Origin of the sequence: Paenibacillus sp. FSL M7-0656, assembly GCF_038003225.1 — a bacterium.
Lineage (GTDB): Bacteria > Bacillota > Bacilli > Paenibacillales > Paenibacillaceae > Paenibacillus > Paenibacillus amylolyticus.
Window position 1 is genome coordinate 5,017,412 of sequence record NZ_JBBOOT010000001.1, and the last position, 57,671, is coordinate 5,075,082.

The 57,671-nt window shown below is 47.5% G+C and carries 43 protein-coding genes, 1 tRNA gene, 3 rRNA genes and 1 other annotated feature (2 of these 48 running past the window's edge); of the genes, 45 read left to right on the forward strand and 2 right to left on the reverse strand.

Annotated features, from left to right (window positions below):
* The 14 genes from uvrA to ligA form a co-directional block, all read left to right on the forward strand.
* On the forward strand, nucleotides 1-1,669 hold the 3' portion of the coding sequence (gene uvrA / locus MHI01_RS22070; RefSeq protein ID WP_091013108.1) for an excinuclease ABC subunit UvrA. The gene continues 1,190 nt to the left of window position 1, outside the view; 1,669 of the gene's 2,859 nt are visible here — the last part of the coding sequence; the start codon falls outside the window, past its left edge; it ends in the stop codon at nucleotides 1,667-1,669.
* Between the two features lie 337 nt (nucleotides 1,670-2,006).
* Nucleotides 2,007-2,219: a hypothetical protein gene (locus MHI01_RS22075; protein WP_017692026.1), complete on the forward strand. Its 213-nt coding sequence runs from the start codon at nucleotides 2,007-2,009 to the stop codon at nucleotides 2,217-2,219.
* A 278-nt stretch (nucleotides 2,220-2,497) separates the two neighbouring features.
* Nucleotides 2,498-3,667 (forward strand): S1C family serine protease, encoded by a 1,170-nt coding sequence (locus MHI01_RS22080; protein WP_036612382.1) that lies wholly within the window; start codon nucleotides 2,498-2,500, stop codon nucleotides 3,665-3,667.
* Nucleotides 3,668-3,710: 43 nt separating this feature from the next.
* Nucleotides 3,711-5,606 (forward strand): stalk domain-containing protein, encoded by a 1,896-nt coding sequence (locus MHI01_RS22085; protein WP_340984158.1) that lies wholly within the window; start codon nucleotides 3,711-3,713, stop codon nucleotides 5,604-5,606.
* A 505-nt stretch (nucleotides 5,607-6,111) separates the two neighbouring features.
* Complete coding sequence (locus MHI01_RS22090) at nucleotides 6,112-8,625, forward strand: U32 family peptidase (protein WP_047840632.1); 2,514 nt, start codon at nucleotides 6,112-6,114, stop codon at nucleotides 8,623-8,625.
* Nucleotides 8,626-8,730: 105 nt separating this feature from the next.
* Nucleotides 8,731-12,381 (forward strand): DEAD/DEAH box helicase, encoded by a 3,651-nt coding sequence (locus MHI01_RS22095; RefSeq protein WP_340984159.1) that lies wholly within the window; start codon nucleotides 8,731-8,733, stop codon nucleotides 12,379-12,381.
* Nucleotides 12,382-12,456: 75 nt separating this feature from the next.
* Complete coding sequence (galU, locus tag MHI01_RS22100; protein ID WP_036667709.1) at nucleotides 12,457-13,335, forward strand: UTP--glucose-1-phosphate uridylyltransferase GalU; 879 nt, start codon at nucleotides 12,457-12,459, stop codon at nucleotides 13,333-13,335.
* Between the two features lie 181 nt (nucleotides 13,336-13,516).
* Nucleotides 13,517-14,065 carry a dTDP-4-dehydrorhamnose 3,5-epimerase gene (gene rfbC, locus MHI01_RS22105; RefSeq protein WP_036667708.1) on the forward strand — a complete coding sequence of 183 codons (549 nt, stop codon included), beginning with the start codon at nucleotides 13,517-13,519 and terminating at the stop codon, nucleotides 14,063-14,065.
* A 54-nt stretch (nucleotides 14,066-14,119) separates the two neighbouring features.
* The gene (rfbB, locus tag MHI01_RS22110) at nucleotides 14,120-15,145 is read left to right on the forward strand and encodes a dTDP-glucose 4,6-dehydratase (protein WP_340984160.1); all 1,026 of its coding nucleotides are present in this window, start codon (nucleotides 14,120-14,122) and stop codon (nucleotides 15,143-15,145) included.
* Nucleotides 15,142-16,023, forward strand: coding sequence for a dTDP-4-dehydrorhamnose reductase (gene rfbD, locus MHI01_RS22115; protein ID WP_340984162.1), 882 nt, complete (start codon nucleotides 15,142-15,144; stop codon nucleotides 16,021-16,023). The genes rfbB and rfbD overlap by 4 nt, the downstream gene beginning before the upstream one ends.
* Before the next feature lie 134 nt (nucleotides 16,024-16,157).
* Nucleotides 16,158-17,033, forward strand: a complete 876-nt coding sequence (locus tag MHI01_RS22120) for a phosphatidylinositol-specific phospholipase C/glycerophosphodiester phosphodiesterase family protein (RefSeq protein WP_339195764.1) — start codon at nucleotides 16,158-16,160, stop codon at nucleotides 17,031-17,033.
* A 115-nt stretch (nucleotides 17,034-17,148) separates the two neighbouring features.
* Nucleotides 17,149-17,844, forward strand: a complete 696-nt coding sequence (locus MHI01_RS22125; RefSeq protein WP_036612366.1) for a heptaprenylglyceryl phosphate synthase — start codon at nucleotides 17,149-17,151, stop codon at nucleotides 17,842-17,844.
* A 356-nt stretch (nucleotides 17,845-18,200) separates the two neighbouring features.
* A complete protein-coding gene (pcrA, locus tag MHI01_RS22130) occupies nucleotides 18,201-20,555 on the forward strand; it encodes a DNA helicase PcrA (protein ID WP_036612363.1) in 2,355 nt (784 codons plus the stop codon).
* Nucleotides 20,556-20,765: 210 nt separating this feature from the next.
* Nucleotides 20,766-22,787 (forward strand): NAD-dependent DNA ligase LigA, encoded by a 2,022-nt coding sequence (ligA, locus tag MHI01_RS22135; protein WP_047840609.1) that lies wholly within the window; start codon nucleotides 20,766-20,768, stop codon nucleotides 22,785-22,787.
* Nucleotides 22,788-22,920: 133 nt separating this feature from the next.
* On the opposite strand, the gene MHI01_RS22140 is transcribed toward ligA, so the two are convergent.
* Entirely contained in the window at nucleotides 22,921-24,294 is a 1,374-nt protein-coding gene (locus tag MHI01_RS22140) for a molybdopterin-dependent oxidoreductase (RefSeq protein ID WP_340984163.1), read from the reverse strand.
* 718 nt (nucleotides 24,295-25,012) lie between these two features.
* Here MHI01_RS22140 and MHI01_RS22145 point away from each other — a divergent pair.
* From MHI01_RS22145 to pssA, 12 genes are all read left to right on the forward strand, one after another.
* Nucleotides 25,013-26,565 (forward strand): 16S ribosomal RNA (locus tag MHI01_RS22145).
* 108 nt (nucleotides 26,566-26,673) lie between these two features.
* Nucleotides 26,674-26,749, forward strand: a tRNA-Ala gene (locus tag MHI01_RS22150).
* Nucleotides 26,750-26,959: 210 nt separating this feature from the next.
* A 23S ribosomal RNA gene (locus tag MHI01_RS22155) occupies nucleotides 26,960-29,885 on the forward strand.
* Between the two features lie 143 nt (nucleotides 29,886-30,028).
* Nucleotides 30,029-30,145 (forward strand): 5S ribosomal RNA (gene rrf / locus MHI01_RS22160).
* Together the 16S, 23S and 5S rRNA genes with 1 tRNA gene alongside form the textbook arrangement of a ribosomal RNA operon.
* A gap of 178 nt (nucleotides 30,146-30,323) precedes the next feature.
* Nucleotides 30,324-31,499 carry a GNAT family N-acetyltransferase gene (locus MHI01_RS22165; protein WP_340984165.1) on the forward strand — a complete coding sequence of 392 codons (1,176 nt, stop codon included), beginning with the start codon at nucleotides 30,324-30,326 and terminating at the stop codon, nucleotides 31,497-31,499.
* Between the two features lie 461 nt (nucleotides 31,500-31,960).
* Nucleotides 31,961-32,422, forward strand: a complete 462-nt coding sequence (locus MHI01_RS22170) for a CtsR family transcriptional regulator (RefSeq protein WP_036671579.1) — start codon at nucleotides 31,961-31,963, stop codon at nucleotides 32,420-32,422.
* A 31-nt stretch (nucleotides 32,423-32,453) separates the two neighbouring features.
* Nucleotides 32,454-32,978: a UvrB/UvrC motif-containing protein gene (locus tag MHI01_RS22175; protein WP_036607138.1), complete on the forward strand. Its 525-nt coding sequence runs from the start codon at nucleotides 32,454-32,456 to the stop codon at nucleotides 32,976-32,978.
* Between the two features lie 28 nt (nucleotides 32,979-33,006).
* Entirely contained in the window at nucleotides 33,007-34,077 is a 1,071-nt protein-coding gene (locus MHI01_RS22180; RefSeq protein WP_036607140.1) for a protein arginine kinase, read from the forward strand.
* A gap of 185 nt (nucleotides 34,078-34,262) precedes the next feature.
* Nucleotides 34,263-36,725, forward strand: coding sequence for an ATP-dependent Clp protease ATP-binding subunit (locus tag MHI01_RS22185; protein ID WP_036607223.1), 2,463 nt, complete (start codon nucleotides 34,263-34,265; stop codon nucleotides 36,723-36,725).
* 272 nt (nucleotides 36,726-36,997) lie between these two features.
* Complete coding sequence (gene radA, locus MHI01_RS22190) at nucleotides 36,998-38,365, forward strand: DNA repair protein RadA (RefSeq protein WP_036671578.1); 1,368 nt, start codon at nucleotides 36,998-37,000, stop codon at nucleotides 38,363-38,365.
* A 13-nt stretch (nucleotides 38,366-38,378) separates the two neighbouring features.
* Nucleotides 38,379-39,455: a DNA integrity scanning diadenylate cyclase DisA gene (disA, locus tag MHI01_RS22195; RefSeq protein ID WP_036607144.1), complete on the forward strand. Its 1,077-nt coding sequence runs from the start codon at nucleotides 38,379-38,381 to the stop codon at nucleotides 39,453-39,455.
* Between the two features lie 45 nt (nucleotides 39,456-39,500).
* Entirely contained in the window at nucleotides 39,501-40,232 is a 732-nt protein-coding gene (gene pssA / locus MHI01_RS22200) for a CDP-diacylglycerol--serine O-phosphatidyltransferase (RefSeq protein WP_017692048.1), read from the forward strand.
* A 126-nt stretch (nucleotides 40,233-40,358) separates the two neighbouring features.
* Here pssA and MHI01_RS22205 read toward each other — a convergent pair whose 3' ends face one another.
* Nucleotides 40,359-40,754 (reverse strand): hypothetical protein, encoded by a 396-nt coding sequence (locus MHI01_RS22205; protein ID WP_017692049.1) that lies wholly within the window; start codon nucleotides 40,752-40,754, stop codon nucleotides 40,359-40,361.
* A 173-nt stretch (nucleotides 40,755-40,927) separates the two neighbouring features.
* Between MHI01_RS22205 and MHI01_RS22210 the strand changes: the two genes are divergently transcribed.
* The 19 genes from MHI01_RS22210 to rpoB form a co-directional block, all read left to right on the forward strand.
* Nucleotides 40,928-42,013, forward strand: a complete 1,086-nt coding sequence (locus tag MHI01_RS22210) for a PIN/TRAM domain-containing protein (RefSeq protein ID WP_047841132.1) — start codon at nucleotides 40,928-40,930, stop codon at nucleotides 42,011-42,013.
* Between the two features lie 82 nt (nucleotides 42,014-42,095).
* The gene (ispD, locus tag MHI01_RS22215) at nucleotides 42,096-42,791 is read left to right on the forward strand and encodes a 2-C-methyl-D-erythritol 4-phosphate cytidylyltransferase (RefSeq protein WP_076320294.1); all 696 of its coding nucleotides are present in this window, start codon (nucleotides 42,096-42,098) and stop codon (nucleotides 42,789-42,791) included.
* Nucleotides 42,788-43,264 (forward strand): 2-C-methyl-D-erythritol 2,4-cyclodiphosphate synthase, encoded by a 477-nt coding sequence (ispF, locus tag MHI01_RS22220; protein ID WP_340031257.1) that lies wholly within the window; start codon nucleotides 42,788-42,790, stop codon nucleotides 43,262-43,264. The genes ispD and ispF overlap by 4 nt, the downstream gene beginning before the upstream one ends.
* Before the next feature lie 33 nt (nucleotides 43,265-43,297).
* Complete coding sequence (gene gltX, locus MHI01_RS22225; RefSeq protein ID WP_036607153.1) at nucleotides 43,298-44,755, forward strand: glutamate--tRNA ligase; 1,458 nt, start codon at nucleotides 43,298-43,300, stop codon at nucleotides 44,753-44,755.
* Between the two features lie 538 nt (nucleotides 44,756-45,293).
* Nucleotides 45,294-45,953 (forward strand): serine O-acetyltransferase, encoded by a 660-nt coding sequence (gene cysE, locus MHI01_RS22230; RefSeq protein WP_036607155.1) that lies wholly within the window; start codon nucleotides 45,294-45,296, stop codon nucleotides 45,951-45,953.
* Nucleotides 45,954-45,995: 42 nt separating this feature from the next.
* Nucleotides 45,996-47,396: a cysteine--tRNA ligase gene (gene cysS, locus MHI01_RS22235; RefSeq protein WP_017692055.1), complete on the forward strand. Its 1,401-nt coding sequence runs from the start codon at nucleotides 45,996-45,998 to the stop codon at nucleotides 47,394-47,396.
* The gene (locus MHI01_RS22240) at nucleotides 47,393-47,872 is read left to right on the forward strand and encodes a Mini-ribonuclease 3 (RefSeq protein WP_076254727.1); all 480 of its coding nucleotides are present in this window, start codon (nucleotides 47,393-47,395) and stop codon (nucleotides 47,870-47,872) included. The genes cysS and MHI01_RS22240 overlap by 4 nt, the downstream gene beginning before the upstream one ends.
* Nucleotides 47,873-47,915: 43 nt before the next feature.
* Nucleotides 47,916-48,662: a 23S rRNA (guanosine(2251)-2'-O)-methyltransferase RlmB gene (rlmB, locus tag MHI01_RS22245; RefSeq protein ID WP_340984166.1), complete on the forward strand. Its 747-nt coding sequence runs from the start codon at nucleotides 47,916-47,918 to the stop codon at nucleotides 48,660-48,662.
* 5 nt (nucleotides 48,663-48,667) lie between these two features.
* A complete protein-coding gene (locus tag MHI01_RS22250; RefSeq protein WP_036607162.1) occupies nucleotides 48,668-49,189 on the forward strand; it encodes an NYN domain-containing protein in 522 nt (173 codons plus the stop codon).
* Nucleotides 49,190-49,360: 171 nt separating this feature from the next.
* Nucleotides 49,361-50,005: an RNA polymerase sporulation sigma factor SigH gene (sigH, locus tag MHI01_RS22255; RefSeq protein WP_017692059.1), complete on the forward strand. Its 645-nt coding sequence runs from the start codon at nucleotides 49,361-49,363 to the stop codon at nucleotides 50,003-50,005.
* Between the two features lie 303 nt (nucleotides 50,006-50,308).
* The gene (rpmG, locus tag MHI01_RS22260) at nucleotides 50,309-50,458 is read left to right on the forward strand and encodes a 50S ribosomal protein L33 (protein ID WP_072735843.1); all 150 of its coding nucleotides are present in this window, start codon (nucleotides 50,309-50,311) and stop codon (nucleotides 50,456-50,458) included.
* 17 nt (nucleotides 50,459-50,475) lie between these two features.
* Nucleotides 50,476-50,667, forward strand: a complete 192-nt coding sequence (gene secE / locus MHI01_RS22265) for a preprotein translocase subunit SecE (RefSeq protein ID WP_017692060.1) — start codon at nucleotides 50,476-50,478, stop codon at nucleotides 50,665-50,667.
* 21 nt (nucleotides 50,668-50,688) lie between these two features.
* Nucleotides 50,689-51,222 carry a transcription termination/antitermination protein NusG gene (nusG, locus tag MHI01_RS22270; protein ID WP_036607165.1) on the forward strand — a complete coding sequence of 178 codons (534 nt, stop codon included), beginning with the start codon at nucleotides 50,689-50,691 and terminating at the stop codon, nucleotides 51,220-51,222.
* A 68-nt stretch (nucleotides 51,223-51,290) separates the two neighbouring features.
* Complete coding sequence (gene rplK / locus MHI01_RS22275; protein WP_017692062.1) at nucleotides 51,291-51,716, forward strand: 50S ribosomal protein L11; 426 nt, start codon at nucleotides 51,291-51,293, stop codon at nucleotides 51,714-51,716.
* A 94-nt stretch (nucleotides 51,717-51,810) separates the two neighbouring features.
* The gene (gene rplA, locus MHI01_RS22280) at nucleotides 51,811-52,503 is read left to right on the forward strand and encodes a 50S ribosomal protein L1 (RefSeq protein ID WP_017692063.1); all 693 of its coding nucleotides are present in this window, start codon (nucleotides 51,811-51,813) and stop codon (nucleotides 52,501-52,503) included.
* 68 nt (nucleotides 52,504-52,571) lie between these two features.
* Nucleotides 52,572-52,718, forward strand: a sequence feature (ribosomal protein L10 leader region).
* 24 nt (nucleotides 52,719-52,742) lie between these two features.
* On the forward strand, nucleotides 52,743-53,246 hold the full coding sequence (gene rplJ, locus MHI01_RS22285) for a 50S ribosomal protein L10 (protein ID WP_047841127.1): 504 nt from the start codon (nucleotides 52,743-52,745) through the stop codon (nucleotides 53,244-53,246).
* A gap of 72 nt (nucleotides 53,247-53,318) precedes the next feature.
* Nucleotides 53,319-53,678 (forward strand): 50S ribosomal protein L7/L12, encoded by a 360-nt coding sequence (gene rplL, locus MHI01_RS22290; RefSeq protein WP_339191212.1) that lies wholly within the window; start codon nucleotides 53,319-53,321, stop codon nucleotides 53,676-53,678.
* A 96-nt stretch (nucleotides 53,679-53,774) separates the two neighbouring features.
* On the forward strand, nucleotides 53,775-54,377 hold the full coding sequence (locus MHI01_RS22295; protein ID WP_076320292.1) for a class I SAM-dependent methyltransferase: 603 nt from the start codon (nucleotides 53,775-53,777) through the stop codon (nucleotides 54,375-54,377).
* Between the two features lie 412 nt (nucleotides 54,378-54,789).
* A protein-coding gene (gene rpoB, locus MHI01_RS22300; RefSeq protein ID WP_036671573.1) for a DNA-directed RNA polymerase subunit beta crosses the window boundary here: on the forward strand, nucleotides 54,790-57,671 show its 5' portion. The gene runs 664 nt beyond the window's last position; the window shows 2,882 of its 3,546 coding nt (coding positions 1-2,882); its start codon is at nucleotides 54,790-54,792; the stop codon falls past the right edge of the window.

The following is a 57,671-nucleotide window of genomic DNA, read 5'->3' on the forward strand; positions in this document are numbered from 1 at the left end:
TGAGGGTTACATGAGTGCGAAGCCTTGTGGTACATGTAAAGGTCAGCGTCTGAAACGGGAAAGTCTCGCAGTTACGATTAATGATCACAACATGGCGTATGTGACTAGTTTGTCCATTGGTGAAGCTGGCCGATTCTTTGATACATTGGAATTGAGTGAGAAAGAGCAGACGATTGCCAAGCTTATTCTGAAAGAAATCAACAGTCGTCTCGGCTTCCTGGTGAATGTTGGTCTGGATTATCTTACACTGAGTCGTGCTGCCGGAACATTGTCAGGTGGGGAAGCCCAGCGGATCAGACTGGCCACACAGATTGGTTCCAGCCTGATGGGTGTATTGTATATTCTCGATGAGCCAAGTATCGGTCTGCATCAACGGGATAATGATCGTCTGATCTCAACGCTTGCGCATATGCGCGACATTGGTAATACGTTGATCGTGGTTGAACATGATGAAGATACGATGATGGCTGCCGATTATATTATTGATATTGGCCCAGGTGCAGGTATCCACGGAGGTACCATCATGTCACAGGGTACACCGGAGGAGATCATGAACGATGAGAACTCCTTAACCGGTCAATATCTGAGTGGACGCAAATTCATTCCGATTCGTACTGAACGTAGAAGTGTAGGAGACCGTTGGTTGGAAGTACGTGGAGCTAAAGAAAATAACCTGAAGAATCTGAATGTGAAGATTCCTGTAGGTGTATTTACTGCGGTAACGGGTGTGTCTGGCTCAGGTAAATCCACATTGATCAATGAGATCCTCTACAAAACGCTGGCACGTGATCTGAACCGTGCTCGGGTACGTCCGGGTCAACATAAAGAGATTCGTGGTCTGGAGCATATCGATAAAGTTATCGATATTGACCAGTCGCCAATCGGGCGGACACCACGTTCCAACCCGGCTACGTATACCGGTGTCTTTGATGATATCCGGGATCTGTTTGCTCAGACGAACGAAGCCAAGGTACGTGGATACAAGAAAGGCCGGTTCAGTTTTAATATCAAAGGTGGACGTTGTGAAGCCTGCCGTGGAGACGGCATTATCAAAATCGAGATGCACTTCTTGCCGGATGTCTATGTTCCTTGTGAAGTCTGCAAAGGCAAACGATACAACCGGGAAACGCTTGAAGTGAAATATAAAAACAGAAATATTTCCGATGTGTTGGAAATGACGGTTGAAGATGCAACCCAATTCTTCGAGAACATTCCGAAGATCCATCGTAAAATGCAGACACTGATGGATGTGGGTCTGGGTTATATCAATCTGGGACAACCTGCAACCACATTGTCTGGTGGTGAAGCCCAGCGGGTGAAGCTCGCTTCCGAGCTGTATCGCCGCAGTACGGGGAAAACCATCTACATCCTCGATGAGCCGACTACCGGTTTGCATGTCGATGATATCGATCGTTTGCTGAACGTATTACACCGTCTGGTTGATTCTGGGGAATCGGTGCTAGTGATCGAGCATAACCTGGATGTGATCAAAACGGCAGACTATGTTGTTGATCTGGGTCCAGAAGGCGGTAGCGGTGGAGGTACCATTGTTGCAACCGGAACACCTGAGGATATCGTTAAAGTGGAAGCTTCTTATACCGGCAAGTACTTGAAGCCGGTTCTGGAGCGGGATACCGAGCGGAGCAAGGCACTGCAGTTGGTGGACTAAGGTCCTCTAACCAGTAGTTATACCAATATGAAGTGGCAGTATTGGCCCTTCTTCTCGAAAAGGTAAAGACGTTGGATTACGATCTAATGTGCTCTGCTTCTGAGAAGAAGGGCTTTCATTATGAATTATGCACGGTGTTTCCTTCGGACTAAGGTTATTCCGTGAAAGTGTTTACATATGCATTGCGACGAGCGTTACAGGAATATTCGGCCAAATTGTCTTTTTTTCATTTTTATGGATGATAGGGCTTGCATTACAAGCAGGGTACAGATAACATAGAGGAAGATATTAGGGTATGCGTTAGCTGTTCAACTATGGTAAGGAGGTCTGTCTATCCATGCTGTTTGCAGAAGCTGCCACGGCGAGTACATCGAATTTTAATGCATTTGATATTTTTGTCATCTTATTTACGATCCTGATTTTCATCGGAGTTGTTCGGCTTCTTCGGGCACCGAAGAAAAATCTGTTTGCGATCGGATTTGCAGTAGTCAGCCTACTGGTATTTCTGATGACAGACTATGCGATGATAACGGGTTGGTTTGCTCAGTAGGAATGCTGCTGAAGTGAATGGAATTTAAGCCAAAAGAGATATGGAGGAACACTTTCCATGGGAGACATGGAGGGTGTTTTTTTTCGTTTATATGGAGCGATTGAACAGGATTCTATCTTCTCTACTAAAATAGGACTTAAAACAATTGTATATCCAGATTCTGTATGATACATTGAGGGATACCGGAATTGCAGATGAGAGAAAAAGAGAATAGATTCAGCGATGAATCCGATGTCGAGTCGCGCAAGAAGGATGTATAGAGAGGGTCAGGTGAGAATATGAGCGTGTTGGGTAAAAAGGGGATAGCCATACTGATGGCTGCTGTACTCTCGATTAGTGTAGCGGCAACGGCCGGTGCAGCTGAATCCAAAGCGGCGATGCAAGCGAAAGTGGTAGACGGTCAAGTCTATGTGAACACCAAGGATCTGCTCAAGGCAGTTGGTGGAACTGGACAATATGATGCCAAATCAGGAACGTACACGTACAAGGGAAGTGAAGCCATTCCCAAAGTGATCGAAAAGGTATCTCCTTCCGTCGTAGGAATTATTGGGAAATCTACCGAAGCGCAGGACGGTGCAACATCAGACGACCGTTATAATCTTGCACATGGTACAGGTGTCATTATCCGGTCGAACGGATGGATTGTAACGAATGCTCACGTGGTCGACGGATTAACGAACCCCGTGGTCGTAACGACGGATGGCAATACATACAAAATTACGAAAACATACAGTGATGCACTAAGTGATCTGGCGCTAATCAAAATCAATGCCAAATCACTCAAACCGGCGAGCTTTGCCAAAGCTTCACAAACTACTGTTGGAGAAACGGTGATCGCCTTGGGTACGCCGATTTCCTTTTCTCTGCGCAACTCGGCAACGGTAGGGGTAATTAGCGGCTTGAATCGTGGTGTTGAGGCGACCTACCGGTTGATTCAGACCGACACGGCCATTAACCCAGGAAATAGCGGAGGACCGCTGGTCAACCTGAAGGGTGAAGTGGTTGGTATCAATTCCATGAAATTTTCTGCGGTCGGCGTAGAGAGTTTGGGGTTTTCGATTCCAGTGGATACCGTTCAATATATCATCGATCAGTTTTTTAAATATGGCAAAATAAAACGTGCAAGTCTGGGGCTACAGCTGGAGGAAAGTTGGTCTGCGATTGTGGGGCTGCCTACAGATGATCCCTTAACGATTACGGGCGTACTGTCTCCAGAAGCCAAGAAAGCCAAAATCAAAGAGGGCGATGTCCTATACAGTGTCGCGGGCACACGTGTCTCTTCAGTAGTGGATATCAATGAGTTGCTCAAAAAGTATCTGCCTGGGCAAAAGGTAAAGCTGTTGATGCAATCGGATGGCGATATCGTCACCCGCACGTTGGTGCTTGCTGATCGCGCAGACATCGTAGACGAGGAAGATGAAGCGTTCCTTGCAGATGAAGAACAATAAAGCCCGGCGATCAGCCCGGATGGAGAGAGGACGAAAGAACGGAATGAAAAAGTCATGGATACGTGTGCTAAGCACAGGTGTATTAACCGGGATGCTGACCATTGGCGCGGCATTGCCTGTATGGGCATCTGATCTGACGACAAGTGAACTACGTGTCAAAGCTGGGAGCACGAGCGCCTACATCAACGGCGATAAGCAGGCCATAGCCAAACCTTACAAGTTCAAGGGTGTTACGATGGTGCCTGTGGGAGTGTTCAAGAAAGCATTTGGCAGTGAAATCCGGCTGGAGAAAAATGATGTTGTCAAAATCAAGGAAGGTCCACACACGGTTACCCTAACGATTGGCAGTTCAATTGCCTGGGTGGATGGTGTTAAACATGAGATGGGTGCCGCTCCCAAGATGGTGAATGGTGTACTTATGGTTCCACTTCGTCCGGTTGCTGCCGGTATCGGGGCGACGCTAGCTCCAACTAGCTCCGGAGAAATGGTCATTCGTCTGTTGCAAACCGATGATTCGGTGGATGACGAGGATGGCATTCATCCGGATGAAGGCAAAACCAGAATTGGTAACAGTTTTTACGGTTGGTCCATTAACTACCCGGCAGACCTTATCGTTTTCCAGACCGGTGAGCAGGAGCGCATGATGACTTTTGGCACTGCGGACAACAGTTATTATCTTGAAGTGTATGTCAGCGATCAGGATGTGGCTCTGGATGCGGATGATTTGTTGCAGCAACTCGTCCAGGAGGCCAAACAATCGGGAGATACGGTGCTGGATCGTCAAGCGGTGTCGAAAGGCAAAACACCTTATGCACGGATTATCGTGAAGGATGTAGACGGCATGTTATGGGAGATGCGTCAGTATCTGAGCGAAGGTCGTCAATATGATGTGTACCTCGCGGATTACGAAGCCCTGAATTATAAAGATCTGGGCAAACGTGCAGCGCTACTCAATTCATTCCAGCCAACCTATGCAGAGTCGGATCGAACGATTAAGGATCTGTCCACCGTAGATAATGGCATGCGCTCCGCGTGGAACGATGACTATGGTATTGAATTGAAGATTCCAGCCGGCTGGTCGATGGATAACAATCAGATGATCTATGAAGCCAAGGATGGTGCGTATCTGCAATGGCGTGTCACTTCGGCGAAGGCAGGTACAACGGTAAAAGACTGGAGCGGCCAACTGGATAAGTGGATGCGCGAGACATTTACACCAGAGAGTTACGAGCCAATTGGTTCATATACGATGGATATCTCGGGAGAAACTGCCGAGGTGAATGAATTCCGTTATAACTTTGGCGGGGGCTGGCAGACCGAGTTCGATGTTCTTTTGCAGAAGAATGGGTATCGGTATTATGCAGAGTATACGTTCCCTGAGGAGCAAAGTGCAGATCGGGCATGGTTTGAACGGATTATGAAGAGTGTGGAGATTGATTTTGATACGGTTGCCGATAATTTCGGTCAGCTGGATGAAGATCCTTATTTGACAGACAAAACGAAGACACTTACACGTACGTCCAAACGTTATAAATACAGTGTAGATATTCCGCGTTACTGGACGCCGTATAGTGATCGATTCGAATATTCACCTGTGGTGTACACCTTTACTGGCGGAGAATTCTCCATTGCGGCGAGCGAAGACAAGTCTATCGAGATGACGGTCAGCCAATTGAGAGAAGCCTATGCCGAAGCCACCAAAACCCGTAAGAACTTCAAGTTGCTTGGCAGTGAAGAGCTGACGTTTGCGGGTGTGCCTGCATTTTCCTTTACGTATCATGAGCTGGACAAAGGCATGCCATATGCGGGTCGTCAGATCGTGTTTGAAAAGGACGGAACAACCTATACGATCACAAGTGGGCTGAATGATGCCAACAAGACAGAAGTTCAGGCAGCCGCCTTGGAAAAAGCAGTGAACTCATTTACTTTTATTAAATAAATGTAGTGGAGCCGGAGGGTCAAAAGACCTTTCGGCTTATTTGTTTTCTGTATAAGATAAATTAAATATTTACACTGGGACGAAGAGTGCAGAACCGATCTGAAGAAGCGAAGCGTGCGCGTTTATCACCAGATTTTTCCCCCGTTAGATAAGGAAATAAAAAAAAATCTGGGGGGAACAGCGATCGGAAGATGGTACTGCAATCGGAGTGTCTAGTGTAAATCTTAATGGAAATGAAAATGGTAAACGGTTTTTTCAGGAAAACGTAGAAGAGTCGGTGCAGAAGTGGTACACTATACTAGTTCAGGAGTTATGACTACTGATCTGATGAATAGGAATGACTGTAAGCTTGGAGTTCAGGCAATACAGACATAATAGATAGATATTGTAATACCGTGACAATGCAGGTGTACCCGATAAGGTGCAGTCTTAGGCTTAGTATGTTCAGGCGTTTAAGGATATAGGGATGAAATCCGGCGGATAGCCGGTTATGGGGAGGATCTACATGAAAACAGCAACAATACGAAGAGAAGACGTTGAACTTCTGGCACCGGCTGGTGACTGGGATTGTATGCGTTCGGCGGTAGCTAATGGCGCAGATGCAATTTTCTTCGGAGTCGAAAAGTTTAATGCACGGGCACGGGCGAACAATTTCCGTATGGACGAGCTGCCGGAGATAATGGCGTTTTTGCACAGTTATGGCGTAAAAGGTTTTTTGACCTTTAATATATTGATTTTTGAAAATGAATTGACGGATGCCAAAGAACTGATTGACGCTTGTGTCGATGCAGGTGTGGACGCTGTAATTGTTCAGGATTTGGGTTTGGTGAAGATGATCCGCGAGATCTCGCCGGATTTCCCGATTCACGGTTCAACACAGATGACAATTACGTCTCCGGAAGCGGTCGAGTTTACGAAGCCGTTTGATATGGAACGTGTCGTTCTGGGACGGGAGAACAACCTGAAGCAGATCCAGAAGATCGGTGAGCAGGCAAAACTTCCAATGGAAGTATTTGTTCATGGTGCGCTGTGTGTATCCTACTCGGGGCAGTGTCTTACTTCCGAAATGTGGGGAGGACGTTCGGCGAACCGTGGGGAGTGCGCACAAGCTTGTCGTCTTCCATATGACCTGATGGTGGATGGGGTACACAAACCGATGGGTGATGTAGCCTATCTGTTGTCTCCGAAAGATCTGGCAGCGATTGACCTGATGCCGGAACTGATCGAAGCAGGAGTAACTTCTTTCAAAATTGAAGGACGTCTCAAAACGCCGGAATACGTAGCAAACGTAGTAAGCAAATATCGTAAAGCGATTGACCGTTATTTTGATGGAGATAACACACCGCCAAGCAAGGAAGAAGTTCGCGAATTGCAGCAAAGCTTCTCCCGTGGATTCACACATGGTTTCCTGAGCGGTACAAACAACAAAGAACTGGTGGATGGAACGTTCCCGAAAAGCCGTGGTGTCTACCTCGGTCGTGTAGATCAAGTGTTGCGCGATGGTGTGGTCCTGAAGCTGGATGCACCTGTGAAACGTGGAGACGGAATTGTATTTGACGCCGGAGACCCGACTCAGAAGGAAGAAGGCGGACGGGTATACGATGTGCGTCGCAAAGGTGTAAAACTCGAAGGCGAAGCCGAAGAGGGCTGGATCGTTGACGTTGTGCCAGGCCGCAGTGACGTAGATCTGCGCCGCGTGAAAGTTGGCGACAAAGTGTGGAAAACGAATGACCCGGCGCTGGACAAACGTCTACGTCAAAGCTTCGAGACCGAGAAGCCGTACCGTGTATTCCCAGTGAAGGTGAAGGTCATCGGCAGCCCGGGGCAGCCGCTTAGCACATGGTGGACAGACGTGCAGAAAGGCACGACCGTCCGGATTGATTCCGAGATGGAACTGGATATCGCGCAGAAACGTCCAATGACACATGAATTGCTCGAAGAGCAGTTCGGACGTCTGGGAGGCACCGTGTTCCAGTTGGAAGGAATGGACGTCAACCTGCACGGTGACGTCATCATCCCAATGCGCGAGTTGAATAATATTCGCCGTCAGGCGGTAGAACAACTCGCGGGCGAACGTCCTAAACCGCCTGTCTACGTGAAACGGGCGGTAGATGTGTACGGCGATTCAGTTAAACCGGCATCGCCAGTCACTCGCGGTCAAGCAGAGCTGACCGCGCTCTGCCGCAGCCTGCCACAAGTGGAGGCAGCGATTGAAGCAGGAATCGGCATGATCTATGCTGACTTTGAATTTATCAAGCAGTTCCCGGCAGCCGTGGAAGCTGTGCATGCCGCTGGTCGCAAGATCGCGCTGGCAACACCGCGTATTCATATGCCTGGGGAGAACGGATATCACAACAACATCTTGCGTCTGAAGCCGGATGCGGTATTGGTACGTAATACAGGCGCACTGTACTTCTACCTGCGTCACCGGATGGAAAACCCGGATGCGAAGCACCCGGAATTGATCGGCGACTTCTCATTGAACATCGCCAATCACAAAGCAGTAGAATTGTTCCTGGAAGCCGGATGTGACTGGATTACGCCATCCTATGACCTGAACATTCAACAAATGGTTGATTTGCTGGGTCACTCCCGTACAAGTCAGACCGAAGTGGTTATCCATCAGCATCTGCCGATGTTCCATACCGAGCACTGTGTATATTGTACGTTCATGAGTGAAGGAACGGACTTCACGAACTGTGGCCGTCCTTGTGAGGAACAGCGTGCATCACTGCAAGACCGGATCGGCATGTCCCACCCGGTACGTGTGGATGAAGGTTGCCGTAATACGGTATACAATGCAGTGGAGCAGTCGGGTGCCGAGTATCTGACCAACTTTATGGATCTGGGTGTATCCCGTTACCGTGTGGAGTTCCTGGAAGAGACACCTGAGCAGGTACGTGAAGTAATTGATCTGTATAACCGTGCACTGCGCGGCGAGATCAGTGGTACACAAGTTTGGAAAACACTTAAAGCAACGAACCAACTGGGCGTTACACGTGGTCAATTGGTGAAATAAACAGTTTTATGGTACAACAACAGTTACAAGTATGAAGGAACCCCAAACTCTGCTTCAAGGAGCTCTTGGGGTTTTTTTACATCATGATACAGGAGGCGAAGAAGCGTGGCGCCATTCACAATTATGGATATCAAATTGCTGTGCGGGGTCACGGCATTCAAGCGCGGAGAAGATTATAACCAATCTGGCAGGGTGACCAATCTGGTGGTCGGTGAGGATCAGCTTCATTATGAAGCTCAGGTACGTGGATCGGAACGTTATCAGGTGACCGTGGATATAGATGGAACGGGTGAGGTTGTAGCAGGCTGCAGTTGTCCGGGTGATGGCAGGCATTATGACTATTGCAAACATGTCGCTGCTGTCCTGTTGGCTATTCACGAATGGGGTGAGCAGCAGGAGCGTAATGCCACGATTGCTTCGGGGAAGCCTCCTCAACCTGCTCCAGGCCAAGGAGCCAATACCAGTTCCAGTTCAGGTTCCAAGTCCAGGGTTGGGACGTTGGTCGAAGAGAGCATGTGGGAGCGACCGCAGTCCCCTTCACAACGAGAGCAACTGAATGATGCCCCAGAGCGTCCGCCCGTTCACTTTGCCCAAGCAGGTCGTCCAAGCTCAGCTTCGGGGTGGGGCCGCTCGGCAGATAAACCTTCATACCGTACGGCGGATCAGATTCTGTCCATGTTTGCCAAGGATCGGAGACCGCTGCATGGAAATGATCGTAAATACACTGCCCCTGTCAGCCGTTCCTCCCTGCGGGAAGAATTGCAGGTTCAGTTTATATGTAAGCTGACACAGGTTCACAAGGGTGGTGGGAAACTTGCTCTTGAATTGAAAGTGGGTAACAAACGTCTGTATGTGGTGCAGAAAGTGAAGCAATTCCTGAACTGTATCGAGAAGGGCGAGCCAATGTCATTTACCAAACTGTTCCACTATGATCCATTGATGCATGTTTTCACTCCGCAGGATCAGGCCATTCTCTCGATGCTTATTCGAATGAGACAGAGTGAGGAGGCCTATCGCCAATCCATCTCCGGTTATCTGGGAGCTTCGGACGGACGGGATATATTGATTGCTCCTCTCGTATGGAAGCCATTGCTGGAATTGTTGCTACAGGCTGACAGCCGGATGGAGGGCACGGGATTTGCCAATGGACCACTCACACTGGGTGAGGGGGTACTTCCTTTATTTTACCGGATCGCCCAGGGAGCGAATGAAGGATATCAGCTTGAAATTTCGGGACTGCGTGAGCTGATTCTTCTCCCTGCTTATGATGCCGCTGTGGTGGAAGGACAGTTGCATATGTTGGAGCCGATGCAGATGCGAAGTCTGGAGGACTTGAGTGGGGCGCTCACGTCGTATGGAATCAAGGAAAGCATCGATATTTCGACTCAGCAGGTGGATGAATTCGTACAGCATGTCGTGCCAGAACTGCGTACGCTTGGACATCTGTCCATTGATTCGCAGGTGCGTGAACAGATCGCGGAACCGGAACTTTCACCGAAGCTGTACATTGACTTCTATCGTGAACGTATTACAGCGCGTCTGGAATTCGACTATGAGGTCATGGTTATTAATCCGCTTGCCGAGTATTTAATAGATGAAGAAGAGAAAAAGGTTATTTTGGTGCGTGATCGATACAAAGAGCGGAATCTGATTGAACGGCTTGATCGATCCTTTCTCAAAAGGGATGGTAGTGTTTGGGCGAGCGAACGGGAAGATGCCATCTATGATGTCATGTATCATCTGTTGCCTGAGCTTGAGAAACAGGTAGATATCTATATGCCAAACGCCGTGAAGGCGATGGTGCAATCCTATCCAACACCGCCGAAAGTACGGGCAGATTTGGGAAGAGGATTGGACTGGCTGGAGATTTCATTTGAGATGGAAGGGGTGGACGAGCAGGAGCTTCAGGAACTCATGCGTCGTATTGTGGAAAAGAAACCGTATTTCCGTCTCAAGAGCGGTGTCTTTCTCTCGCTTGAAAATGAAGGTGCAAATAGCTTCGCTCACATGGCCGATTCACTTGGGCTGGGAGCAGGTGACATCAAGAGCAGCCATATCCGGCTGCCAGCTGTTCGGGCGTTACAATTGCCAGGCAGGGATGAAGTTTCCGGTCATGTGAAGTGGGGAGGCTCCCTGAAACGTTTCCTTGATGATCTGCGAGATCCCGAACGGATGGATTTTGCATTGCCAGAGACACTGACCCCCATCCTGCGGGATTATCAGAACAGCGGATACCAGTGGCTGCGTACCCTCGCTTATTATCGTTTTGGCGGCATTCTTGCGGATGATATGGGACTTGGCAAAACGTTGCAAAGCATCGCGTATATCACAGCGGTACTTCAGGAGAAGCCTGAGTACAACATTGAGCATACGAGCGGTGATAAATACCGGGAGAGCGGATCATTACGGGGTGGTGAAACGTTGGCGACTACCGACATCGATCCCGAAACTGGGCTCCCATTGGACAAGATGGCTTCAGTGAATACAGATGGCTTATGGTCTACGATGCAGCAGGATGGACTAACAATCCGAACGAGGGTCATTCATCCCCCGGTACTTGTCGTGGCGCCTGCCTCGCTAACCTACAACTGGGCTAATGAGTTTGCGCGGTTCGCCCCGCATCTGAAAGTTTTGATCGCAGCCGGTCAGAAAGAAGAACGAGCCAATATGCTTTCAGGCATGGATGAGGCAGATGTGATTGTGACGTCGTATCCTCTGTTGCGACGGGATTTGGACACCTATCTCGGCCGAACCTTCCATACGCTCATTTTGGATGAAGCTCAGGCAATCAAAAATGCTTCTTCCCAGACCGCGCAGGCAGTCAAACAAATTCAAGCTCCGCGCCGTTTTGCACTCACAGGTACACCTGTGGAGAACTCGCTGGATGAATTGTGGTCCATTTTTGAATCGGTATTCCCTGGGTTATTTCCAAGTTACAGAAGATTCCGCGACCTTCCTCCGGAACGGATCTCGCGGATGGTACGTCCGTTTATTCTGCGCCGTTTGAAGAAGGATGTGTTGGAAGAATTGCCTGATCGAATTGAAACGGTACAGCGGTCAGAGCTTACGGTTGAACAGAAGAAATTGTATGCCGCATACCTTTCCCAGCTTCAGGATGAAGCATCGAAGGACATGGAGGATAACGGATTCCAGAAGAATCGTATCAAAATTCTGGCTGGCATCACGCGCTTACGTCAGTTGTGTTGTCATCCGGCCCTCTTTGTTGAAGGATATCAAGGCGATTCCGGGAAAATGGAACAGTTGCTTGAAACGGTCGAGGATTGTTTGGCTGCAGGGAAACGAATTCTCATCTTCTCCCAATTTGCGAGCATGTTGAACCTGATTCGTCAGACCCTTGCGGCACAGGGAAGGAATCTGTTCTACCTCGATGGTCAGACCCCTGCACAGAGCCGCGTCGAGATGTGCCACAGATTTAATGAGGGCGAAGCTGAACTGTTCTTAATCTCCCTGAAAGCTGGCGGTACCGGACTAAATTTAACGGGGGCAGATACCGTTATATTATATGATCTATGGTGGAATCCCGCCGTGGAAGAACAGGCAATTGGCCGTGCCCATCGTATGGGACAGAAACAAGTGGTGCAAGTCATCCGCTTGGTTACCGAGGGTACGATCGAAGAGAAGATTTTGGAACTCCAGCAGCGCAAGAAGGACTTGATTGCCGAAGTGATCGAACCGGGAGACGGAGGATCGACGACCTTATCCGAACAGGATATCCGCGAATTGTTGATGGTATAATGGAGTCCAAGCATCGTAGCAATAGGAATCATTAATTATAATAAACTATGTATCTAGCAAAAGGAGTGGGTTCGTGTGCGTATTCGCAAAGCGATTATTCCAGCCGCAGGGCTGGGTACCCGGTTTCTGCCTGCCACCAAGGCGATGCCTAAGGAAATGCTGCCCATCGTGGACAAGCCAACGATTCAGTACATTATTGAAGAAGCCGTAGCTTCAGGCATTGAAGATATCATTATTGTGACAGGTAAAGGGAAACGGGCCATTGAAGATCACTTCGATTATTCTTTTGAGCTGGAGCAGAATCTGGCGGACAAACAGAAGTGGGACTTGCTTAACGAAGTACGCAAACCCTCCGAGATGGCAGATATTCATTATATCCGTCAAAAGGAACCGAAGGGACTTGGTCACGCCATTTGGTGTGCCCGCAAGTTTATCGGCAACGAGCCTTTTGCCGTCCTGTTAGGGGATGATATTGTGGAAGCGGAACATCCCTGCCTGAAGCAGATGATCGATGTCTACGATGAACTGCAATCTCCGATTGTAGGTGTACAACCTGTTGATTGGAGCGAGGTATCCCGCTATGGGATAGTGGACGGAGAGTTACTGACCCCTACCGATGATCGTGTCTTTCGGGCCCGCCGCTTAATTGAGAAACCAAAGACCGAAGATTCCCCTTCGAACCTTGCTATTATGGGACGTTATATTCTTACACCGGATATCTTTGAGATACTAGGTCAACAATCTGCTGGTGTAGGGGGAGAAATTCAGCTTACGGATGCCTTGTCCCGATTGAATGAACAGCGGCAGATTCTCGCATATCATTTTGATGGGTTACGTCATGATGTTGGTGAAAAGTTGGGCTTTATTGAGACATCGATTCACTACGCATTGCAACGCCCGGATCTACGGAAAGATCTCTTGAAGTATTTGGAACAGGTCGTAAAGAATCAATAAATGGTTTTCCGCATGCCCTTGAAGTCCAGCCGAAGAATGATATCGCGGCTGGGCTTTAATTTATTTTATGGAAGAGTAAATATGAGGGTTATACAGGCCAATGAACAAACACATACCCGACACTGTACATATACATAGTCAATATGAAGAAATGATGTCAACAGCAAAACGGAGGGATGTCATGAAGGTACTTCCGCTGTTTATGGATGGTGCTGCCATATTGGAACCCAAGGTTTATGGTGATCACCGTGGATATTTTATGGAGAGTTATAATGAGCAGGTTCTGCATGAACAGGGGATACAGCACGTCTTTATTCAGGACAATCAATCCTTGTCGGCTGAAGCAGGTGTTCTGCGTGGGCTTCATTATCAACTTCAGCCCAAAGCACAGACTAAATTGGTGAGGGTTATATCTGGGGCTATATATGATGTGATTGTGGATGTCCGCACCTCATCCCCTACTTTTGGCCGATGGAAAAGTGTCATTCTAAGTGAGTACAACCAGCGGCAACTGCTTGTTCCTCAAGGATTTGCTCATGGATTCTGTACCTTGGTGCCTAATTCCCGGGTAACTTATAAGGTAGATGCCTATTATTCACCTGAACATGATCGTGGAATTTTGTGGAACGATCCGGCGCTCGCCATTGATTGGCCTGTGACGAAACCTATATTATCGGAGAAGGATCAGAAGCATCCTTTACTGAAAGATGCTGAACTGAATTTCGACTAATTAATCAGACTTTTCAGATACTTCTTTATCTGGAGGCAGAGGGAGAGAGACAGCATGAAACTACTGGTTACGGGTGGGGCCGGATTTATCGGCAGCAACTTTGTGTTATATATGCTTCGTGAACATCCGAGTTATGAAATTATCAATGTGGATGCATTAACGTATGCAGGGAACTTGGAGAACTTGCATACGGTAGAGTCCAATCCCCGATATACCTTCATCAAGGCAGATATTGCAGATGTACAGCAGATGGAAGCTGTTTTTTCCCAAGGCATCGATGTGGTTGTGAATTTCGCTGCCGAGTCTCATGTGGATCGAAGTATTCTGTCCCCGGATATCTTTGTGCGTACCAATGTGATGGGGATTCAGGTTCTGCTGGATGCGGCAAAGAAGTATCAGGTCACCAAATTTGTTCAGGTATCGACGGATGAGGTATATGGATCATTGGGTGCAACAGGTTTATTTACTGAAGATACACCTCTGATGCCAAACAGTCCGTACTCTGCAAGTAAAGCTGGCGGGGATCTACTCGTAAGAGCTTATCACGAAACCTTTGGACTTCCTGTAAATATTACACGTTGCTCTAATAACTACGGGCCTTTTCAATTTCCAGAGAAACTGATTCCGCTGATTATATCCCGTGCATTAAATGATGAAGCCATTCCAGTATATGGTGACGGCCTCAATATTCGTGACTGGCTTTATGTCGAGGATCACTGTAGCGCGATTGATTTGGTGATTCATAATGGACAATCTGGAGAGGTATACAATATTGGTGGTAATAATGAACGTACTAATATTTACATTGTGGAGAGCGTATTGGAACAACTGGGTAAACCAGCGAGTTTGATTCAATATGTACAGGATCGATTGGGACATGACCGGCGTTATGGTATAGATCCTACCAAGATACGTACAGAGCTCGGATGGCAACCTGCACACAATTTTGAGACAGGGATCAAGGAGACGATCGAGTGGTATCTGAAACATCAAGATTGGTGGACGAGAATTCAATCAGGCACATATCAGGACTATGTTCAGCTTCAGTACGGTAAGCGGATGGGTGATTCGTCCAAATGAACTATAGAGTTATGGTGACTGGCGCGGCAGGACAGCTGGGTTATGATGTGGTGAAGACCTTTCAAGCAGAGGGTCATCAGGTATTGGCCTGTGACAAAAACCAGATGGATATTACCGATCAACAGCAGTGCACAGATATGATTACAACGTTCCGACCTCATATCATTATTCACTGCGCTGCTTATACGGCGGTCGATCAGGCCGAGGTAGATGAAGATACAGCATATGCAATCAATGCATCAGGTACTAGAAATATCGCGGTTGCCGCCGAGAAAATGAAAGCAAAACTGGTATATATCAGTACCGATTATGCATTTGATGGGAGCGGGAGTACACCTTACCGCGAGTACGATGTAACGAATCCGCAGAGTGTATACGGCAAGTCGAAGCTTGCCGGGGAACGGCTGGTTCAAAGTTTTTGTACGCAATGGTTTATCATTCGAACATCATGGGTGTATGGCGTGTATGGCAGTAATTTTGTCAAAACCATGCTGGAACTTATGGAAAAACGTCCACAACTGCAAGTTGTTCATGACCAACAAGGTTCGCCAACCTATACGGTCGATCTTGCCCGATTCATTCATATCCTTTCCATAAGTGAAAAATATGGTATCTATCATGCCTCCAATTCAGGAACTTGCACATGGTACGAGTTTGCAGAGGCAATAAAAGAAGAAGCCAATATGCAGAGTGGGTTCGAGCCGACAGCCGAACTTACGCCATGCACAACCGATCAGTTTCCGCGTCCAGCCCCCCGTCCTGCATACTCGGTCATGGATCATTTGGCAATTCGAACGAACGGTCTGGAACCTCTGAGACCTTGGCGTGAGGCGCTGATTGCGTTTTTGAAAGAGTTGAGTGTACAGCAAAAGGACTGAGCATGTGGAGGGTCCGTGCTTTATTCCCAAACTACACCCACCATTTAACAGCCGCCTCGGGCGGCTATTTTGTTTTACACCTCATCAATTCGGGTAGTTAGCTAACAAAAAGGTACTGAGGATGTGAATGTGATATGAAACGCATTGCCGCCGTGTTAATACTACTGATCGTTACCGTGGGCACACTCTTTTTCGCCTATGAAAGCGAGAGTGAGGAACAACGGGACGGATTTACCGCTTATAGATTAATCGCCCATGCGATGGGCAGCATTCGTGATCAACCATATACCAACGCCTATGAAGCGATGATTGCCAATTACGAGAAAGGCACACGTGTATTTGAGATCGACTTTATGTTGACATCGGATCGCAAAGCCGTAGCCAGACATGAATGGACCGCTAATATGAGCAAAATGCTAGGACAAGACGAAGAGCTTCCGGAGGATAAACAAGCCGGGGCACTGACACATGATGAATTTATGAATACGCCTATTTTAGGCATGTACCAACCCATGGATGCCGACGGCATTATAGATGTACTGGCCGAGTATCCGGATATGTATATCGTAACCGACACCAAGGAACAGAAGGATGAGGATATTCAGCAGGTGTTAAGATCCCTCGTGGATGCAGCCAAAGAACATGACCCATCTGTGCTGGATCGGGTGGTTGTACAGATTTATAACGAACCGATGCTCGAAACGGTGAAAGAAGTCTATGCATTCCCTTCCATTATCTATACGTTATATGCCACACAGGATACAGAAGCTCAGGTTGTTGATTTTGTGCAAAAGAATGATATTGATGCCGTGACTATGCCGGAATATAAAGTAAACCAGAATTTCGTCGCCAAGCTGAATAGTGCAGGTTCTGTCACCTACGTGCACACCATCAACGACACTGAACAGGTGGCTAACTATGAGAAATGGGGCGTGTACGGGGTATACTCTGACGTGCTGACGGAGCAGGAGTTGGATGAGATGAATACACGTTTTGCCTGGAAACCGTAAAAATACATGTTTTTCTGTTCCCCTTTTTATACGAACATTGACACTCGCTGCCTGCTGACTTAGACTTAGTTTACAAGCTTTCTAGGATGCAGAAGAACCTCTGGAGGAATGTTCGTTGATAGACATGATTAAGCAGTGGAGACATGTATTTAAGCTTGACCCAGACCGGGAAATTACGGACGAAGAACTCGATCTGGTCTGTATGTCGGGGACCGATGCAATTATCGTTGGCGGATCTTCGGGGATTACCTATGATAACACGGTAGACCTGATGTCCCGTGTGCGTCGTTATGAGTTGCCATGTGTGCTTGAAGTATCCGATCTGGAGGCTGTTGTTCCCGGGTTTGACGGATATTTGATCCCGATGGTCTTGAATGCAACGGACAGCAAATGGATGATTGGGCACCACCAGCAAGCGATAGAGCGTTATGGTTATCTCATCCCGTGGGATCTACTTATTGCCGAGGGTTATATTGTGCTCAATGCAAACTCCACGGTAGCTCGGTTGACTGGCGCAGATACGGATCTGACGACAGGAGCTGCGGTGGCATATGCCCAGGCTGCGGAGCGTCTACTCAATCTTCCAATTGTATACATGGAGTACAGCGGAACGTTCGGAGATATGGAGCTTGTTGGTGAGACACACAGACAATTGGATCGGGCACACCTTATCTACGGCGGCGGAATTGATGATTCGGAGAAAGCCGCGCAAGCTGCCCAGGTGGCAGATACTGTCGTGGTAGGTAACATTGTGTACAGCGATTTAACTAAGGCACTTGAGACGGTTTTGGCTGTAAAAGGAACCATTTAATCGGTTTAGTTTACCATTCCCCCATTTTCCCCTTATGATCTGTTAAAATAGAACTTTGCCCTTACTAATTAAGCAATTCGTATACAAGAGTAAGGTTTACACAGAAACGAAGTGTTCTCTCTTGTATTTTTACTACCTTTAAATATAAGCTAAACTAATTTTTACACGAGAACGAAGAGGACAGAAATAAGCTGGAGAAGCGGAGCGTTCGCCTTTATTACCGGATTTTTACCTTTGAAAAGTAGATCGAAAAATCCGGGAATAACAGCGATCGGAAGATTATTCTGTCATCGGAGTGGCGAGTGTAACCTATTAATTTTGCTTTATAGACCAACCAACGAAAGGAGCATGCATGCATGCAACCTGTAAATATACATGATGCCGTTGCACGACTTAACACCCCTCAACGGCAAGCCGTCGAGGCGACGGATGGCCCGCTGCTGATTATGGCCGGAGCCGGCTCCGGCAAGACGCGGGTGCTGACACACCGGATTGCCTACCTCATTGCAACACGGAAAGCGCCCCCGTGGGGCATTTTAGCGATCACATTTACGAACAAAGCCGCCCGTGAGATGCAAGACCGTGTATCCCAACTCGTAGGTGGATCTCAGGGCCGCGACATATGGGTATCCACGTTCCACTCCATGTGCGTGCGTATTTTGCGCCGTGACATTGAACGTATTGGCTTTACCTCCAACTTCAGTATTTTGGACTCATCGGACCAATTATCTGTAATTCGTAGCTGTATGAAAGATCAGAATATCGATACCAAGAAATTCGAGCCCAAAGCAGTTCAATCCATGATGAGCACGGCCAAGAATGAACTGATCAGTCCGGAGCAATATGAGAAGCAGTCGGGAGACTATTTCGAGGGTATTGTGGCGAAGGTATATAAGATGTATCAGAAAAAGTTAAGAGCCAACAACTCACTTGATTTCGACGATCTCATTATGCAGACCATTCAACTGTTCAAAGAAGTGCCGGAAGTCCTCGACTTTTACCAAAAGAAATTCCAATACATTCACGTGGACGAGTATCAGGATACGAACCGTGCACAGTACATGCTGTGCCGCATGCTCGCTGACAGTCACCACCACATCTGCGTTGTAGGGGATAGTGACCAGTCGATCTATCGCTGGCGTGGGGCGGATATCAGCAATATCCTGAACTTTGAGAAAGATTACCCTGAAGCAAGTACGATTTTGCTGGAGCAGAACTATCGTTCAACTTCCAATATCCTGAATGCAGCGAATGAAGTGATCGGCCTGAATACAGGGCGTAAACCGAAGAAACTGTGGACGGACAAAGAGGGTGGTTCGAAGATCAAGGTGTACCGTGCGGATTCCGAGCATGATGAGGGGTATTTTGTTACCTCTGAGATTAGTAAAAATGTGAAGAACGGCAAATCCTATCAGAACCATGCCATTTTGTACCGTACCAACGCTCAGTCCCGGGTTATAGAGGAAATTCTGATCAAGTCTGATATTCCGTATCAGATTGTCGGCGGCATCAAGTTCTATGATCGTAAAGAGATCAAGGACATTCTGGCGTATCTGCGCCTGTTATCCAACCCCGACGATGATATCAGTCTTACACGGATCATTAATGTACCAAAACGTAGCATTGGTGATACAACAGTAGCGAAGCTCGCGGCTGCGGCAGGAGAGCGTGGAATTTCTATTTTCCGTGTGCTTCAGGTCGTAGATGATCTTGGTTTTGCTGGTCGTACGCGGAATGCGCTGGTGGAGTTCTATGACATGATCGCTGCGTTGCATCAGATGGTAGAGTATCTGTCTGTAACTGAACTGACCGAGAAGATTCTTGAGATGAGCCAATACCGTCTTGAGATGCAAAATGAAAACACACTCGAATCCCGTGCACGGCTGGAGAACATTGAAGAGTTCCTGTCGGTAACGATGGAATTTGAGAAAAATAATGAAGACAAAACGCTCGTGTCGTTCCTCACCGATCTTGCATTGATTGCTGACATCGACAGCATGAACGATGATGAAGAGGATCAGAGCGACGCGGTTACCCTGATGACCATGCACAGCGCCAAAGGTCTGGAGTTCCCGGTTGTCTTTATCGTGGGTATGGAGGAAGGGGTCTTCCCGCATAGCCGTGCCTTTATGGACAATGAAGAATTGGAAGAAGAACGCCGACTTGCTTATGTAGGGATCACCCGTGCGGAAGAGCAACTGTTCCTGTCTTGTGCACAGATGCGGACGTTGTTTGGACGTACAACAGCGAACCCGCCTTCCCGCTTCCTGGATGAAATTCCGGATGAGCTGAAGGAAGACACCTCCATGGCTCGTGATCGTTACCGTCGTGGAAGTAGCGGAGGCGGCTCATATGGTGGACGTGGGTTAGGCTCTAGTGGAGGAAGTAACTTCGGTGGCGGCACCAAGCTCTTTGATCACCAAAGTAAAAGCGGTTCATCTGCTACCTCATCCACGCCAACTTCGCGTGTGACCACAAGTGTCTCCCGCCCAACATATTCTACGCCATCATCTGCTTCCAAGCCGGTAGCTTCTGATGGTGAAGCAGGATTCAAGGCAGGAGATAAAGTGCAGCATGGCAAATGGGGGACAGGCACCATTGTTGCGGTCAAAGGGACAGGTAATGATACCGAACTGCAGATTGCCTTCCCGGCTCCGGTGGGTGTGAAACGTTTGCTTGCCGGATTTGCCCCAATTACAAAAGTAGAATAAGAACGAAACCCCCTTTTGTACGATAACAGAGAGAACAGAAATAACTTGAAGAAGCATAGCGTTCGCCTTTATCCCCGGATTTCCACCTTTTAAAATGGATTAAAAGAAATCCGGGGATAACAGCGATCGGAAAGTTAATCTGTTATCACAGTTCAGTGCAATAGGAGTGTTCGTTCTACATAGATCAAATTAACGGAGGGATGGCCCTGTATGGACCCGATGCACCGGATGGAGCAACTCGTTACCGAGCTGAACCAGCATAATTATCAGTACTACACGATGGATCAGCCACAGATCAGCGATAAGGAGTATGATCTTCTGTACGATGAACTGGTTACGCTGGAACAGGAAAGCGGCATGGTTCTGCCTGATTCTCCAACACAGCGTGTGGGTGGCGAACTGCTAAAGGGGTTTACCCCGCATCGCCACTTATCCTCCTTATGGAGTCTGGACAAAGCACAGAATATTGAGCAGCTTCGGAGCTGGAATACCCGTGTACTAAAACTGATTAATGACTATAACAGTAAAAATCCCGATACGCCTTTACCGGAACCAGGTTATGTCATTGAGTTGAAGTTTGACGGATTGACGCTGAACCTGACATACACCAACGGTGAGTTGGTGCAAGCCTCTACACGAGGGAACGGTACCGTAGGTGAAGGTATTTTGGCACAGGTAAGAACGATCCGATCCGTTCCGCTCAAAATTCCTTACACAAGCGGTACGATTGAAGTACAGGGTGAAGGCATCATGAATCTGTCTGTCTTGGACCGATACAATGAGACAGCGGCAGAGCCACTCAAGAATGCGCGTAATGCAGCAGCAGGAGCGCTCCGCAACCTGAATCCGAAGGCGACGGCTGAGCGTCGGTTGAATGCTTATTTTTATAATGTAGGTTATTCGGATGACATTCAGTTTGCCAATCATCAGCAGATGATGGATTTCCTGCGTGAGAACCGCTTCAAAGTTAATCCATCGATTACTTATTTCCATGAGTTTGATGATGTGATGGAACAACTGGCCGCGATTCAGGAGAACCGAGGGCAGCTAGACTATCTGATCGATGGAGCTGTTATCAAAATTACGGACATGCGCACCCGCGAAGTGTTGGGTTATACCGATAAGTTCCCTCGCTGGGCGGTGGCATATAAATTCGAGGCTGAAGAGACCACAACGGTTCTTAACGCTGTGGTATGGAATGTGGGCCGTACTGGCAAAGTAACTCCGCTGGCACGCGTAGAACCGGTTGAACTTGCCGGGGTAACGGTACAGAACTGTACTCTGAACAATGTCGGCGATATTGAGCGCAAAAATCTGAAGTTTGCTCTGGGCACACGGGTCTTTATCCGTCGCTCCAACGACGTCATTCCTGAGATTCTGGGTAAAGTGACGGAGGAGAGTGATGGTGAGGAGATCGTCTTCCCTGAGCAGTGTCCTGCATGTGGATTCCCACTGGAGCAACGCGGAGCGCATCTGTTCTGCAACAATAGACTTGCGTGTAAACCACAAACGGTGGCACGTATTTCCCATTTTGCTTCCCGTGATGCTATGGACATCGAGACGTTCAGTGAGAAAACAGCGATTCAGTTGTATGATGAATTGAACGTACGTGAGCCTGCCGACCTGTATACGTTACAGTTTGATGATTTGGTGAAGCTGGAGCGGTTTGGGGAAAAGAAAGCGAACAACCTTATCGCTGCGCTTGAGCTTAGTAAAGATAGAGACTTGGCTTCCTTCTTATACTCACTGGGTATTCCGAACACAGGTAAATCGACAACGCGCATGCTCGCTGATCATTATCGAGATCTGCACGCCATTATGAATGCAACCGTGGAAGAACTGGTTGAACTACCCGACGTGGGTGGTATCGTTGCTGAGAGCATCGTAAACTTTTTTGCAGATCCGTTTACACAGGCTGCGATTGAGAAAATGCTTAACTTGGGTGTGAAAGCTCAGGCACCTGAGGCACCAGCCGTTGCTGTTGTGGAAGATTCCTTCTTCAGTGGTAAAACGGTCGTCTTGACCGGAACGCTGCATCAATTGACGCGGGAAGAGGCAACGCAAAGACTGGAAGCGCTCGGAGCGAAGGTGACTGGCAGTGTGTCGAAAAAGACAGATTTGGTTATTGCCGGAGAGAAGGCAGGTAGTAAACTAACCAAAGCTCATGATCTCGGTATTCCAACGATTGAGGATGAGGATGAACTTGTACGTCTTTTGAACCCACAGGGTTAAAGTGTAATCAGAGAGTTCATAATGAGGAAAAAGAAAAAGGCCCCCGAAGACACGAATATGTGATCGGGGGCTTTTGCTATTAATTGAATTATTTTTACAACGAAAGAACGCTTACCAGTCTTATCTTATCTGATCATGATCCACTTAAATTGTTAGGGATGCGCTGAGATGCGCCTGTAAGCCATGCATCCTTGTCATATCCTCGTTCTTCCCAGTAACCAATATGTTCGCTGTCGATGAGTTCAATGCGATTCAACCATTTTACTGATTTATAGGCATACATCTGAGGAATGACGAGCCGTACCGGACCGCCAAGATCAGCAGGGATAGGTTTGCCATCATGCATGACAGCGACCATAATATCTTCCATTTGCGCTTGATCCATCGTAATGGCATCCGTATACACACCATCACCGGAATAAAATTTCACACTGTGAGCTTCCGGTTTGACCCCGGCTTGTTTCAAAAGCTGTGCAAGAGAGATACCTTCCCAGGTATTCTTATATACAGACCAGCCCGTTACACAGTGAAAATCACTAACCTGTACGGTGCGCGTCAGCTTCACGAATTGTTCCCAATTCCAAACCTGTGCCCGTTCAACCAGTCCATCAATTCGGAAAGACCAGTTAGCATTGGAGAAGGACGGTATAGGCGTAACCGTATATACGCGGAAATGACCTTCAGCTCCGCCTCCAATGGGAGGTGAAGAGGCAGACAGCGGTTGTGGCAGAGGAACCATACGATTAGGGTCGTTCTCCAGCATGCTATCAATACTATTATCGATCTTGAGATTTCGTCCTACCCAGGATATAAAAGTAGGGCCAAGAGTCACGGCGAGACCAACCCCCACAGCAGAACGGATGAAAGCTCGTCGTGTATACAAAGGTTGAGGTCGCTCCTCTGATTTGAGGGGATCTCTCTCGGAACTGCGATCAAACTGAGAAGAAGATATAGCAGCCGGAGTTTCTTTTTCATCCGATATTGAATCAGATGGGTCAGCTGTATTTTGAGTTCTTGTTGAAGTTGTAGTGGTTTTAACCGCACGACGTGCAGGATCCTTTAACCATTTGGTCCGAGTGATGGAGTGATAGATAATATAAGGTAAGCCCACCCAAGTCAGCAGGTCATGGATCAAAAGTGCAGCATTCGACCATCGAGGTCCAGCTAGCTTGAACTGCCATAATACAATACCCGAGAGTAGCCAGCCTACCAGCAGCGCAAGAACAAAGATGGTGTTCACCTTTTGCCAGGGTCTATTACGAAGCTGTTTCCAGTGCTTTCCGGCCAAAATCAAGTAATATACTACGGGTGCCAGCATAGCTAGCCCAACGATGATATGTAGCCATTTTAACCAGACACGTCCAATTCCGAGTATCTCGCGCCAAAAGCCGCCTACCAGCATAAGACCTGTTATAGCAAGGATCACAACAATCCAGGCATTCCACGCATGGATGGAAACCAACTTTTTGCCGTAACCTTTCCGTCTGTTCTTTAACCATTGCTTCAAGTGCGATCACCCCATATAGGTTAGTAATGAGTTTATTCAGAACTTTGATATGTACTAGCTAGCTGTGAATGGAGTACGTGATCTGTGTAAAGGTGCAATGCGAGATGGATATACGATTGTTCATAGGCTACTTATGAAAGTAGTACACTTGACTGCTTAACCTTATCTCTATATCTATATACCTTATTATAGAGTTTTTGGATCACTTTCTTCAAACCATCAGAAGGGCAGGGATCGTTATCCCGATCGGTACTCTAACTAAAACTCATCTAGATCATTATTACTTGTGGTTATAGAAGGGAGTATTTATAGAATTGAGTTATTTCTTTTATATGTAATGCACTTTAAGAGTAGCCCTTCATTTGTTTAGAGAATGCGCTAATCTGTCGAATACAGGTTGGAAACAAGACACCGTAGATGAAGATATCATGATATCAAAAGGTTGATTAAAAATGCTTGCTAAATAAATCACTACGTGATATATTATTTCTTGTCGCTTCAAACGAATGATTGTCATAATCATTTGAAAGATGACGAAAACAAAGTGTTGACAGTAAGTTAGTTAACATGATATGATAAGATTCCTGTCCGGTTGACAAACATCAACATCAACATAAACGGACATACAAGTTCCTTGAAAACTGAACAAATGGATAGTAACTTTTGATTCACAATGAATCGTCAGATTCAAAATGAGCTTATCGCTCTTTTCAATACTTTATTGGAGAGTTTGATCCTGGCTCAGGACGAACGCTGGCGGCATGCCTAATACATGCAAGTCGAGCGGGCTTGAAGAGAAGCTTGCTTCTCGGATGGTTAGCGGCGGACGGGTGAGTAACACGTAGGCAACCTGCCCTCAAGTTTGGGACAACTACCGGAAACGGTAGCTAATACCGAATAATTGTTTTCTTCGCCTGAAGGAAACTGGAAAGACGGAGCAATCTGTCACTTGGGGATGGGCCTGCGGCGCATTAGCTAGTTGGTGAGGTAACGGCTCACCAAGGCGACGATGCGTAGCCGACCTGAGAGGGTGATCGGCCACACTGGGACTGAGACACGGCCCAGACTCCTACGGGAGGCAGCAGTAGGGAATCTTCCGCAATGGGCGAAAGCCTGACGGAGCAATGCCGCGTGAGTGATGAAGGTTTTCGGATCGTAAAGCTCTGTTGCCAGGGAAGAACGCTTGGGAGAGTAACTGCTCTCAAGGTGACGGTACCTGAGAAGAAAGCCCCGGCTAACTACGTGCCAGCAGCCGCGGTAATACGTAGGGGGCAAGCGTTGTCCGGAATTATTGGGCGTAAAGCGCGCGCAGGCGGTCATTTAAGTCTGGTGTTTAATCCCGGGGCTCAACCCCGGATCGCACTGGAAACTGGGTGACTTGAGTGCAGAAGAGGAGAGTGGAATTCCACGTGTAGCGGTGAAATGCGTAGATATGTGGAGGAACACCAGTGGCGAAGGCGACTCTCTGGGCTGTAACTGACGCTGAGGCGCGAAAGCGTGGGGAGCAAACAGGATTAGATACCCTGGTAGTCCACGCCGTAAACGATGAGTGCTAGGTGTTAGGGGTTTCGATACCCTTGGTGCCGAAGTTAACACATTAAGCACTCCGCCTGGGGAGTACGGTCGCAAGACTGAAACTCAAAGGAATTGACGGGGACCCGCACAAGCAGTGGAGTATGTGGTTTAATTCGAAGCAACGCGAAGAACCTTACCAGGTCTTGACATCCCTCTGATCGATGCAGAGATGTATCTTTCCTTCGGGACAGAGGAGACAGGTGGTGCATGGTTGTCGTCAGCTCGTGTCGTGAGATGTTGGGTTAAGTCCCGCAACGAGCGCAACCCTTATATTTAGTTGCCAGCATTTCGGATGGGCACTCTAGATAGACTGCCGGTGACAAACCGGAGGAAGGTGGGGATGACGTCAAATCATCATGCCCCTTATGACCTGGGCTACACACGTACTACAATGGCCGGTACAACGGGCTGCGAAATCGCGAGATGGAGCCAATCCCAACAAAGCCGGTCTCAGTTCGGATTGCAGGCTGCAACTCGCCTGCATGAAGTCGGAATTGCTAGTAATCGCGGATCAGCATGCCGCGGTGAATACGTTCCCGGGTCTTGTACACACCGCCCGTCACACCACGAGAGTTTATAACACCCGAAGTCGGTGGGGTAACCGCAAGGAGCCAGCCGCCGAAGGTGGGATAGATGATTGGGGTGAAGTCGTAACAAGGTAGCCGTATCGGAAGGTGCGGCTGGATCACCTCCTTTCTATGGAGAATCGTTTCCTGCAACGGAAACATTCAAATACGCAGGTTCTTAGAACCTGCAACAGCAACACAGTTACTTATCCATTTGTTCAGTTTTGATGGAATTTGAGGGGCCATAGCTCAGCTGGGAGAGCGCCTGCCTTGCAAGCAGGAGGTCAGCGGTTCGATCCCGCTTGGCTCCACCAAACAATTTCATCTATTTGGCTTGTTCTTTGAAAACTAGATATCGAAACGAAACAAACGCGAATTAGAACATTCCTTTAAGCTAAACTTGTGCAAACAAGTCAAGTGTATAAAGGTAGTTAAATTGCTTTTGTGAGGGTATCGGGTGAGAGCGACTTTTGGCTTTGCGCAAGCAAACCAAGGGAAGCGAGCGACCGAAACCGGAACAAAATGGTTAAGCTACTAAGAGCACACGGAGGATGCCTAGGCGCTAGGAGCCGATGAAGGACGTGGCGAACAACGAAACTGCCTCGGGGAGCTGTAAGCAAGCTTTGATCCGGGGGTGTCCGAATGGGGAAACCCAGCTGGGGTAATTTCCAGTTACTCATAACTGAATACATAGGTTATGCAGAGGCATACCAGGGGAACTGAAACATCTAAGTACCCTGAGGAAGAGAAAACAATAGTGATTCCGTCAGTAGCGGCGAGCGAACGCGGAGAAGCCCAAACCAAAGAGCTTGCTCTTTGGGGTTGTGGGACGTCTCACATGGAGTTACAAAGGAACCGGTTAAGCGAAGAGGTCTGGAAAGGCCCGCCAAAGAAGGTAAAAGCCCTGTAGTTGAAAGTTGGTTCCCTCCGAGACGGATCCCGAGTAGTGCGGGGCACGTGAAACCCCGTATGAATCCGGCAGGACCATCTGCCAAGGCTAAATACTTCCTAGCGACCGATAGTGAAGCAGTACCGTGAGGGAAAGGTGAAAAGCACCCCGGAAGGGGAGTGAAATAGAACCTGAAACCGTGTGCTTACAAAAAGTCAGAGCCCGTTTTAGGGGTGATGGCGTGCCTTTTGTAGAATGAACCGGCGAGTTACGTTCCCGTGCAAGGTTAAGGTGAAGAGCCGGAGCCGCAGCGAAAGCGAGTCTGAATAGGGCGACTTAGTACGTGGACGTAGACCCGAAACCGGGTGATCTACCCCTGTCCAGGGTGAAGGTGCGGTAACACGCACTGGAGGCCCGAACCCACGCATGTTGAAAAATGCGGGGATGAGGTGGGGGTAGCGGAGAAATTCCAATCGAACTCGGAGATAGCTGGTTCTCCCCGAAATAGCTTTAGGGCTAGCCTCGGAAAACAGAGTCGTGGAGGTAGAGCACTGATTGGGTGCGGGGCCCGCAAGGGTTACCAAGCTCAGTCAAACTCCGAATGCCATAGACTTACTTCCGGGAGTCAGACAGTGAGTGCTAAGATCCATTGTCAAAAGGGAAACAGCCCAGACCATCAGCTAAGGTCCCCAAGTGTGTGTTAAGTGGGAAAGGATGTGGAGTTGCACAGACAACCAGGATGTTGGCTTAGAAGCAGCCATCATTGAAAGAGTGCGTAATAGCTCACTGGTCGAGTGACTCTGCGCCGAAAATGTAACGGGGCTAAACACACCACCGAAGCTATGGCTTGATGCTTTGCATCAGGGGTAGGGGAGCGTTGTATAAGGGTTGAAGGTGTACCGTAAGGAGCGCTGGACATTATACAAGTGAGAATGCCGGTATGAGTAACGAAAAGATCAGTGAGAATCTGATCCGCCGAAAGCCTAAGGGTTCCTGAGGAAGGCTCGTCCGCTCAGGGTAAGTCGGGACCTAAGGCGAGGCCGAAAGGCGTAGTCGAAGGACAACAGGTCGAAATTCCTGTACCACCGTAAGCCGTTATGAGCAATGGGGGGACGCAGTAGGGTAGTGACGCGGACTGATGGATGTCCGTCTAAGCAGTAAGGCTGATGTGTAGGCAAATCCGCACATTGTAAGGCTGAGCTGTGATGGGGAGCGAAAATTATAGTAGCGAAGGTCATGATCTCACACTGCCAAGAAAAGCCTCTAGCCAGGTGATGGTGCCCGTACCGCAAACCGACACAGGTAGGCGAGAAGAGTATTCTAAGGCGCGCGGAAGAACTCTCGTTAAGGAACTCGGCAAAATGACCCCGTAACTTCGGGAGAAGGGGTGCCCCGGTAGTGTGAATAGCACGAGGGGGCCGCAGTGAAAAGGCCCAAGCGACTGTTTAGCAAAAACACAGGTCTGTGCGAAGCCGTAAGGCGAAGTATACGGGCTGACGCCTGCCCGGTGCTGGAAGGTTAAGGGGAGTGGTTAGGAGCAATCCGAAGCTGTGAACCGAAGCCCCAGTAAACGGCGGCCGTAACTATAACGGTCCTAAGGTAGCGAAATTCCTTGTCAGGTAAATTCTGACCCGCACGAATGGCGTAACGACTTGGGCGCTGTCTCAACGAGAGATCCGGTGAAATTTTAATACCTGTGAAGATGCAGGTTACCCGCGACAAGACGGAAAGACCCCATGGAGCTTTACTGCAGCTTGATATTGAATTTGGGTACGATCTGTACAGGATAGGTGGGAGCCTTTGAAGTGTGAGCGCCAGCTCGCGTGGAGGCAACGTTGGGATACCACCCTGATCGTATCTAGGTTCTAACCTGGTACCGTAATCCGGTGCGGGGACAGTGTCAGGTGGGCAGTTTGACTGGGGCGGTCGCCTCCTAAAGAGTAACGGAGGCGCCCAAAGGTTCCCTCAGAATGGTTGGAAATCATTCGAAGAGTGCAAAGGCATAAGGGAGCTTGACTGCGAGACCTACAAGTCGAGCAGGGACGAAAGTCGGGCTTAGTGATCCGGTGGTACCGCATGGAAGGGCCATCGCTCAACGGATAAAAGCTACCCTGGGGATAACAGGCTTATCTCCCCCAAGAGTCCACATCGACGGGGAGGTTTGGCACCTCGATGTCGGCTCATCGCATCCTGGGGCTGAAGTAGGTCCCAAGGGTTGGGCTGTTCGCCCATTAAAGCGGTACGCGAGCTGGGTTCAGAACGTCGTGAGACAGTTCGGTCCCTATCTGTCGTGGGCGTAGGAAATTTGAGAGGAGCTGTCCTTAGTACGAGAGGACCGGGATGGACGTACCGCTGGTGTACCAGTTGTTCCGCCAGGAGCACCGCTGGGTAGCTATGTACGGACGGGATAAACGCTGAAAGCATCTAAGCGTGAAGCCCCCCTCAAGATGAGATTTCCCAGTATGTAAGACCCCTTGAAGACGACGAGGTAGATAGGCTGGGGGTGGAAGTGCAGCAATGCATGGAGCTGACCAGTACTAATCGGTCGAGGGCTTATCCAATAGCAAGTTCTAAATCGCGTGTTTCGTTTCGAATCTAGTTTTCAGAGAACGATCTCTGAAATGAAAATTGGTACATCACAGAACGTGTGTATGATTTTCAGTTCCATATCTGATTTTAAGAAGCTATGCTTCGACAAATCGCGTTTGGTGGCGATGGCGGAGGGGTTCCACACGTACCCATCCCGAACACGACCGTTAAGCCCTCTAGCGCCGATGGTACTTGGACCGCAGGGTCCTGGGAGAGTAGGACGCCGCCAAGCGAAGAACCACTGCCGATGTTATTCGGTGGTGGTTTTTATTTGTTTATTTTAGGGGATGCGGAAGCATCTCTTATTTGACTTTGTAAGAATCCTCTGACACACTCTAAGGGGTACATATATCAGATATCAGGCCATGATTTGGATTGATATAACTCTAGCGAATGGGGTGTAGGACAACATGGAAATTCAGAAATTGACGGTAGATGATTTTGAACCGGCGATGGCACTCTCCGAATATGCTTTTCAAGTAGTAATGAGTGAAGAACAGAAAGAAAAACGGCGGAGTCAATTTTCGTCACAGGATATATGGGGTGTATATGAGGACGGGCAGCTAGGAGCCAAACTTCACATCATTCCTTTTCAAACCTATATTCATGGCAGATCGTTCGAGATGGGCGGTATTGCGGGTGTAGCCACCTGGCCAGAGTATAGACGCAAAGGCTGGGTAGCGGGTCTGCTGAAGCATGCGTTGGAAGAAATGAATCGTAACAAACAGAGTATATCTTTCTTGCATCCATTCTCTTTTGGTTTCTATCGGAAGTATGGATGGGAGACGTATGTTGAATTTAAACGTTATAAAGTACCTACAGCTCATTTGCCTTCGAAAAAAGCGACACCTGGAACAATTCGGCGTGGGGATCCAGGCCTCAGCATATTAAAGGAAGTATACAGTGCTTATGCTGAGCGTTATAACGGAACTCTGGTCCGGGATGATGCAAGGTGGGAGAATTCAGTTCTTGTTAATGGGACCAGCCAGAAGGCTGTATATTACGATGAAGCTGATGCAGCACAAGGTTATCTTTTATATGAGGTTAAGGAAAATAAGTTTACCATTAAAGAGATCATCTATCTGAATGAAGAGGCTAGGCAAGGGCTGTGGACCTTCATTGCTAACCATGATTCCATGATCCAGGAAGTTACGTTGCAGGCGCCTGCCAGTGATACGCTTGCCTTCCAATTGGATAACCCACGGATTCAGCAGGAGATTGTACCTTATTTTATGGCGCGTATCGTTAGTGTAGAGCAGTTTATATCCCAGTATCCCTTTGCAAGCCAGGACTCACCAGTGCAGATTGTTCTACAGGTAGAAGATGCCCACGCTCCGTGGAATGAAGGGGTATGGCAATTAAACGTGGCAATGAACGGAACAGCGTCCATATGGAAAACATCGGAGCCAATTACTGATGATCAGATCATTAAGGTGGATATTCAATCCCTTACCGCGGTGCTGATGGGATATCGCAGACCAACGGAAATGGCACGAATCGGAAGAATTCACGGACCGAACACAGCAATCAAGGCTTTGGAACAAGCGATTCCTGAACGGGAAACCTATTTGCTCGATTTCTTCTGATGACTATTCCCACTGCTCCATTTAACTTGATTAGCTTATATAGAAATACGGCGTGAATGAAAGACAAATGGACTTCTCCAGAAATTTTGGGGAGGTTTTTTTGTGTCCGGGGAATATTTCGTGTAAAATCGTAAAAAATGAATAGTGACCCCACTTGGCAAAACCACAAAATATGCTATAATGGTTATAAAGTCAAAGAAAGTCAAAGTCAACTAAAGGTTTAATACTTAAGTAGCTTTCTTTCTACAATCTGATGCATGATCGCCAATATACGGGATTCATTTCATCGGAGGATCAAGGGAATATTAAAGGACCTTCGTGCTTCCTTCGCTCTCCTGTTGGCACCTGTGGAAGCAAGATTCGCTGTTTCCATGATTGGTTAAATGGGTAGAGAAGGTGTACTCTGTGGGGGCGTGTGGGTCCTTATTGACTTAACGTTTCAGACAGTGGAGGATGATTGGATGCGTAATATCTCTGATATTATCGAACGATATCTGAAGAGTATTTTGCATGAAAGTCCCGAAGGAATGGTTGAAATTCAGCGTAATGATCTGGCAGATCAATTCTCATGTGTACCTTCCCAGATCAATTATGTCATCAGCACACGTTTTACACTCGAGAAGGGATACCTGGTAGAGAGTAAACGCGGCGGTGGTGGTTATGTTCGCATACAGCGCATTGAATTACCGGCCCAATCAGCTCTGCATAATCATTTGCACCATAGTATTGGTGAAGAGATCGGGCAGACAGCTGCCGAAGGTCTGATCTATCAATTGGAAGAAGCGCGCTTCTTGAACAAGCGGGAAGCCGGGTTGATGCGAGCTGCTGTATCTAGAGAGGTTATATTGGTCAAACTTCCTTACCGGGATCAAATTCGTGCCAGAATGTTGAAGGCGATGTTAATATCTTTGCTCGGTAAATGAAAACTATCGGGGTCAAAGGAGGTACATCAATATGCTGTGCCAAGAATGCAATAAACGTCCGGCGACACTTCATTTTACGAAGATCGTAAATGGAGAGAAGACGGAATTCCATATTTGTGAGTCATGTGCCCGTGAAAAAGGGGAAATGATCCCTGGAACAGCAGGTGGGTTTTCCATTCACAACTTGTTGTCAGGATTGCTTGATTTTGATCCAGCCGGCAAAAGTGGATCGGCAGGAACACCACCTGCAAAAGCTCTTCAATGTGAAGAGTGTGGTATGACGTACGCACAATTTAGTAAGATAGGCCGGTTCGGCTGCAGTTCATGTTATAAATATTTTGACAGTCGTCTGGATCCTTTGTTCAAGCGGGTTCATGGTAATACGTCCCATGTAGGCAAAGTGCCTGCACGAGCTGGTGGTCGCATCAAGGTGAAACGGCAAATTGCTGATCTGAAGCGTGAGCTCCAAGAGAGCATCGCACAAGAGGAATTTGAAGAGGCGGCTCAGATCCGTGACCAGATCAGAGGACTTGAAAAAGGAATAGCTCAGGAGTAAAGTTTGTCATGAGTAGGAGGGATGCGTAATGCCTAATCTGCGCTTTACAGAGAAGGCGCTCAGCGACTGGATGCGCAGTGATGCGGCTGATTCCGAAATTGTCATTAGCAGCCGTGTCCGGATTGCACGCAACCTTCAGCATGTTCCGTTTCCGATGCTGGCTTCCAATGAGCAATCGGAAGAGGTGCTGAATAAGCTGAGCGAAGTACTTCAATACGATGACGTTCATGCCTTTGGGGATTTTCATACGTTGGATCTGATCGATATTGACGAACTCGACAAACGGGTGCTGGTGGAGAAACATCTCATCAGTCCAAGTCTTGCGAATGAATCCAGGAATGGTGCGGTTATTCTCAGTGAGGATGAGTCTGTCAGTATTATGATTAATGAAGAGGATCATCTTCGTATCCAGTGCCTCTATCCGGGGTTTCAGGTGAAAGAAGCCTGGGAGAAAGCTTCCGCAATAGATGATGCTTTTGAAGCGCACGTGGATTATGCCTTTGATGATCGCAGAGGATACTTAACCAGCTGCCCTACCAATGTAGGTACAGGTGTCAGAGCATCGGTCATGATGCACTTGCCTGCCCTGGTGATGACACAACAGATTGGCCGTATTCTAACCGCAGTTTCCCAAGTGGGATTGACGGTAAGAGGGATATACGGTGAAGGTAGCGAGGCGATGGGTAACCTGTTCCAGATCTCGAACCAGATTACTTTGGGACAGACCGAACAGGAAGTCATCGAGAACCTGCATGGTGTTGTGTTACAGATGATTGGTCATGAACGTACAGCGAGAGAACGGTTAATTACCGACTCCAGACTTCGGATTACGGATCGGGTCATGCGTTCTTATGGCATATTGTCTCATGCAGCTATTGTTGATTCCAAGGAAGCTGCACAACGCTTATCGGATGTACGCCTTGGCGTGGATCTCGGATTGTTGGATGGACTGTCCATCACGGTAATGAATGAATTGAATGTGATGACACAGCCGGGATTTTTGCAGAAAACATTCGGGGAAGATATGCGCACAGATGAGCGTGACATATACCGTGCTCAGTTGATTCGTGATACGATCAATGCAGCGAAGCAGTCCTAGTTTAGCCTGATATAGTATTGAATTATGGTTTCATGCCGCATTGCGGCTTTTATATAATAAGGCATGTACAAATGCCGAATGACTTTATTCGCAGCATGGCTGCAAACAAAAATGATATGAAGAATACGACGGTTATTTCATTATATGACCCTCGTTTTATCCAAAACCATGGAGGTGCAGGAGATATGATGTTTGGAAGATTTACGGAACGGGCCCAAAAGGTGCTCGCACTCGCGCAGGAAGAAGCTGTCCGTCTCGGTCATAATAACATCGGTACTGAGCATATTTTGCTCGGCCTCATTCGTGAAGGCGAAGGCATCGCAGCCAAAGCACTGATCGGCCTGGGACTCGGATTGGAAAAAATTCAGGATGAAGTAGAAACGCTAATTGGCCGTGGCCAAGAGCAACCTACCAACATTGCATATACGCCACGTGCGAAAAAAGTAATTGAACTGTCTATGGATGAAGCTCGTAAATTGGGCCACACTTATGTAGGCACAGAGCATATCCTGCTCGGATTGATTCGTGAAGGCGAGGGTGTGGCAGCACGTGTGCTCAATAACCTGGGAATTAGCCTGAACAAAGCACGTCAACAAGTGTTGCAATTGCTTGGCAGCAGTGAAGCTGTATCCAGCCATAATGGCACACCTGCCAATGTCAGCACACCAACGCTGGACAGTCTGGCACGTGACCTCACGGCATACGCCAGAGAGAATAACCTTGACCCGGTCATTGGACGTAGTAAAGAAATTGAACGTGTCATCCAGGTGCTCAGCCGTCGTACGAAGAACAACCCGGTATTGATCGGTGAGCCAGGTGTAGGTAAAACAGCGATTGCTGAAGGCCTTGCACAAAAAATCATCGCAAATGAGATTCCGGAAACATTGCGCGACAAACGTGTAATGACCCTGGATATGGGTTCTGTAGTCGCTGGAACCAAATATCGTGGTGAGTTCGAAGATCGTCTGAAAAAAATCATGGATGAGATTCGCCAAGCAGGTAACATTGTCCTGTTTATCGACGAATTGCATACCTTGATTGGCGCAGGCGGAGCTGAAGGTGCCATCGATGCTTCTAACATTTTGAAACCGGCTCTGGCCCGTGGAGAATTGCAGTGCATTGGTGCAACAACGCTGGATGAGTATCGTAAATACATCGAGAAGGATGCAGCGCTTGAGCGTCGTTTCCAACCGATTACTGTAGATCAGCCTTCTCCGGAAGAAGCGATTCAAATCTTGCACGGCTTGCGTGACCGTTATGAGGCGCATCACCGCGTGAAAATTACGGACGAAGCAATTGTGCAGGCGGTTAAACTGTCTGACCGTTACATTACAGACCGTTTCCTGCCAGATAAAGCGATTGACCTGATTGATGAAGCGGGTTCCAAAGTAAGATTGAACTCTTACACGATCCCACCAAACCTGAAACAACTGGAAAGCCGTCTGGAAGATATCCGTAAGGAAAAAGACGCTGCAGTTCAAAGTCAGGAGTTCGAAAAAGCAGCAGCTCTGCGTGATACGGAACAAAAAATCCGTGAAGAGCTGGATGTAACGAAGAACCAGTGGAAAGAGAAACAAGGTCGCACCGATTCCGAGGTTACTCCTGAGGATATCGCACAAGTGGTAGCCAGCTGGACTGGAATCCCTGTGAACCAACTGAAAGAAGAAGAGACACAGCGTCTGATGAATCTGGAGTCTATTCTACATGAACGTGTCATCGGTCAGGATGAGGCAGTGAAGTCTGTCAGCCGTGCGGTTCGTCGTGCTCGTGCGGGACTTAAAGATCCAAAACGTCCGATGGGTTCATTCATTTTCCTCGGCCCTACAGGGGTAGGTAAAACAGAACTTGCTCGTGCTCTGGCTGAAGCGATGTTCGGCGATGAAAATGCAGTAATCCGTATTGATATGTCCGAGTATGGTGAGAAGCACTCGACTTCCCGACTTGTCGGAGCGCCTCCAGGATATGTTGGGTACGAAGAAGGTGGCCAGCTGACAGAGAAAGTTCGTCGCAAACCATATTCCGTAGTCCTGCTCGATGAAATCGAGAAAGCACATCCAGAAGTATTCAATATCTTGTTACAAGTGCTTGAGGATGGTCGTCTGACGGATTCCAAAGGTCGCGTCGTTGACTTCCGCAATACGCTGATCATTCTAACATCCAACGTGGGTGCCGAAGCGATCAAACGTAACTCTACACTGGGCTTCACTGCAGTTGTAGATGCAGGAGCAGATTATGACAACATGAAGGGGAAAGTGATGGATGAGCTGAAGAAAAGCTTCCGTCCAGAGTTCCTTAACCGGATTGATGAAATTATCGTGTTCCACTCACTTGAAGAAAAACACATCGCTGAAATTGTTACGCTTATGAGTGAAGAACTTCGTAAACGACTGCTCGAACATGAGGTAGATTTCGAACTCACTGACAATGCCAAGTCTTTCCTTGCTAAGTCAGGCTTTGATCCAGCTTACGGTGCGCGTCCGCTTCGTCGGGCGATCCAGAAGCATATCGAGGACAAATTGTCCGAAGAGTTGCTCACAGGTAACGTAACCAAAGGGGATTCATTGCTCATCGACGAAGAGAACGGTGCACTGTCTGTTACGAAAAAAGACGTGGTTGTTCCGTCCAATGAGGAAATCGAAACTAAATAATATTTAGCAAGCTTTGGAGTTAAACTTCAGCTTGTATTGATCCATAATCCTTAATCAAATCCTTCTCGGCTTCGGCCGGGGAGGATTTTTTGCACTTTGGACAGAAGACGGACATGATTATGTCAGGAACATCTGTAAAGTTTGCGATAATCCTTTACGAAAAATCTCAAACAATGGTAAACTTTTAGTAACCCTGCACGTCAGGGAGTTTGGGTGAAATTCGTCGAATAATGCAAAATGCTGTTATAAAATTAAATTATAGGAGTGCTGAAGTGGCCAAAGTTAAAACCAAGTTTCAATGTACGGAATGCGGCTATGAAGCCCCCAAGTGGTACGGTAAGTGTCCGGGTTGTCAGTCATGGAATTCAATGGTGGAAGAAACAGAGACGGTGGTCAAAACACAAGGGAGAAATTCTCCTCTGTTTGACAGTAAAGATAAACCGCTTCCTATCATAGATATAGATAGCGGTCAGGAACCGCGTGTACAGACTGGAATCGGAGAGTTGAACCGGGTATTGGGTGGCGGAATCGTTCCGGGTTCACTCGTTCTGGTGGGCGGAGATCCGGGTATTGGTAAATCAACGTTGATGTTGCAGACGTCTCATGCTTTGACGCATTCGGGTTTGCGTGTGTTATATGTTTCCGGTGAGGAATCAGTAAAGCAAACCAAATTGCGGGCAGACCGTCTCGGGGCACTCTCTGCCGAGTTGTATGTACTGTGTGAAACCAATATGGAACGTGTAGAGGAAGCGGTGGATCAGATCCAGCCGCATTTTCTGGTCATCGACTCCATTCAGACGGTATATCTTCCCGAAGTTACCAGTGCGCCTGGTAGTGTTGCACAGGTAAGGGAATGTACGTCAAGGTTCATGCGGATTGCCAAAGGCAGAGGCATTGCAACGGTTCTTGTGGGGCATGTTACCAAAGAAGGTGCCATTGCCGGTCCACGTATGTTAGAACATATGGTGGATTGCGTGCTTTATTTTGAAGGAGAACGGCATCATACGTATCGCCTGTTGCGTGCGGTGAAGAACCGTTTTGGTTCCACCAATGAGATTGGTATTTTTGAAATGGGCGAGGATGGACTTCGTGAGGTGGGCAATCCGTCCGAACTCTTTTTGTCGGAACGTCCACTGGGTGTAGCAGGTTCAACGGTAGTTGCCAGTATGGAGGGGACACGTCCTCTGCTCGTGGAATTACAGGCGTTGATCTCAACCACCCATTTCCCTTCTCCCCGCCGTATGGCAACAGGGGTAGATCTGCATCGATTAAATCTGATCATTGCAGTGCTGGAGAAACGGATGGGGATGTTTTTACAGACCCAGGATGCGTATCTGAACGTGGCTGGTGGAGTACGGTTGGATGAGCCCGCTGTAGACTTGGCGGTTGCCGTCAGCATTGCATCCAGTTTGAGAGATGTACCGACCAAGCCGGACGACGTCATCTTTGGCGAGATCGGTCTGACAGGTGAAGTTCGAGCCGTATCACGGGCCGAACAACGAGTGAAGGAAGCCGCAAAGCTGGGCTTCAAACGAGTCATTTTACCAGAAAAAAGCTTAAAGGGCTGGAAACATCCTCGCGGGATACAACTGATCGGTGTGAATACCGTGGCAGATGCACTAGCGGTTGCTTTAGATTAGGGGGCATAACAAGATGAAAGATATGAGCCAACTGGATAATATGAATGAGTTGTTAAGGCTGATCGCACCAGGTACACCTTTCCGCGAAGGTCTGGAAAATGTGCTGCGCGCCAAGACGGGCGCACTGCTTGTTGTAGGATACAGCCCTGAAGTAATGGAAGTGGTGGATGGGGGATTCTCGATTAACTGTGATTTCTCCCCGAACTATCTGTATGAACTCGCCAAAATGGATGGAGCCATTATTCTTAGCGAGGATTTGAAGCGTATTCTTTACGCCAATACCCAGTTAATCCCGGACTCTTCGATCTCTTCATCAGAGACGGGGATTCGTCACCGGACGGCAGAGCGTGTAGCAAAGCAAACGGGTAAATTGGTCGTATCCATATCACAGCGCCGGAATATCATTACCTTGTATCAGGGAACACTTCGTTATTCCCTCAAGGAAATCGGGGTTATTCTGACCAAAGCGAATCAAGCGATCCAAACCCTGGAGAAATACAAAGCGGTATTAACACAGTCCCTTACGAATCTGAGTGCTTCGGAATTTGAGGAATTAGTAACGATTCCTGAAGTGGTTAATGTGATTCAGCGTACCGAAATGGTGATGCGGATCAAAACGGAAATCCAACGGTACATTCATGAACTCGGGAATGAGGGACGACTCATTTCCATGCAAATGGAAGAACTTGTGGGTACAACGGAAGAAGAAGCCTGGTTACTGTATAAAGACTATGCCCGTGACGACAGTGATGACAAAATCCGTGAAATTATCGTGGGACTGAAAAGATTGTCGGACGATGAGTTGCTGGATGCACACCATATTGTCCGTCTTCTCGGCTATCCTTCATCAGCGGCTACTTCTGAGGATTCGGTTGCCCCTCGTGGATTCCGGGTATTAAATAAGATCCCCCGCCTGCCCAATGTCATTATCCATAATCTGGTGGATCAATTCGAACAATTGCCTCATGTTATTATGGCCACAATTGAAGAACTGGACGAAGTGGACGGTATTGGTGAAGTTCGTGCCCGGACCATTAAGGAAGGCCTCAAACGTTTGCAGGAGCAAATGTTTATCGACAGACAGATGTAAGGGTTTGCCTATATAAAGGCTTGAAATGGATGAGGTGAAACAACGATGCTAACCAGATTCATTCCGAATCTCTTTACCCTGGGTAATCTGTTTCTTGGAATGATGGCAATTTTGCTTGCGATTGATGGAAATTACAGTTTGGCTGCCATTATGGTCATTGTAGCGATGTTGCTAGATGGTCTGGATGGCCGAGTGGCACGTGCACTTAATGCCCAAAGTGAATTCGGTAAGGAACTGGATTCCTTGTCTGACATGGTTTCCTTTGGTGCAGCACCAGCCCTGATCATATTTATGGTGTCGTTTCAAGATTCAATGCCGATTCTCGCCTGGATCGCAACAGCGGCTTTTCCGATTTGTGGAGCCATTCGTCTTGCTCGATTTAATGTTCGTCCGGGAATTCCCGGGTACTTCACAGGTCTGCCGATACCGGCAGCCGGCGGGGTACTGGCCACACTGTCCTTGTTCAATAAGGATATTGGCCCAGTTAGCATGATGATTGCTACATTGCTGTTATCGTATCTGATGGTGAGTTCGCTTAAATATCCCAATTTCAAAAAGGTCGGGTTGCCACGCAAGGCAATCTGGATTGCACCATGGGTTGTGTTATTTGCCATAGCCGTAGCCGTTATTTTCCCAGAGCAGTTATCCAAATTGATCTTTATTCCGCTGGTGTTATACGCCTTGTATGGAATGAAGCATAATGTGCGAACAGCGGCCTCGCGTAGTCGGGCGAAAAAGCGCAAGGATGAGAAATCTTCCCGTCCTTCCGATCGTTAAGTCGCCTTGGGGACAGACACTATACAAAGAAAGCACGTACTCTCCTGAACTGGAGAATGCGTGCTTTTTGTTTATTCAGATCTATTTACGGTAAAAGAAACCCTTACGGACGACATACATATCTTCTTACGACAGATTAAACATCCCTAACGTTGAACACTTCTGTGATTCGTGATTTACGACCTCTTCCATGTTAATGTCCAGCAGGTTGCAGAGAGCCGACATGTAGAACAGGTTCCGCCCTAGTTCAGAGCTGATGACCTCTCTGCAGTTCTCACACAACTCACCTTCCACATGCGTTTCCAGCAGGCCCTTGGTTTGAGCGATATCGCTCTCCGGGGCATATTTCTGCTTGGTGGCGTGCAGCTCGATGCAGCCGCATTCGGTAATGGCTTTGGACACGGCACGGTTAACAGACGCTCCGGCTTGTCCCGTTTTGGACAGTACATCAATCAGGCTGCGATGACGCAACAACAGTTCAGAAACTTGATCCTGGAAAGCCTGTAAACTTAGCGTACTCATTTTGCCACTCACCTCGGGATATGAATTGAATTCATTATATGCCAATAATTTACCTACTTTCAACTGACGATTGCAACATTTCCAAAAAGTTCTTCCAGATGGGATTAGCAATTCAGGAATTGGATCATACTGGATATAAAGATCAAGATACATTGAAGGAGGTGCAGGGACTAATGTGGAAAAAAGGCATTTTAACTTTTACAGGATTGTGCGGTGCATGGTTCGGCTACACGGCATATCATCTGGCAGGAAAATCGGTCCCATGGATGGCGGAGTGGATTCAGTCAGCAGGATTACTGGGAGCTGGTATATCGACGCTGCTGGGAGCTGTAATGTTTATGGCTGTATGTAATATTGGTGGAACATTGATGGCAGACAGGCTGCATAGTGGAATTGACTCATTGGCAAAAGTACCTATGAACGAATTGGCTGCAGGTGCTGCAGGTACAGTTGCAGGATTGCTCGTGGCCTTGTTGCTCTACCCTGTTGTGGGATGGATGGGGACGGCAGGAGAAGTGCTGCAAGTGGCGCTGACGGTGATTAGTGCTTATTCCGGTTATACCCTTGCCATGGCGAAGAAAGACGATCTGGGGGCCTTCTGGATGTCTGGACGATGGGGTCATCCCGAGGTGGACGAGGATAGACGGATGGAAGAACATAAAATTCTGGATACCAGTGTTATTATCGATGGGCGTATCGCTGATATATGCAAAACCGGATTTATTGAAGGCACGATCGTAATTCCGGAATTTGTTCTGGAGGAGTTACAGCATATTGCTGATTCATCGGATCTGCTCAAGCGCAACAGAGGACGGCGTGGACTGGACATTTTGAACAAAATCCAGAAGGAACTTGATGTAAAAGTCCTGATTTACGAGGGGGATTTCGAGGAAATCTCCGAGGTGGACAGCAAACTGGTTAAACTGGCTAAAGTGCTTCAGGGCAAAGTGGTCACCAATGACTTTAACCTGAACAAAGTGTGCGAACTCCAGGGTGTATCTGTGTTGAACATTAATGATCTCGCCAATGCGGTTAAGCCGGTTGTTCTGCCAGGTGAGGAGATCATGGTGCAGATCATCAAGGATGGCAAGGAGCATGGTCAAGGTGTAGCCTATCTGGATGATGGCACAATGATCGTTGTGGAGGGCGGACGCGAGTATATCGGCATGATGATGGAAGTGCTGGTGACCAGTGTGTTGCAGACTTCAGCGGGACGAATGATTTTTGCCAAGCCGAAACTGTTGGAAAAAGCCCAATAAAGCGGTATGATGGGTAGTGTATCGTTGAATGATATTGTATATCTTTGGACGATAAACTGACAGACAAGGCAGGGATTGCGGCATGGATAAAGGGTGGGGCGTTGTCATTGTGGCAGCAGGTCGCGGAACCCGGATGGGGACGACCGAGAGCAAACAGTTTCTGTTGCTGCAGGACAAGCCCGTTTTCATACATACGCTTGAGGTATTTGCTGTGCTGGACGAGATCCGCGAGATGGTGCTGGTCACAGGAACCGCAGATGTTGAACGCTGCCAGGATTGGGTAAAAGAATACCAACTGGATTCACGTGTCCGTGTTATCCCCGGAGGGAAAGAGAGACAACATTCTGTCCATAAAGGCCTTGAGGCACTTGGGACGGATTGGGTTCTCGTTCACGACGGGGTACGTCCTTTTGTGAACCATGAGCAGATCAAGGGATGCATGGCGGCCGCCATAGCCGGTGGTGGAGCAGCTGTACTGGCGGTTCCCGTGAAGGATACGATCAAACAAGTGAATGCGGAAGGAGTCGTTACGGCGACGCCAGACCGCAGCAGTCTGTGGAGCATTCAAACCCCGCAGGCTTTTCGTCTTTCTTCCCTGCTCTCCGCCTACGAATCAGCTGAGCAGGACGGATTTCTGGGAACAGATGATGCCATGCTGGCTGAACGTCAGGGAATGTCGGTCAAGGTTGTGGAAGGCAATTATACCAATATCAAATTAACAACGCCGGAAGATTTGAAATATGCTGCGTTTTTGCTGGGGGGAGAGAAGAAGCGATGATACGTGTAGGACAGGGATTTGATGTACATCAGCTGGTAGAGGGACGCCCGTGTATTATTGGCGGAGTAACGATTCCTTATGAAAAAGGTCTGCTGGGTCACTCGGACGCAGACGTGCTGTTGCACGCGATCAGTGATGCCATTTTGGGTGCACTGGCACTTGGGGATATTGGCAAGCACTTCCCGGATACCGATCCGGAATTCAAAGATGCCGACAGCCTGAAATTGCTGGAACATGTATGGCAGCTTGTGAAGGATCGCGGGTATAAGCTAGGGAATATTGATTCAACGATTATTGCCCAGAAGCCAAAGATGGCTCCTTATATCCCACAGATGGCTGAGGTTATTGCCAAGGCACTAGAAGCGGATGTAACACTGGTGAACGTGAAAGCAACAACAACAGAGCAACTGGGATTCCCGGGACGGGGAGAGGGCATTGCCGCTCAATCCGTTGTTTGCCTTGTACGTGTGTGATATCATCAATCAATTAGTGACGGAGGGGATCATATGAGCACGGATATTCGTGTGCGTTACGCGCCGAGCCCAACGGGACACCTGCATATCGGGAATGCCCGTACGGCGTTGTTTAACTATTTATATGCCAAACATAATAACGGTAAATTCATTATTCGTATTGAAGATACGGACGTGAAACGGAATATTGCCGGTGGTGAAGAAAGCCAACTGAAATACCTGAAATGGCTCGGAATTGAGTGGGACGAAAGTATTGACGTGGGCGGAGAATACGGACCATACCGTCAAACGGAACGTCTGGACCTCTATCGTAAATATACGCAGGAATTGCTGGATAAAGGTCTGGCTTACCGTTGCTTCTGCACGGAAGAAGAATTGGAGCAAGAGCGCGAGGAACAGTCAGCACGTGGAGAAACACCGCGTTATTCTGGCAAACACCGTGACCTGACTCCAGAGCAAATTAGTGCGTTTGAAGCGGAAGGCCGCGTAGCGAGTATTCGTTTCCGTGTGCCGGAAGAGCGCACATATACGTTTGATGATATGGTTAAAGGCACAATCTCGTTCAACAGCAAGGAATCCGGTGACTTCGTCATTGTGAAAAAAGACGGTATTCCCACATACAACTATGCCGTTGCTGTGGATGATCACTTGATGAAGATCTCCCACGTCCTGCGTGGGGAAGATCACATCTCAAACACGCCGCGTCAACTGATGATCTATGAAGCGCTTGGCTGGGAGCCACCGCAATTCGGTCATATGACGTTGATCGTGAATGAAAATCACAAGAAGCTGAGTAAACGGGATGAGTCCGTTATCCAGTTTATTGAGCAATATGATCAGCTCGGCTATTTGCCTGAAGCGATGTTTAACTTTATTTCCTTACTCGGCTGGTCGCCGGAAGGGGAAGAAGAGATCTTCTCGCAAGAGCAACTGATCTCCATTTTTGATACGAAACGTCTGTCCAAGAGCCCTGCGGTATTTGATACCCACAAGCTGGCGCACTTGAACAACCACTATATCAAACATGCTGACCCGGAACGTATTGCCGAAATGGCCATTCCGCATCTGCAAAAGGCTGGACGTATTTCTTCCGAGCTGTCTGCTGAACAAAAAGAATGGGCTTATACGCTGGTACACCTGTACCAGGAGCAGATGAATTCTGCCTCCGATATTGTCGAATTGTCAGAAGTATTCTTCCGTTCCAATCTGGAGCTTGAAAGTGAAGGAGAAGCAGTGCTTGCGGAGGAGCAGGTGCCAACTGTACTGAAGGCATTTGCGGATAAAGTACAGGCGAGCGAAGAGTTTACTCCAAGCAAAATGGCTGCATTGATCAAGGAAGTACAGAAAGAAACCGGCTTTAAGGGCAAACAGCTCTTTATGCCAATTCGTGTAGCCTTGACTGGACAGACGCATGGACGGGATCTGAACCAAACGATCGTGCTTCTGGGTCGTGATACGGTGATCGAACGTTTGCTTGCACAAGTAAAATAATCTTAGTCGAAGACATTCCGTTTATTTGGAATCTGAACACAGTCCTACGATGGATAGATTACGTAGGAGGCTGTTGTCAGTCTGAGGCCTTTTCGCTATAATAACAACACAACGAATAATTGATATGATTTATCTAATAGAACAGCAAAGATCGGGAGGAGTAGACTGACCCGGACAGATTCAGAGAGGATGGTCCCGTAGCAAAGAGAGATTTCTTTGGATGCGGTGGCTGTGAACCATCCACTGTCCATCAGTCGAAATGCGCCCGTGAGCTGCACAGCCGAATCCGGCCCCGCCTTTGTCGATCATGACATGGGAAAACGTTAGGATAGGTTGTGACGATTGGTTTCCGTTACCAAACCGCTTGAGGGCTCATTCTATTTAAGAATGGACCGAGCAGAGTGGGACCGCGATAAACGCCTCTGCAGCTAAATGCTGCAGGGGCGTTTTTTTGTTTAGGCGAGTGTGCAGTACACTACCAAGGAACGCGCCGTCCGGTAAGCCGGAGGACGGGAACCTGAACAAGAGGGGAACGAGCATGTTCAAGAAGATCAGATCAGATATCCAGGCGGTGTTTGAAAACGATCCGGCGGCCCGAGGTTGGTTTGAGGTGGTATTCACCTACTCAGGGCTGCATGCGATATGGGCACACCGGATCGCTCATTTTTTATACAAGCGAAGATGGTTCTCGGTTGCCCGGTTCATTTCGCAGGTTAGCCGTTTTATGACAGGAATCGAGATACATCCTGGAGCTACGATCGGAAATCGGTTGTTTATTGACCACGGAATGGGCGTCGTTATTGGAGAAACATGTGAGATTGGCGATGATGTCGTTATCTATCAGGGGGTTACCCTGGGCGGAACAGGGAAAGAAAAAGGGAAGAGACATCCGACCATTGGTAATAATGTGGTTATCTCATCCGGAGCCAAGGTGTTGGGTTCATTTAGCGTGGGAGATCAATGTAACATTGGTGCGAACTCCGTTGTGCTTAAGGAGGTCCCTTCCAATAGTACCGTAGTAGGTATACCGGGCAGGATTGTTAAACAGGATGGCCGACGGGTAGATCGCCTCAGTCAGCAATTGCCCGATCCGGTCGTTGACTCCTTGCGCGGTATGCAAAAAGAACTCGAACGATTGCAGGAAGAAGTACGTACACTGCAAAATGCCCGTGAAAATGAGACTGTGCGTGATACGTGATACAATAAATAAAGGCAGTATAGGATGAAAGGATAAGTGACCATGACGCTTCAGATTTATAATACGATGAGTCGTACCAAAGAGAAATTTGTTCCCCAAGAGCCAGGGAAAGTGAAAATGTATGTCTGCGGACCAACGGTATATGACTACATTCATATCGGGAATGCACGCCCGGTTATCTTTTTCGACACGGTTCGTGGATACCTGGAACAGACAGGACATGATGTGAACTATGTGGTGAACTTCACGGATGTGGACGATAAGTTGATTCGCAAAGCAGAACAACTTGGAACAGACGTTCCTCACGTGGCTGAGAAATTTATAGCTGCCTATTATGAAGACATTGAGGGATTGGGTATTCCCAAGGCAAGCAGCAATCCGAGAGTAACGGAAAACATGCCGCTGATCATTGATTTTATCCGTGAGCTGGTTGAAAAAGGATTTGCGTATGAAAATGGCGGTGACGTCTATTATCGCACAGGCAAATTCAGCGAATATGGCAAACTTTCGAAACAAAACCTGCAGGAGCTGCAATTTGGAATCCGTGTGGGTGTGGACGAGCGCAAAGAGCATCCCGAAGATTTTGTGCTCTGGAAGGCTGCCAAACCAGGTGAGATCTATTGGTCCAGTCCTTGGGGCGATGGTCGACCAGGCTGGCATATTGAGTGCTCCGCCATGGCTAGGGAGTACCTTGGGGATACACTGGACATTCACGGGGGTGGACAGGATTTGCAGTTCCCGCACCATGAGTGCGAATGCGCCCAATCCGAGGTATTAACAGGTAAACCACTTGCGAACTACTGGATGCATAATGGATTCATCCGGATTGATAACGAGAAGATGTCGAAATCACTCGGTAATGGTGTTCTGGTTAAAGACTTGCGGAATCAATATAAACGCGAAGCGATTCGTTATTTCATGTTGTCTACCCACTATCGCAATCCATTGAACTTCACGGATGATACGATGGAGCAGGCACAGAACAGTGTGGACCGGATTGCAAATGCGGTAGGTAACCTGAACCATCGTCTGAATGCAGTAACTGTTGATCAGGACATCACAGCAGAGTTTGCGGCAAGACTCGACCAAATTCGTCAGCAGTATCACGAGAAGATGCAGGATGATTTCAATACTCCTGATGCAATTACTGCGATGTTTGAGTGGGCAGGGGAAGCCAACCAACTGTTGCAACAAGAAGTGGTTAATGCGGCAGACATTCGCGCACTCCTCGAGTTGTTCAGTGAATTGAATGCTGTACTGCGCATTTATACTGACGCAGAGCCAGAACTTCTGGATGAGGAAGTAGAACGTCTGATTGAAGAGCGTGTAGAAGCGCGCAAGTCCAAAAACTGGGCAAGAGCGGATGAAATTCGCGATGAATTGTCTGCACGTGGCATTCTGCTTGAAGATACGGCGCAGGGCATGAGATGGCGGCGCAAATGAGCGAAGGACATCCAAATACACCAAAACAACAGGACCAGGTCACAGAGGGAGGGTGGTTCCCTTATCCTCCTTCCAGACCTGCGAGGTTGATTCCACCTATTGCACTGGCCTATATTGGTGATGCGGTATATGAGGTAGCTGTTCGTCAATATCTGTTGTCGAAGGCAAACATGCGTCCCAATCATTTGCACCGTAGTGCAACCGGGTTGGTATCAGCGAAGGCACAGAGCCGCATACTTACAACGATTGAGGATGAACTGACAGAGGAAGAACGGGATATCGTCCGGCAAGGGCGGAATGCCAAGTCGGGTAGTGTACCCAAAAATGCAGATGTATTGGAGTACAGACATGCTACGGCTTTTGAATGTCTCATTGGTTACCTCTATAGCAGTGGTCATCATGATCGCATGATTGAACTGATCGGGCTTGGCATTGAGCATGCGGAACAACAATCGCCATCGCCGACAAAAAAATAGAAATTTCAACAAAACAATGCATTACAGAGAGGATCGAACAACGATGGAAGAAGAATGGATCGCCGGTAAACACTCCGTGACGGAGGCGCTGCGTTCAGGCCGGACCATTAATAAAATATGGATTGCCGATACAGCACAGAAACATCTGACTCAACCTATTATCTCGGAAGCTAAAAAACTAGGTATTGTCATTCAACACGTGGACAAGCGTAAGCTGGATCAAACGGTACCAGGCATTCAGCATCAGGGGGTAGTTGCTCAAGCAGCACCTTACGCTTATGTGGAGGTAGAAGACATTCTTGCCGCAGCAAAAACGAAGAATGAGCATCCTTTCCTGATTCTGCTGGATGAGATTGAAGATCCTCATAACCTGGGGTCTATTTTGCGGACAGCAGATTGCACGGGTGCGCATGGCGTCATTGTACCGAAACGTCGCTCGGCAGCGGTAACCGTGACAGTATCCAAAACATCAGCAGGTGCTGTGGAGTACGTGCCAGTGGCTCGTGTAAGTAATCTTGGTCAGACCATCGATCGCCTCAAAGAGGAAGGTGTATGGGTTGTAGGGACAGATGTCACCGCTCACGAAGGTGTCTTTGGTAATGGAGTCTTTACTGGCCCTGTGGCATTGGTAATCGGAAATGAGAACAAGGGAATGGGACGACTTATTCGTGAGAAATGCGATGTGCTGATCAAACTACCAATGCAAGGTCAGATTAATTCCCTGAATGCTTCCGTGGCAGCGGGGGTTGTCATGTACGAAGTGCTCCGCTCGCGTCAAGCGCAGGAATAGAAGGTATGGCTGATTCCCGTGATGTGCTTCTTGTAGACGGGTACAACATGATTGGCGACTGGCCGGAATTAACCAAACTGGCGGAAAGTGGGCTCGAAGAGGCACGTAACAGGCTTCTCTTTCGTCTTGCAGACTACCAGGCTTTCTCCGGCCGTCGAGTCATTGTTGTGTTTGACGCCTACCTCGTGCCTGGACTCGGTAAATCCTTTACTCAGAGCAAAGTGCAGATCTATTTTACAAAGGAAAAAGAGACGGCAGACGAATGCATTGAGAGACTCGTTCGGGAACTAAGCATGCGAAGACGCCAAATCTATGTGGCTACGAGCGATATGGTAGAGCAACATGTCATTTTTGGACAGGGAGCGCTACGTGTATCTGCAAGGGAGTTGCTAATTGAAGTTGAGCAGAACGAAAAAGAATTAAAAAAACGACTGGAAGAAGATCAGGCGAAGACCACGCGTAACACACTCGGGGGTAAGTTAAGTCCCGATGTATTGAAAGAGTTTGAGCGATGGCGCCGGGAATAACAGCACGTTTTTACAAAATTTAGAATATTGAAACTCTTGACATTTATGTTATTGATGTTCTTTTTTAGGCAGAGCGTGGTTGACGGTGTGAGGTACCATCATATATACTGATCCTATATTTCATAGAGTAGAGTAACGGGGTACCTTGCGTTGCAGCCGGAGGGATTGTCTGTGAGTGTCGACCTCAAAGATATCATGTTATCTAAGTATGATTACCAAAGTGACGAAGACATTGTCGAAGCTTTCCGTGAAGGCGAAAGCGAAGCGTTAGAGTTTCTAATTAACAAATATCGTAACTTTGTACGCGCCAAGGCAAGATCTTATTTTCTGATTGGGGCAGACCGGGAAGATATTATTCAAGAAGGAATGATTGGCCTCTACAAATCCATTCGAGATTTCAAAGGGGACAAACTGGCTTCGTTCAAGGCTTTTGCCGAACTGTGTATTACAAGACAGATCATCACGGCGATTAAGACAGCAACACGTCAGAAGCATATTCCGCTTAATTCTTATGTATCTCTGGACAAGCCTATTTATGACGAAGAGTCTGATCGTACGTTACTCGATGTGATTTGTGGAACCCAGGTCAGTGATCCGGAAGAACTTATCATCAATCAGGAAGAGTTTGTGGGCCTGGAAGATAAAATGTCCGAGATTCTGAGTGATCTGGAACGTAAAGTATTGATGTTGTATCTGGACGGGAGATCTTATCAAGAGATTGCAGTAGATTTGGACAGACATGTGAAGTCCATTGATAATGCACTTCAGCGCGTCAAGCGCAAACTTGAAAAGTACCTGGAAGTTCGAGATAATTAAACACATGTTGTCGTTGACGGAAAAGGCTCGGTGTTTGAGTCTTTTTTAGTGTCTCAAGTTTATAAAATCTAAGAATGTTTATACTAGTAATCGCTCGGTCCAAGCAGGAGAAGAGAAAAACAGAGATGAGAAACGAATGTACGTTGTACGGAAGTAATACCCAATGAATGAAAGACTATTCTTTCATTGACATGGTTATACCCTTGTGATAAAGTGTTTTAGGTAGGCCTAAATTTATGGCTTTTTTTCAGGATCAATTTAGAGACTCTGCTTGAATGTGGAAGTCTTCGGGAGGTGTACATCATGCGGGTAATTATTACTTTGGCTTGTACTAACTGCAAACAAAGAAATTACACTACGACAAAAAACAAGCGTAATCACCCCGACCGCATGGAGATGAAGAAATTTTGCAAGTTTTGTAACGAGCAGACTTCTCATCGCGAAACCAGATAGTTTTTGGAGGTGTCGGCGTGAAACGAAGTTTCAAATCTCTGATTTCCTTTTTCTCAGAAAGCTGGGCTGAACTTAAAAAAGTTCGCTGGCCTAATCGTAAAGAGCTGACCAACTACACATTGATCGTACTTGGTACTGTTGTGGTTATGACGCTGTTTTTTTGGGTCATTGACATTGGCATCTCCTTTGTGATCGAAGCGATTATTTAAGAAGGGTTCCGGTGGCTTGATATGGAAAAAAGATGGTACGTCGTTCATACCTATTCAGGGTATGAGAACAAGGTCAAAGCCAATTTGGAAAAACGCGTAGAGTCTATGGGCATGGAAGACAAGATATTCCGCGTTCTTGTTCCTATGGAAGAAGAAGTGGTAAACAAGGACGGTAAGAAAAAAACCGTTATGCGTAAAGTTTACCCCGGTTATGTCTTGGTGGAAATGGTACAGACGGATGATTCTTGGTATGTTGTTCGCAACACACCAGGGGTTACAGGATTTGTCGGTTCGACAGGTTCTGGGTCCAAACCAACTGCATTGTTGCCTGAAGAAGTGGAACAAATTCTGAAGCACATGGGAATGGTTGAACCTAAGCCGAAAATTGAGTTCGATATTAAGGAATCCGTGCGTATTAAAGTCGGTCCTTTTGCGAATTTCGTAGGCTCCGTGGAAGAAATTTTGGTAGAGAAAAGCAAGTTGAAAGTGCACGTGAACATGTTTGGACGGGAAACACCGCTTGAGTTGGAATACACGCAAGTGGAGAAGATATAGTTTCTTCAAGTTTCTTGTGGGAGGGTTGAAAAACCCGTTAACCACTATTTTGCAAGGAGGTGTCAATCATGGCGAAAAAAGTTATTAAAATGGTAAAACTGCAGATTCCAGCAGGTAAAGCAAACCCAGCACCACCAGTAGGTCCAGCTTTGGGTCAAGCAGGTGTCAACATCATGGCATTCTGTAAAGAATTCAACGCTCGTACAGCTGATCAAGCGGGATTGATTATTCCAGTTGAAATTTCTGTATTCGAGGACCGTTCCTTTACTTTCATCACTAAAACTCCACCAGCAGCAGTTCTGTTGAAAGTGGCAGCTAAAGTTGAAAAAGGATCAGGCGAACCGAACAAGAAAAAAGTTGCTACTGTTAAACGTGATGCGGTACGTCAAATCGCAGAAACAAAAATGCCTGACCTGAATGCAGCAGACGTTGAGTCCGCTATGCGTATGGTCGAAGGTACTGCCCGCAGCATGGGTATCACCATCGAAGACTAATTTTCATAAGAAACATGGCTTCGTAAAACCGGTCGATTCGCGACCGGTTGATGTGGGAGGTATATCCGCTAACACCACAAAGGAGGAATAAAACATGGCTAAACACGGTAAAAAATACCTGGAAGCTGCTAAGCTGATTGACAGCGAAGCAACTTACGAGCCTTCAGAAGCTGTAGAGCTTGTGAAAAAGGCAGCTACTGCAAAATTCGATGAAACAATCGAAGCAGCAGTTCGTTTGGGTGTAGACCCTCGTAAGCAAGACCAGGCTGTACGTGGTGTTGTTGTCTTGCCACACGGCACAGGTAAAACACAACGCGTATTGGTATTTGCAAAAGGTGACAAAGCGAAAGAAGCGGAAGCGGCTGGCGCGGACTATGTTGGTGATGCAGACATGATCAACAAAATCCAACAAGGCTGGTTCGAATTCGACGTCTGCGTAGCGACACCAGATATGATGAGTGAAGTAGGTAAATTGGGCCGACTGCTCGGCGGTAAAGGTCTGATGCCTAACCCTAAAGCCGGAACGGTAACTTTCGATGTAACTAAGGCTGTTCAAGAAATTAAAGCCGGTAAAATCGAATATCGTCTGGATCGTGCAGGTCAAATTCATGCACCGATTGGTAAAGCTTCTTTCTCTTCTGAGCAACTTAATGAGAACTTCAAAGCTCTCATGGAAGCTCTGAATCGTGCTAAACCAGCGGCAGCAAAAGGTGTTTATCTGAAGAATGTTAGTCTTTCTTCCACGATGGGCCCTGGCGCACGCGTGAACGCAGCAGCTTTTAGATAATATCTCTTGACAGGCTTGTCCTGTTTTTGATAAGATATAAAAGTTGTGAGTCCGAGTGACTGACCGTTGACATTTGAATATGCTTGCCGTAGACAGTAGGTGCCATTTGGCTTAATTTCCTGCCGAGGTGTGATTATAGAACTTAGAACGATGCAAATCGATGATGAGTATATATCAAGCCTTCGTGATTCTACGGAGGCTTTTCTTAATGGGATAAATTTGATCAGGAGGTGTACAGATTGGCAAACGCAAAAGTGATTCAAGCAAAACAAGAATCCGTTGATGCAGTAACAGCAAAATTGCGCGAGAGCGTTACAACTGTTGTTGTTGACTATCGCGGATTGAACGTTGCCCAAGTAACTGAGTTGCGTAAGCAACTTCGTGAAGCAGGGATCGAATTCCAAGTGCTGAAAAACTCGTTGCTTCGCCGTGCAGCTGCAGCAGCAGAACTGACAGAACTTGAAAATGTTCTTACAGGTCCTACTGCAATTGCATTCAGCGTAGATGACGTTGTGGCTCCAGCTAAAATTCTGAACGACTTCGCGAAAAAGAACGATGCACTGGAATTGAAAGGTGCAGTCGTAGAAGGTCGCGTAATCGGAGTAGAAGAAGTTAAGGCATTGGCAGAACTGCCATCCCGCGATGGACTCCTCTCCATGCTCCTCAGCGTGCTTCAAGCGCCAGTGCGCAACTTCGCGCTTGCGGTTAAAGCAGTTGCAGAAAAAGAAGAACAAGGCGCGTAAGCAACTTGATCTGAATGCTGCTTAGGCGGCAAATGAAATAAAAAAAATAATATTATATATGGAGGTTCACTCATGAGTAAAGAGCAAATCTTGGAAGCAATCAAAGGCATGACTGTACTGGAATTGAACGATCTTGTTAAAGCAATCGAAGAAGAATTCGGCGTAACTGCTGCAGCTCCAGTAGCTGCTGCAGGTGCAGCAGCTTCTGCTGAAGCTGAGCAATCCGAGTTCGACGTAATCTTGACTAGCGCTGGTGCTTCCAAAATCAACGTTATCAAAGCAGTTCGCGAAATCACAGGTCTTGGCCTGAAAGAAGCAAAAGAATTGGTTGACAACGCTCCAAAAGCATTGAAAGAAAAAGTTGCTAAAGAAGAAGCAGAAGCGGTTAAAGCTAAGCTTGAAGAAGCAGGCGCTTCAGTTGAAGTTAAATAATTTAGCTATTACAAGCTAAATGAACAAAACAACAAACCCCTTGACTTATATCAAGGGGTTTGTTGCTGTAATTGTAAATGGAAAGTGAGTGAGGGCATGTCCAATCATTATTATTCGGACAAACCGCAAGTGGCGCATGATCGCAGAGCAACTGAAGCGGTTCTTCGCGGATTCAGTCTGCGATTCGTGACGGATGCCGGTGTGTTTTCCAAAAACGGAATCGATTATGGCAGCAGAGTATTGATTGATGCGATAGAGTTGCCATCAGGGGCTCATGTTCTCGATGTGGGCTGTGGATACGGGCCAATGGGTCTTACAGCAGCCAAACTTGTACCGGATGGGCATGTCACCATGATCGATATCAACGAGAGAGCCGTTGAACTTTCAAGGGAAAATGCAAAAGCGAACGGAATTAACAATGTTACGGTATTGCAAAGTAATCTACTGTCTGAAGTAAAAAAGCAAGATTTTGACGTTATCCTAACCAACCCGCCTATACGGGCTGGGAAAGAGACGGTTCATACTATTTTCGAACAGGCACATCGCCATCTGAAGGTAGGCGGTTCGTTGTGGATTGTCATTCAGAAGAAACAAGGAGCACCGTCAGCGAAAGCGAAATTGGAATCTTTGTTTGGAAGAGTGGAAGAAGTGACGAAGGATAAAGGCTATCGGATTTTCAAAGCGGTGAAATCGGAATAGGTATCTACTAAAAGCTGAATCCGAGTTTGTAAAGTAAGCAGGGGATCATTTTTTTTGCAATAGGACTATTGACTTGAAATTCAGGTCGTGGTATAGTTGTAAAATGTCAGTATTAAGATGCCCTACTTGGCTTTAGCTAACTAAAAATGTCAACCTTTTTTTACGCCGAACGGGCTTATTATGCCTACGTTTGGCGTATAATATGTACATTTTGGGCAAACTGGGGATAAGAATGATTTGGAAAGACATCCGCCGATCAAAGTTGCTCTTTTTTCGAACGACATTTCGAGTAAGGGCTTTTCTTTATTTGTGGATGCATTGCTTTGCTCTGTATGTGTACCATTATAAGGTTACAAACAGAGGTTCGCAACGAAATTTTTAAAGTGAGTAGACATTGAGGGGTGAGTTTAAGTTGGCAGGACATCTTGTTCAATATGGTCGACGCACTCGGCGCAGTTATGCACGAATTAACGAGATACTCGAAGTTCCGAACCTGATTGAAATCCAACAAAAATCCTATGATTGGTTTTTGGAGGAAGGGTTGCGCGAAATGTTCCAGGATATCTCGCCGATCCAGGATTTTACAGGTAACTTGATTTTGGAATTTATCGATTACAGTCTCGGTGAACCGAAGTATACAGTAGACGACGCAAAAGAGCGTGACGTTACGTATGCAGCACCGCTTCGGGTCAAAGTCCGGCTCATTAATAAGGAAACCGGCGAAGTCAAAGAGCAGGAAGTATTCATGGGAGATTTCCCGCTGATGACCAACACGGGCACATTTATTATTAATGGTGCGGAACGGGTTATTGTCAGCCAGTTGGTTCGCTCTCCTAGCGTTTACTTCAGTACCAAAGTAGATAAAAACGCCAAAAAAACGTATACCGCTACAGTTATTCCTAACCGCGGCGCTTGGTTGGAACTGGAGATGGACGCGAAGGATGTTGTTTATGTCCGGATCGACCGTACACGTAAAATACCGGTTACGGTTCTCCTGCGTTCACTTGGTTTTGGCACAGATGCTGAGATTCTGGATCTGCTCGGTAATGACGAATATATCCGCAACACACTGGACAAAGACAACACGGATTCCACGGAGAAAGCACTCATTGAGATCTATGAGCGTCTTCGTCCGGGCGAGCCGCCAACGCTGGATAATGCGAAAAGCTTGCTCGTAGCACGTTTCTTTGATCCAAAACGTTATGACCTGGCTAATGTAGGTCGTTACAAAATGAACAAAAAGCTTCACATCAAAAACCGTTTGTTTAACCAGCGTTTGGCTGAATCACTTGTTGACGCTGAAACAGGCGAGATTATTGCTGAAGCAGGTCAAATGGTGGATCGTCGCTTGTTGGATGAAATCATGCCGTATCTGGAGAAGAGCGTTGGTTTCCGCACGTATCACGTGGGTAACGGTGTTCTGGATGCTAATGATGTTCCTATGCAAACGATCGATGTATTTTCACCAACAGAAGATGGTAAAGTAGTCAAACTGATTGCCAATGGAATCATTGACAAGTCCGTTAAAAACGTGACACCGGCGGATATCATTTCGTCCATCAGTTATTTCCTTAACCTTCTGCAGGGAATTGGTAGCACGGATGATATTGACCATCTGGGTAACCGTCGTTTGCGTTCGGTGGGTGAACTCCTGCAGAATCAGTTCCGTATCGGTTTGTCCCGTATGGAGCGTGTGGTTCGTGAGAGAATGTCCATTCAGGATGCTAACGTAATTACACCACAGGCATTGATCAACATACGTCCTGTTATTGCATCGATTAAAGAGTTCTTTGGTAGCTCTCAGTTGTCACAATTTATGGATCAAACGAACCCGCTGGGTGAGTTGACACATAAACGTCGTTTGTCCGCACTCGGACCCGGTGGTTTGACACGTGAGCGCGCAGGTATGGAAGTGCGTGACGTCCATCCATCCCACTATGGCCGTATGTGTCCAATCGAGACGCCAGAGGGACCAAACATCGGTTTGATCAACTCCTTGTCTACGTTCGCCCGTGTGAATGAATATGGCTTCATTGAAGCTCCATATCGTTGGGTTGATCCGAAGACAGGTATTGTAACCGAGCAAATTGATTACCTGACAGCGGACGAAGAGGACAACTACGTTATCGCGCAAGCGAATGCGAAACTGAATGAAGATAGTACATTTGAAGAAGAAGCGATCATTGTACGTTATAACAAACAGTCGGATAACATCCTTACGATGCCGAGTGAGCGCGTTGACTACATGGACGTATCTCCTAAGCAAGTTGTATCCGTCGCTACAGCGCTTATTCCGTTCCTTGAGAACGATGACTCCAACCGTGCGCTCATGGGATCAAACATGCAGCGGCAGGCCGTTCCACTTTTGATTCCTAAAGCACCACTTGTGGGAACAGGTATGGAACACAAAGCCGCGAAAGATTCCGGTGTATGTATTGTCTCCGATTATGACGGAATTATTGAACGATCTACTGCGAACGAGATTTGGGTCCGTCGTGTTGAAGAAGTGGACGGTCAGGAAGTTAAAGGCGATATCGTTAAATATAAATTACACAAATTTATGCGTTCGAACCAAGGAACATGCATTAACCAGCGTCCGATTGTTAAAAGAGGTGCGGCTGTCAAAGCTGGCGATATCCTCGCTGATGGTCCTTCAACGGAAATGGGTGAATTGGCTCTGGGACGTAACGTTGTTGTTGCCTTCATGACTTGGGAAGGTTACAACTACGAGGATGCGATCTTGCTCAGTGAAAAACTCGTTAAGGAAGATGTATACACATCCATCCATATCGAGGAGTATGAGTCAGAAGCACGTGATACCAAACTCGGACCTGAAGAGATCACACGTGACATCCCTAACGTTGGGGAAGAAGCGTTGCGTAACTTGGATGAGCGCGGTATTATCCGCATCGGTGCTGAGATCAGTGCTGGTGACATTCTGGTTGGTAAAGTAACACCTAAGGGTGTAACAGAGCTGACAGCAGAAGAACGTCTCTTGCATGCGATCTTTGGTGAGAAAGCACGTGAAGTACGTGATACTTCCTTGCGTGTACCACATGGTACTGATGGTATCGTAGTAGACGTGAAAGTATTTACCCGCGAAAACGGTGATGAGTTGCCTCCAGGTGTTAACCAACTCGTTCGTGTATATATCGCTCAAAAACGGAAAATTTCCGAGGGTGATAAAATGGCTGGACGTCACGGTAACAAAGGGGTCGTGGCCCGCATCTTGCCGGAAGAAGATATGCCTTTCCTGCCAGACGGTACACCGGTTCAGATCGTTCTTAACCCACT

Bases quoted from the DNA above. Each gene is read 5' to 3' on its own strand.
- MHI01_RS22240 (WP_076254727.1), top strand. From the start codon at position 47,393: ATGAGCGAAGGACATCCAAATACACCAAAACAACAGGACCAGGTCACA.
- MHI01_RS22250 (WP_036607162.1), top strand. From the start codon at position 48,668: ATGGCTGATTCCCGTGATGTGCTTCTTGTAGACGGGTACAACATGATT.
- rfbB (WP_340984160.1), top strand. From the start codon at position 14,120: ATGAAACTACTGGTTACGGGTGGGGCCGGATTTATCGGCAGCAACTTT.
- nusG (WP_036607165.1), top strand. From the start codon at position 50,689: ATGGAAAAAAGATGGTACGTCGTTCATACCTATTCAGGGTATGAGAAC.
- MHI01_RS22210 (WP_047841132.1), top strand. From the start codon at position 40,928: ATGTGGAAAAAAGGCATTTTAACTTTTACAGGATTGTGCGGTGCATGG.
- MHI01_RS22170 (WP_036671579.1), top strand. From the start codon at position 31,961: ATGCGTAATATCTCTGATATTATCGAACGATATCTGAAGAGTATTTTG.
- rplL (WP_339191212.1), top strand. From the start codon at position 53,319: ATGAGTAAAGAGCAAATCTTGGAAGCAATCAAAGGCATGACTGTACTG.
- MHI01_RS22075 (WP_017692026.1), top strand. From the start codon at position 2,007: ATGCTGTTTGCAGAAGCTGCCACGGCGAGTACATCGAATTTTAATGCA.
- rfbC (WP_036667708.1), top strand. From the start codon at position 13,517: ATGAAGGTACTTCCGCTGTTTATGGATGGTGCTGCCATATTGGAACCC.
- MHI01_RS22080 (WP_036612382.1), top strand. From the start codon at position 2,498: ATGAGCGTGTTGGGTAAAAAGGGGATAGCCATACTGATGGCTGCTGTA.
- MHI01_RS22185 (WP_036607223.1), top strand. From the start codon at position 34,263: ATGATGTTTGGAAGATTTACGGAACGGGCCCAAAAGGTGCTCGCACTC.
- MHI01_RS22165 (WP_340984165.1), top strand. From the start codon at position 30,324: ATGGAAATTCAGAAATTGACGGTAGATGATTTTGAACCGGCGATGGCA.
- rplK (WP_017692062.1), top strand. From the start codon at position 51,291: ATGGCGAAAAAAGTTATTAAAATGGTAAAACTGCAGATTCCAGCAGGT.
- cysS (WP_017692055.1), top strand. From the start codon at position 45,996: ATGACGCTTCAGATTTATAATACGATGAGTCGTACCAAAGAGAAATTT.
- ligA (WP_047840609.1), top strand. From the start codon at position 20,766: ATGGACCCGATGCACCGGATGGAGCAACTCGTTACCGAGCTGAACCAG.
- MHI01_RS22120 (WP_339195764.1), top strand. From the start codon at position 16,158: ATGAAACGCATTGCCGCCGTGTTAATACTACTGATCGTTACCGTGGGC.
- MHI01_RS22085 (WP_340984158.1), top strand. From the start codon at position 3,711: ATGAAAAAGTCATGGATACGTGTGCTAAGCACAGGTGTATTAACCGGG.
- pcrA (WP_036612363.1), top strand. From the start codon at position 18,201: ATGCAACCTGTAAATATACATGATGCCGTTGCACGACTTAACACCCCT.
- MHI01_RS22180 (WP_036607140.1), top strand. From the start codon at position 33,007: ATGCCTAATCTGCGCTTTACAGAGAAGGCGCTCAGCGACTGGATGCGC.
- pssA (WP_017692048.1), top strand. From the start codon at position 39,501: ATGCTAACCAGATTCATTCCGAATCTCTTTACCCTGGGTAATCTGTTT.
- gltX (WP_036607153.1), top strand. From the start codon at position 43,298: ATGAGCACGGATATTCGTGTGCGTTACGCGCCGAGCCCAACGGGACAC.
- MHI01_RS22295 (WP_076320292.1), top strand. From the start codon at position 53,775: ATGTCCAATCATTATTATTCGGACAAACCGCAAGTGGCGCATGATCGC.
- rlmB (WP_340984166.1), top strand. From the start codon at position 47,916: ATGGAAGAAGAATGGATCGCCGGTAAACACTCCGTGACGGAGGCGCTG.
- MHI01_RS22175 (WP_036607138.1), top strand. From the start codon at position 32,454: ATGCTGTGCCAAGAATGCAATAAACGTCCGGCGACACTTCATTTTACG.
- disA (WP_036607144.1), top strand. From the start codon at position 38,379: ATGAAAGATATGAGCCAACTGGATAATATGAATGAGTTGTTAAGGCTG.
- ispF (WP_340031257.1), top strand. From the start codon at position 42,788: ATGATACGTGTAGGACAGGGATTTGATGTACATCAGCTGGTAGAGGGA.
- MHI01_RS22205 (WP_017692049.1), bottom strand. From the start codon at position 40,754: ATGAGTACGCTAAGTTTACAGGCTTTCCAGGATCAAGTTTCTGAACTG.
- rpmG (WP_072735843.1), top strand. From the start codon at position 50,309: ATGCGGGTAATTATTACTTTGGCTTGTACTAACTGCAAACAAAGAAAT.
- cysE (WP_036607155.1), top strand. From the start codon at position 45,294: ATGTTCAAGAAGATCAGATCAGATATCCAGGCGGTGTTTGAAAACGAT.
- ispD (WP_076320294.1), top strand. From the start codon at position 42,096: ATGGATAAAGGGTGGGGCGTTGTCATTGTGGCAGCAGGTCGCGGAACC.
- MHI01_RS22090 (WP_047840632.1), top strand. From the start codon at position 6,112: ATGAAAACAGCAACAATACGAAGAGAAGACGTTGAACTTCTGGCACCG.
- rfbD (WP_340984162.1), top strand. From the start codon at position 15,142: ATGAACTATAGAGTTATGGTGACTGGCGCGGCAGGACAGCTGGGTTAT.
- rplA (WP_017692063.1), top strand. From the start codon at position 51,811: ATGGCTAAACACGGTAAAAAATACCTGGAAGCTGCTAAGCTGATTGAC.